The organism is Nocardia acididurans (assembly GCF_016741815.1).
Taxonomy (GTDB): domain Bacteria; phylum Actinomycetota; class Actinomycetes; order Mycobacteriales; family Mycobacteriaceae; genus Nocardia; species Nocardia acididurans.
Genome location: NZ_JAERRJ010000004.1, coordinates 402,268 through 458,126, shown reverse-complemented (window position 1 = coordinate 458,126; position 55,859 = coordinate 402,268). Strand labels below are relative to the sequence as shown.

The following is a 55,859-nucleotide window of genomic DNA, read 5'->3' as shown; positions in this document are numbered from 1 at the left end:
GGCGATCGTCCCGCATTCCATTGCGCGCCTGCATCATCGGAAGGATCTGGTGTACCGCACGGTCACCGACGCCCCCGAGACCGAGGTGGTGCTGGCCTGGCCGGTCGCCCGGACCACCGAGCTGGTGGAGGAGTTCGTCGGTGTCGTGCGCGGGCGGTCGGAGCGCAGTACCCGCACCCCGACCCGTTCCGCGGACACGAAGCCGAAGAAGCAGCCTGCCAAGAAGCCGCAGCCCGCGAAGAAGCAGCCGCCCGCCGCGCGCGGCAGGTCGGGTGGCGCGAAGCATGCCGGGAAGCGACGGGGTCGCTGATCCGGTCGTAACCCCAGGTGGAAGCCCCTTCTCCAGTGTGGAGGCGGGCCTTCCGTCGTCTCAGGGGCAAGTTCGGTGATTTTTCAGGGTGCCGTCAGGGTTGCGCTATACGTATACGTCTACATATAGTGTTCGCAGACGGTTGATCACCCGTCATCTAGATCAGAACCGAAGCGGCGCAAGGGATTTCAGCCCACAGCGCCATGTTGTAGACGCATGCTCATATGCGCATTCAGAGATGAATTGGAGCTCGCCATGCCCGCAGATCTGCAGAAACCCACCCCCGACGCCGACGGCATGCAGGAGTTCGAACTGCGCGTCGGCCCCGGCGGCGGCCGCACCCAGCGCTTCACCGGCCGCCTGATCGCCGAATCCCAGCAGGTCACCAAGTCCGGCGCCGAGGTGGTCCAGGTCTACCTGAGCCGCAAGGGCAAGTTCGTGGTGCACCGTCACTACATCGACTGGAACGACTTCCTGCAGTCCGGCAAGAAGTCCTACCGCGAACAGAAGGAGGCCCTCGCGGGCGCCCGCGCGCACTCCGGCCAGTCCGATTTCGCCGTGTTCGGCGAGTGGGCCAAGGGCCTGAAGAACTGGCGCGACCTGGTCGGCTTCGGTGACGGCGGCGCCGGCGACTACACCCTCGACATTGTCGAAACCCTGGAGGAGCTGCGGGATCGCGTGCCCGCCAAGGCTTTCCGCATCGTCTCGGACGTGGTGCACAACCCGGCCGAAGAAGTACTCGACATCTGACGTTCGCGGCCGATTCCTGAAAGGAACCCTCCCGCATGTTCTCCGGACTGGGACGCTTCGTCGTCCGCTTCCCGTGGCTGGTCATCGGCGTCTGGCTGATAGCCATCGTCGCCATCGCGGCGACCGCGCCGAAACTCACCGCCACCACCGAGCAATCCGACTTCCTGCCTTCGCATTACGAGTCCATCCAGGCGATGGAGCTACAGGAGAAAGCGTTTCCCAACAGTGCGCCACCCGCCGCGCTCATCGTCTTCGCCCGCGAGGACGAACAGCCGCTGACCGAACAGGATTCGGCCACGGTGGCGAGCGTGGCGGCCAACCTGAGCGGCCGGAACATCCCGGATGTCACCGGGATTCAGGTGACGCCGCCCTCGGAGAACCGGCTCGTCCAGATCATCGCGGTGGGCATGACCAAGGTGACCGCACCCGATGACACCCGGCAGAGCGACGCGGTCAAGGACCTGCGCGAGGGCTTGAAAGAACAGGTCGAGGGCACCGATCTGAAGGCCGGTGTCACGGGTCAAGCCGCACAGACCATGGACCAGGTGGAATCCAGTGAGAAGGCGCTCGCCATCGTCGGCATCGCCACCATCCTGCTGATTCTGATCCTGCTGCTGGTGATCTTCCGCAGTCCGGTGATCGCGATCCTGCCGATCTTCGTCATCTTCGCGATCTCGATGCCCACCAACGGCCTGATCGGTTGGACGGCAGAGGCTTTCGACCTGAAGATCGACAGTTCGATTCAGGCGCTGCTGCTGGTCGTCATGTTCGGCGTCGGCACCGATTACATCCTGTTCCTGATGTTCCGCTACCGGGAGCGCCTGCGGCAGGGCGACGATCCGAAGACCGCCATGGCCAATGCCGTCACCCGCGTCGGCGAGGCCATCACGTCCGCGGCGGCCGCGGTGATCATCGCCTTCGGCGCGCTGCTGCTGTCCACGCTGGGGATGTTCCGGGCGATGGGCCCGGCGCTGGCCATCGCGGTGGGCGTCTGCCTGCTGGCCGGTCTGACCCTGGTCCCGGCGATCGTCTCGCTGCTGGGTACCAAGGTGTTCTGGCCGTCGAAGTCCTGGCAGCACGAGCCGACGGGTGCGCGTTTCGCGGCCATCGGCCGGGGGTTGGGCAAGCGGCCGGGCGTGTTCGCGGTCGCCTCCGGTGGCGTGCTGGTGGCGCTGGGGGTATTCGCCTTCGGTTTCCATCCGACCTTCGATATGAGCTCGGGCTCGACTTCGGACACCACCGAATCCGCGGTGTACGGCAGGGAATTGCTCAAGGGCATGCCCGCCGGGACGACGCAGCCGTCGCAGGTCTACCTGCATTCGGAAACCGGTCAGCCGCTGCAGGATTCCCAGCTGACGGCCTATGGCACGGGATTGGCGCAGGTGCAGGGCGTGGGCCAGGTGTCGCCGCCGCTGGTGTCCGAGGACAGGATGACCGCCGAATTCCAGGTGACGCTGAACTCCGCGCCGGAATCGGATGCCGCGCTCGACACCGTCCGGGGTCCGCTGCGCGATGCCGCGCACGACACCGCCCCGGCCGGCACCACCGCCGAGGTGGGCGGCATGACGTCGATCTTCGTCGACTTCCAGCACGCCATGAACCGGGACTACAAGGTGGTCTTCCCGGTGGCCGCGATCCTGATCATGGCCGTGCTGGCGCTGCTGCTGCGCAGTCTGGTGGCCCCCTGGTACCTGATGGCCTCGGTGTTCCTCGGCTTCGCCGCGACCCTCGGCGCCGCTGTGCTGGTCTTCCAGAACATGCAGGGTGATTCGGGCCTGATCTTCACGCTGCCGATCATCATGTACCTGTTCGTGGTCGCGCTCGGCACCGACTACAACATCCTGATGGTGGCCCGGCTGCGCGAGGAGGCGCGGGAGGGCAACGATCCGAAGGAGTCGGCGGCGCTGGCCGTGCGGCATACGGGTCCGACCATCGCGGCGGCGGGTCTCATTCTGGCGGGCACCTTCGCCTCGATGATGTTGTCCGGCAATACCGTGATGTCGCAAATGGGCTTCGCCATCTCGGTCGGTATCGCCATCGCGGCGTTCGTCATGGCCATGTTCTTCACCCCGGCGGTGACGGCCCTGATCGGCAAGCGGGCCTGGTGGCCCGGCCACGGCGGGGATTCCACTGCGCCGCAACCGGATTCGGACTACGTGCACTGGAACGACAAGGACTGGTCGCAGCCCTACCAGGATGTGGAGCGGTGACACCACTCGCTGGTGAGTAATGCCCGGGTCGGCAGCGTGATACACGCTGCCGACCTACCGGCAGGCAGATTAAGGGCTGGCGCGGACAGGTCGGTATGGGAAGGATGGGCTGCAAAGCCCGCGGTCGTACCTTCGAAAGGACTTGTCCCGCATGTTCTCCCGATTAGGGCGTTTCGTTGTCAAGCAGCCGTGGTTGGTGATCGGTGCGTGGTTGGTCGCCATCGTCGCCGTGGCTCTCCTGGCCCCCAAGCTGACCTCCTCCACCGACCAGGCAGACTTCCTGCCCTCCAGCTACGAGTCGATCGAAGCGATCGAACTGCAGCAGCAGGCTTTTCCCGATAGCGCCACCCCGGCCGCGCTGATCGTCTTCGCGCGCGAGGACGGCGGCCCGCTCACCGACGCCGACGTGGCCGCCGTGACCGGCGTCGCCGCGAAGCTGACCGAGCGCAAGCTCGAGGACGTCACCGCGGTCGCCCCCATGCCGCCCTCGGAGAACCGGCTGGTGGAGATCGTCGCCGTGGGCATGACCAAGGTCGACGACCCCGCCGACACCACCCAGACCGATGCGGTGAAGACGCTGCGCGAAGCGTTGGAAGAAGACGTGAAGGACACCGGCCTGAAGGCCGGCGTCACCGGATCCGCCGCGCAGCAACTGGATCAGCAGGAATCCAGTGAGAAGGGCTTGGCGATCATCGGCATCGCCACCATCGTGCTGATCCTGGTGCTGCTGCTCGCCATCTTCCGCAGCCCGGTGATCGCACTGCTGCCGATCATCGTCATCGGCGGTGTCTCCGTCGTGGCCACCGGCCTGATCGCACTGGTGGGCAAGGCTTTCGACATGAACTTCGACAGCTCGGTGCAGCCCATGCTGACCGTGGTGCTGTTCGGCGTCGGCACCGACTACATCCTGTTCCTCATGTTCCGCTTCCGCGAACAGCTGCGGGCGGGCGCGGATGCCAAGACGGCCGTGGTGAATTCGGTGGAGCGCGTGGGCGAGGCCATCACCTCGGCGGCGGCCGCGGTGATCATCGCCTTCGGCGCGCTGCTGCTGTCCACGCTGGGCATGTTCCGGTCGCTGGGCCTGGCGCTGGCCATCGCGGTGGCGGTGGCGCTGGTGGCGGGTCTGACCCTGATCCCGGCGATCGTTTCGCTGTTGGGCACCAAGGTGTTCTGGCCGTCCAAGGCTTTCCAGGTGGAGCCGAAGGCGGCCCGGTTCACGGCCCTGGGTGCGGCGCTGGGGCGCAAGCCCGGCCTGTTCGCCATCGCGTCCGGCGGCCTGCTGGTGGTGCTGACCCTGTTCGCGGTGAGCTTCAACCCGACCTTCGACCTGAGTTCGGGGTCGACCTCGGACAGCTCGGAATCGACTGTCTACCAGAAGGAATTGCTCAAGGGCATGCCCGCGGGCACCACGCAGCCCTCGCAGGTGTACCTGCGCGGTGACGGCGGTGCGCTGAACCAGGATCAGCTCGCCACCTACCGGACGGCGCTGGCCGGCGCGGACGGCGTGGATCAGGTATCGGAACCCACTCTGTCGCAGGACCGTTCGGTCGCCGAGTTCCAGGTGACCCTGAACTCCGCGCCGGAATCCGATGCCGCGCTGGAGACGGTGAAGGGCCCGCTGCGCACGACCGCGCACGATTCGGCTCCGGCCGGCACCACCGCGTTGGTCGGCGGCATGACCTCGATCTTCGTGGACTTCCAGGCGGCCATGAACCGGGACTACGCGGTGGTGTTCCCGGTGGCGGCGCTGCTCATCATGCTGGTGCTGGGCGCGCTGCTGCGCAGTGTGGTGGCGCCCTGGTATCTGATGGCCTCGGTGTTCCTGGGCTTCGGTGCGACGCTGGGTGCGGCCGTGCTGGTTTTCCAGCACCTGCAGGGCAATTCGGGTCTGATCTTCACGCTGCCGCTGATCATGTACCTGTTCGTGGTGGCGTTGGGCACCGACTACAACATCCTGATGGTGGCGCGCCTGCGGGAGGAGGCGCAGGAGGGTCATGATCCGCATCAGGCGGCGGCGCTGGCGCTGCGGCATACGGGTCCGACCATCGCGGCGGCCGGTGTGATCCTGGCGGGCACGTTCGCGTCGATGATGCTGGCGGGCAACAACGTGCTGTCGCAGATGGGTTTCGCGATCTCGGTCGGCATCGTGATCGCGGCGTTCGTCATGGCCATGTTCTTCACCCCGGCGGTCACGGCGCTGATCGGTAAGCGCGCGTGGTGGCCGGGTCACGGTGGGGATGTGCGTCCGCATCAGGTGGATCTGCAGAAGTCGGAGTGGGCGCGGACCCCGTACGACTCAGCCGGTCGCTAGCCGAAACAGTCTGACTGGAGTCTGTTTCAGTTTTTTCCCGAAAGTGCCCACCGGCGAACTGGACAACCGATACAGTTCGCCGGACCGCACACCAAGCGGTAAGGCACCGAGGGAGTTTCGACATGACCACGTCCGAGAACAAGCGCATCGCACGACGAGCGGGCACCGGCCTGACCGCGCTCGCCGCGATGGCCTGTTCGGCGGCACTGGCCGCGCCACACGCGGCCGCCGTTCCCACCGGTCTCTCCGTCAACGCCCGCACCATCTACGCGGCGTGCACCTACGAGATCACCGCCACCTTCGACCACTGGTTCGAGGCCTGGTTCTACGACAACGGCCTCGTCATCGCCGGTAGCCCGATCAAGCCGACCAACGGCAAGGCCACCATCCAGTGGACGCCCAAGAAGGCCGGCACCCACACCCTCGGCGTCCTGTCGGGTTCGCTCTGGGAACTCAAGGTCGACGTGCTGCAGCCCACCCTCACCGGCAGCGCCACCTGCGGCGCCTCCCCGCTGGGATTCCTGGGCTCCTGAGGCCCGGTCCGGCGCGTGTCCCGACCCGCCGGACCGAGAGGCCGGCTGACACCATTCCTCTGTTCCCTGGTCAGCCGGTCTCACCCCCTCGAGGGGAGAACAGCTCAGCGCATGGTGTGCCAGACCAGCGCCGCCGCGAGCGCGCCCGCGCCGTTCACGGACCAGTGCAGCGCTATGGGGGCGAGGAGGCTGCCGCTTCGGCGGCGCAGCCACGTGAACACGGCCCCGGCCGCGGCCGTGGCGATCACCGCGAGGGCGATGCCGAGAATCTGACCGGCGACCCCGCCGCCCAGAATCGCGGAAAGTCCTTTGTTGCCACTGGTCAGCCCCAGTGACGAGGCGATGTGCCAGAGGCCGAAAAGCATTGACCCGGCCATGAATACGCCACGCGCGCCGACCACTCGATCGAGGGTGCCGTGCAGGACGCCGCGGAACGCGAGCTCCTCGGGGATGGCGGTCTGCAGCGGGATGACGATCATCGACGCGATGAGCGCACCGGAGATGGTGGCGTAGCGATCGGCCAGGAAGAACGGGCGGGTGATCGGGAGCAGGGCGCCGATCAACACCGCGGCGAGCACCACACCGACCGCGGCGAGGGCCCAGATCGACCCGCGTCGCCACTGGCTCGGGCACAGGCCGAGTTCGGCCCAGCCCAGTCCGCGTCGGCGGACCATGGCCAACAGCACCACGGCAGCGATCGGAACCGTGACGATGTTCGCCCACGGGGTCGTGAAGTGGGCGATTAGATTCGTGCAGGTCAGAACCACAATAACGACGGCTACGTCAATGTAGGCGTGCATGCGGTGGCGCAGCTTGGCGGGTGCTTCCGGCAGCACGGCGACCGCACCGTTATCGTTTCGAGACATCGCGGCCAGTGTACGGACGATTCCTTAAGAGGGACTACAAATGTGGCCAATACCCACTCTCGGGGGAAACTCCCAGGGGTTTCGCCACCGACCCTCTCAGGGCTGACGCCCGGTCCACCCCTCGTAGTCGTCCCACGCCTGCAGGGTGCGCTCGGTCTCGAACCGTCGCATCTCCCGCGTGATCGGATCGGGAAACTCCAGCGCAGAGGCCAGCAGCTGCAGCGGACGGGTGTAGTCGTCGACCGGTTTATCCGTCAGCTCGGGATAGAAGTCGTCGCCCAGAATCGGGATGCCGAGCCCGTTCATATGCAGCCGCAGCTGATGCGTCCGCCCTGTCCTGGGGCGTAGACGGTAGCGCCCGAGCCCGTCGCGGTGCTCGAGCAGTTCGAGGCGGGTTTCGGCATTGGGTTCGCCCGGCACCTCGAAGGCCTGAAGTACCTGCTTCTCCTTGATGATTCGGCTGCGGATCACGCGCGGCAGCTCGAGTTCCGGATCGAAGCGGGCGATGGCCTCGTACTCCTTGTGGACGAGGCGCTTGTGGAACATGGTCTGGTAGGCCCCGCGCCGCGCCGGGTTGACGACGAACAGCACGAGCCCGGCGGTCACCCGGTCGAGCCGGTGCGCGGGAATCAGATCGGGCAGGTCGAGGTCGTTGCGCAGCCGCACGAGCGCGGTCTGCAGAATGTGCTGCCCGCGCGGAATGGTCGACAGGAAGTGTGGTTTGTCGGCGATGAGGATGTCGTCGTCGCGGTGCACGATGCCGATCTCGAACGGCACCTCGGTCTCCTCCGGCAGATCGCGGTGGAACCAGACGGCCCCGCCCGGCACATACGCGGTGTCGAGGCCGATCGGCCCGTCCAGATCCACGATGCCGCCCTCGCGCAGCAGCTCGTCGATGCGGGCGGCGGGTACGCGGGGCAGCCGCTCCACCAGATGGTCGCGGATGGTCGCCCAGTCGCCCTCGTCGGGCAGTCGCAACCGGGCGGGGTCGAGCCCGTGCCGTTTCGGTAGCGGCGGTTGCTGCCTGCGTCTCACCGGTCGACCTTATCCATCGCGCGGGCGTCGCCCGAGGTCGCGGCATGTCGAGTGTGGGTGCGGTCACCGGCACCGGGTACGTTTGCCGGACCAGCAGCCGGGGAGGTCCACCGTGTATCCGAACAACGAACCGCCGCAGGGTGTACCGGGTCAGCAGCCGCCGTACGGTGCGCCCGGTTACCCGATGCCGCCCGCCTATCCGATGGGTGCGCCGCAGTCGCAGAAGACGAACGGTTTCGCCATCGCGTCGTTCGTGCTGAGTTTCCTCACCCTGTGTGGCGCGGTGCTGGCGATCCCGTTCGGTGTCATCGCCCTGAGCCAGATCAAGCAGCGCGGGGAGCGCGGCAAGGGTCTGGCCATCGCGGGCCTGGTGATCGCCGGCCTGTGGATTCTGCTGGTCGCGGCGGCCGTACTCATCAATCTGGTGGTGCCGGACCAGCCGGGTACGAAGTCGGTGGGTTCGGTGAAGGTCGGTGACTGCATCGCCGATATCAGCGAGTCGCAGTTGGTGTACTCCACCAAGACGGTGCCGTGCGATCAGCCGCACGACGCCGAGGTGTTCTATCAGTTCGATCTGTCGGGCGGCTGGCCCGGCGCGGACGAGGTCATGGCGAAGGCGGACAGCACCTGCACCAGCAAGCTGGAGGCGCTCTACGGCAACAGTCCCAAGCTGGGCCAGCTGAGCCCGTTCATGCTGTATCCGCCGGACGAGCGGAACTTCAAGAAGAGCCGTGAGGTCACCTGCATGCTGGTCATGACCGATGACAGCAAGCTGACCGGCAAGGTGCCGCGCTAGAACCCGCGCAGCCGGTCCGGCGTGATCCGGACCGGTACCGAGTAGGCCGCGTAGAACTGCTCGTCGGTCATTTTGATCTCGGCCAGACCCTCGGTGTATTTCTTTGTATACGAGGCGATTTCGTCCTGGCCGGGGGTCTCCTCGTCGATGCGCGCGGTGCCGGTGAGCACCACCACGTCACCGCCGCTCCGGGTCGAGTTGAGGTGCAGCGAAACCCGCGGATTGCGTTCGAGATTACGGAGTTTCGCCTTTCCGGGTTCGCTGAAGAGCAGGAATTCCGTTCCGTCCCAGAGGAACCAGACCGGATTGGGCTGCGGCGTCCCGTTGGACGCCAGGGTGGTCAGCCAGATGACGTTGTCCTTGTGGAGTCGTTCGGTGACGTGCTTGCCGAAGTCGGTGGCGGTGTCGACGACAGGGGTGTCAGCGGTACTGGTCATTTCGGGTTGAACAGCCGGGAGGGGAGTGGGATTCCCCGCATCCATCCGTCGCTTGCATAAGTTAGCCTTACCTATCTTTGTCCTGATCTTCTGTGGATCAGGGCATCTCGGATGAGGCTGAGAGGCAGGACTATGACGGTGGACGTGGCGCCGCCACCGGCGGCGGGGGAATCCGTGCCGGACGGGAAAACGGCGAAAGCCGAGGCCAAACAGCGCAGGCAGCGGGAATCGCTGGCCCGCAAGGAGATTCTCGCCCCGGTGAGCGGAACGCTCACCCTGGCGAGCCTGATCGTGGCCGTCGCCTCGATCTGCGCGGTGGTGCCGTTCCTGCTGATCGTGGAGGCGTGCCGGGAACTGCTGGCCACCACCGTGGACACCGATCGCGTCTGGCGGCTGCTGCTCATCGCCGTCGTGCTGCTGGTGGTCCGCGCGGTGCTGCAGGCCGTCGCGCTCACCTGGTCGCACCTGGTGGACGCCGGTTTCCAGCTGACCCTGCGCCGCCTGCTGGCCGACAAGCTCACCCGGGTTCCGCTGGGCTGGTTCGGTGAACGCACCTCCTCCGAGGTCAAGAAGTATCTGCACGACGATGTGGAGGCGCTGCACTACCTGGTGGCGCACGCCCGCCTCGACTTCGTCGGTTCGGTGACCATCCCGCTGGTGACGCTCGTCTACCTGTTCACCGTGGACTGGCGGCTCACCCTGGTGCTGCTGCTGCCGCTGGTGATCTACGTGCTGTGCATGAAGAAGATGCTCGACGAGCCCGGCCGCGAGCGCATCGCGACCTACAACGCCGCCGAGCAGCGCACCCGCGAGGCCACGGTGGAATTCGTGGACGGCATCCAGGTGGTGCGCGCCTTCGGCCGGGCGGGCAAGGCGCACAGCGTCTTCCAGGACGCCGTCGACCATCAGACCGACAGCCTGCGCCGCATGAAACTGCCCACCATGTCGGTGCAGTCGCTCTCGGACGCCGTGGTGTCGCCGGTGTTCGTCATGCTGCTGGTGGTGCTGGCGGGTCTCGCGGGCGTCGGTGCGAACTGGATCGACCCCCTCGACGTCCTGCCGTTCCTGCTGGTGGGTCTGGGTCTGGGCAGTTCGCTGCTGGGCCTCGGCTACGGCGCGCAGGCGCTGCGCACCGCGGGTGATGCCGCCCTGCGCCTGCACGGCCTGCAGGCCACTGCCGAACTGGCCTCCGGCGCACCGGATTCGGAGGTGGCCGTGCCCGCGGCGGACGCGGTTCCGGCGGGTCTGGTCCGGTTCGAGGGGGTGGACTTCGGCTATCGCGCGGACCATCTGGTACTGCGCGGCGTGGATCTGGAACTCGCGCCCGGCACGCTCACCGCGCTGGTCGGCCCGAGCGGTTCGGGCAAGTCCACGCTGGCCAAGCTGCTGCCGCGCTTCTACGACGTGGCGTCCGGCCGCATCTCCATCGGTGGCCGCGATATTCGCGACTTCAGCAGCGAAGAGCTGTACCGCACCGTGGGTTTCGTCTTCCAGGACGTGCGCCTGATCCGCGGCAGCATTCGCGACAACCTGCTGCTGGCCAGGGCCGACGCCGACGACGCGGCCCTGGAGCGGGCGGCGCGCGCCGCCCAGATCCACGATCGCATCCTGGCCCTGCCGCGCGGCTACGATTCCGAGATCGGCGTCGACGCCACCCTCTCCGGTGGTGAGGCGCAACGGCTTTCGATCGCCCGCACACTGCTGGCCGACACCCCCGTGCTGGTGCTCGACGAGGCCACCGCCTTCGCGGATCCGGAATCCGAAGCGGCCGTGCAGGATGCCCTGGCGGCGCTGGTCGCCGGGCGCACCGTGCTGGTCATCGCGCACCGCCTGCACACCATCACCGGTGTGGACCGAATCCTGGTGCTGGAGAACGGTGTCCTGGTCGAACAGGGTGATCACGAAACCCTGCGCGCGGCGGGCGGCCTGTACCGGCGGCTGTGGGACATCAACGAGGCGGCGCTGGACGTGGTCATGGAGGGAACCCGATGATTCGCAAGGTCTTCGCGCTGGTGCCGCGCGAATATGCCGCGCTGACACCGCGATTGCTGTTCGTCATCGTGCTGCAGGCGCTGTGCCAGGCGGCCGCCTACGTGCTGCTGGTGCCGGTGCTCGAGGCGCTGTTCGACGGCGACACCGGCGCCGCCTGGCGTTGGGCGGCGGCGCTGGCGGTGGCCGTACCGGCCTCGCTCGCACTGGGTTTCGTGCAGGCCGTACTGGGTCTGCGGATCGGCGTCGGCATGCAGCAGGGCCTGCAGACCCGGCTGGGCGATCATCTGAACGCGCTGCCGCTGGGCTGGTTCGAGACGCAGAACGCGGGCGCGCTGTCCCGGCTGGTGGTCGAGAACGTGCGGGAATGCCAGGGTCTGGTCGCCTATCTGGTGGCCAAGATGCTGACCGGTGTCATCGTGCCGCTCGGGGTGGCGGTGGGCATGCTGTTCGTGGACTGGCGCATCTCGCTGGCCATGCTGCTGGCCGCGCCTGCCCTGTATCTGGTGAACCTGTGGGCGAATCGCTCCTATGCCGGCTCCGACGCGAAGCTGCACGAGGCGTCCGCCGAGGCGAACGCGCGCGTGCTGGAATTCGCGCAGGCGCAGCCGGTGCTGCGGTCCTTCGGCGCGGTGGGTGCGGGGAACAAGGCGTTGGATTCGGCGCTGGCGCAACAGCGTAAGGCGGCCTCCGCCCTGCTGCTGGCGAGCGTGCCCGGCCTGATCGTCTTCTCGCTGTGCGTGCAGGCGGTGTTCCTGGTGCTGGTGTATCTGGTGGTCGGGCAGGTGACCGGCGGCTCCATCACGGCGGCGGCGGCCATCGCGCTGATCGCGGTGAGCTCCCGCTTCATCGAACCGCTGAATCAGGCCGCGCAGCTGGGCACCGCGCTGCGGACCGCCGCGGCGGCCGCCGACCGGGTGACCGCGCTGCTCGCCGAACCCACACTGCCGCAGGCGGATTCCGAGGTCACCCCGGGTGCGCCGAGCGTGGTCTTCGACAATGTGAGCTTCGGCTACCGCACGGGCGCGCAGGTGTTGTCGGAGGTGTCGTTCACCGTCGAGGCGGGCACCACCACCGCGATCGTCGGTCCCAGCGGTGCGGGCAAGTCGACGGTGCTGCGGCTGGCGGCGCGTTTCCACGACGCCGATTCCGGCCGAGTCCTGGTGAGCGGCCACGATGTTCGTGAGCAGCCGTCGCACACGCTGCTGGGTCAGCTGTCGCTGGTGTTCCAGAACGTCTACCTGTTCAACCGTTCGGTGCTGGAGAACATTCGCGCCGGTCGTCCCGACGCCACCGACGAGCAGGTGCGCGAGGCCGCCGCCGCGGCGCGCGTGGACGAGATCGCGCAGCGCCTCCCGGACGGCTGGGACACCGCCGTCGGCGAGGGCGGCGCGTCCCTGTCCGGCGGTGAGCGCCAACGGGTCTCGATCGCGCGCGCCCTGCTCAAGGATGCCCCGGTGGTGCTGTTGGACGAGGCCACCAGTGCGCTGGATCCGCAGAGCGAGGCGGTCGTCGTGCGCGGTGTGCACGAGCTCACCCGCGATCGCACGGTGATCGTGGTGGCGCATCGTCTGGCCACCATCGCGCACGCGGATCAGATCCTGTTCATGGCGGCGGGCCGCATTGTCGAGCGCGGCACCCACGAGGAACTGCTGGCCCTCGACGGTCGCTACGCCGCCTTCTGGAACGAGCGCACCCGTGCTTCGGGCTGGCGTCTGGAATCGGTGCACGCGTAGGGATATTCGCAGCGGTGTGGTGAAAGCGGCGAAAACCCTGGGCATTCCGAGGAATGCCCAGGGTTTTTGTTGTCCGCGTGAATATTTCACTGTCCGCGATGGTGTGCCGTGCGCCGGTCGGACACCGGTGGGATCAGAGGTTGCAGGACAGCCCGGCGTAGTAGGCGACGGTGCACTCGGCTTCGCGGGTGAGTTTCCAGGTGCCGTCGATCTCGCGCCAGGACAGTTCGATGTTCGGGAAGGTCCCGTATCCGTCGACGGTGACCTGGAGGTTGGCGGTCACGGTGTCGCCGTTGACGTTCACCGGTCCGGCCAGTACCCAGCGCAGGCTGGGGACGGTGTTCATGACGCCGCCGACCTGATCGAGCAGTGGCAGCCCGGCTTCCCCGGCCTCCAGCTCGTTCGCGCGGGCCGGCCGCGAGGCGCCGGTGTTCAACGCGAGCCGCAGTTTGGCGTCGAGGTCGCCGAGTCCCGGTTGCGCGGTCCGCAGGATCGGCGCGGCCTGCGCGGGCGCGACCACGGCGGCCTGGATGCCGCCGAGCACCGCGGTCGCCGCGAAAATCGCTGCTCCCAGCTTCTTTCGGGTGGTGGTGAGCATGTGTTCTTCCCCTCCTTCTGATCCGGTGGGCCGTGCGCGAGGCGCTGACACCCACAGGCAATATAAGGTAAGCCTATGCAAACATGGGAGGGGGCCCAGTTTGGCTGTGACGCGAACGCACCTGTTCGCGTGGAGAGAGAGTGTGAACCGGTGAAGACTCTGCTGGTCGTCGGCGCGGGCCCGAAAGCCCTTGCGGTAGCCACGAAGGCCCATGTCCTGCGGAAACTGGGCCTGCCCGCACCGCGCGTGGTGGTGGTCGAAGCGCATGCGGTGGGCGGCAACTGGCTGCCCAGCGGCGGCTGGACCGACGGTCAGCACCGGCTGGGCACCAGCCCGGAGAAGGATGTGGGCTTCCCGTACCACACCACCTGGGCACGCGGCCGCAACCGCGAGATCAACGAGGCCATGCAGGCCTTCAGCTGGACGTCGTTCCTGGTCGATCAGGGCGGTTACGCCGAGTGGATCGATCGCGGCCGCCCGAGCCCGCAGCATCATGTCTGGGCCAAGTACCTGCAGTGGGTGGGGCATCGGATCGACCTGGAACTGGTTGCGGGACGGGTGACCTCCATCGCCCCGGCCGCCGACGGCTGGCTGGTGTCGGTCGCCGACGCGGACGGCGTCCCCACCCAGCTGGACGCGGACGAGCTCATGATCACCGGTCCCGGCCGCAGCACCCGCGCGCTCGCCGATCATCCGAAGGTGCTGAGCATCTCCGAGTTCTGGGAGCTGGCCGGCCGGCGCGCGCTGCCGGTGTCCTCGCGGGTCGCCGTGATCGGCGGCGGCGAAACCGCGGGTTCCGCGCTGGACGAACTGGTCCGGCACGAGATGCTGACCGTGTCGGTCATCTCGCCCATGGCGACCCTCTACACGCGTGGCGAGAGCTACTTCGAGAACTCGCTCTACAGCGACCCCGGCAAGTGGAACGGCCTGACGATCGAGCAGCGCCGCGATGTCATCCGCCGCACCGATCGCGGAGTGTTCTCGGTGCGCGTGCAGGAGAGCCTGCTCGGCGACAATCGCGTTCACCACCTGCAGGGCAGGGTGATCCGCGTGGCCGATCAGGGCGAGGGGGTGGCCCTCACCCTCAGCAACGCGTTGCGCCCGGACCAGGTGCACACCTTCGATCTGGTGGTGGACGCGACCGGCGGCCAGCCGCTCTGGTTCCTCGACCTGTTCGACGCCGATGCCGCGGATCTGCTGGAGCTGGCGGTGGGCGGCCCTCTGAATCAGGCCCGCCTCGAGGCGACCATCGGCTACGACCTGGCCGTGTCGGGCCTGGAGGCCAAGCTCTATCTGCCGAATATGGCTGCCCTGAAGCAGGGTCCGGGCTTCCCGAATCTGTCCTGCCTGGGCGAACTCTCGGACCGCGTGCTGCGCCCGGCCCCCGGTAGCGGGGAGGCCGAGCGCTCCGAGGTGAACGGTGCGGCCACCCCGACCGTTCCGGCCCACGACGCGGCGCGCGTGGCCGCCGGCCCGACGCGATGAGGTTTCCCGCCATGTCCGCCTCGCTCGACGACACCGCGGCGCACGGCCGCCCCCTGGCTCCGGGCCAGCGCCGCGCCTGGTTCCTGCAGACCCGCGAACCCGAGGACATCAGCCTCAACGCCGGCATCACCTACCGCCTCACCGGCGCGCTCGACACCGCCCTGTTGCGCGCCGCGGTGGGCGAGGTGATGGCCCGCCACGAAATCCTGCGCACCGTGTACGGCGTCGACGCCGCGGGTGAGCCGTTCCAAACGGTCCTGCCCGCCGTCGAACCGTCCTGGCAGGAACAGGATCTGATCGACCTGCCACCGCCCAGCCGCACCCGCCGTGCCGAGGTTCTGATCCGCCGCGTTCTGGCCGAACCCTTCGACCCGGCGACCGCCCCGCCCCTGCGCTTCGCCCTGATCCGCACCGGCCCCGACGAATTCGTCTTCACCCTGGTCGCGCACGCCCTCTGCTGGGACGACGACTCCTGGGAGATTTTCGCCCGCGACCTCACCGCCGCCTACAACGGGCAGCTCCCCGCCGCGCCCGCGATCGGCTATATCTCCCTCGCCGCGGAGACCGACGCCGACACCTCCGCCGACGCCGACGGGGCGGCTGCCGAGTTCTGGCGGGCCGAGCTGTCCGCGCTGCCGGAGCCGCTGGAGCTGCCGGCGCGGAATTCGTTCGAATCCGCTCCCGCACAGGCGAATCGGGCGGTCCGGGAGGTTCCCGCGGACCTGCTGGCGCGGATGGAGCAGTTCGCCCGGGAACAGTCCACGACGGTGCTTCCGGTCCTGCTCGCGGTCTTCGATGTTCTGGTGCACCGCTATACGGGCGCCGCGGATTTCCTGGTGTCGGTGCCGGTCAGCACGCGCGACGAGCGGTGCTATCCGGATCGGCCGGATGCGCCGATCGGCTACTTCGGGAACACCGTGCTGGTGCGCGCCCGCGTGGACGCCGCCGCCACCGTCGCGGATTTCGTGGCGGATGTGCGGGAATCGTGGGAGCGCGCCTACGGGTATCGGTCCATCGGGATCGACCGGGTGGTGCGCGAGATCAATCCGGATCGCACCGGCGAGCGTGACGGGTTCGCACAGTTGGCGCAGCTCGGCTTCGGCGTGCGCACCGCCGCGGTCGGGCCGGATCTGGAGGGCGTGGTCGCGGCGCGGCTCGACCTGAGCGGTTCCGAGCCACGAGTTACTCTGCGGCTGAACGTGATTCGTGACCACGTCGGGGTCTATCTGGAGGCCGAGTATCCGGCCGGGCGATTCGCGCCCGATCTCATCGACCAGGTGCTCACCCATTACCTGCGCCTGCTCGACGCGGCGGTGCGGGAGCCGGAACGTCGGATCAGCGAGCTGGACATGCTCGGCCCGACGGAACACGCTCGGCTGCTGGAACTTTCGCACGGTGCGCAGGCGGAGGTCGCGCAGACCACCGTGGTGGCCCTCTTCGAAGAGCGGGTGCGTGCGGCCGCCGCGGCCGTCGCGCTGGTAGCGCCCGGCGAGGTCACCGACGTGGAGCTGAGCTACGACCAGTTGAACCGGCGCGCGAATCGCCTGGCGCACTGGCTGATCGGGCAGGGCGTCGGCAGCGAGGACATCGTCGCGCTGCGCCTGTCGAATTCGGTGGAGTTCGTGGTCGCGGTGCTGGCCGTGCTGAAATCCGGCGCCGCGTATCTGCCGATCGATCCCGCCTATCCGGACGAGCGGATCGACTATCTGATCGAGGACGCCCGCCCGCGGCTGGTGCTGGGGCGGGTCGAGGTGGACGCCGCCGAGGAGGCCGCCGCCGCGCATCCGGAGCACGATCCCGCCGACGCCGATCGGGTGCGCCCGCTGCGGCCCGGCAATCTGGCCTATGTCATCTACACCTCCGGTTCCACGGGTCGCCCGAAGGGTGTTCCGGTGCCGCACAACGCGATTGCCGATCACCTGCTCGGCTTCACCGCGCAGTGGGGGATGACCGCCGAGGACCGCCTGCTGCAGTCGTCGTCGGTGAGCTTCGACGCCTCGCTGCTGGATGTGTTCGTGACGCTGACGCTCGGTGCGCGCCTGATCATTCCGCGTCCGGGCGGGTTCTCCGACATCGCCTACATCGCGGGTCTGGTCACCCGCTACCGGGTGACCGTGCTGCACATGGTGCCCTCGCTGCTGCGCACCTTCCTGTCGCTGCCGCAGATCACCGATTGGCGCTCGCTGCGTTTCGTGCCCGTGGGCGGTGAGGCGCTGCTCGGCGAGGTGGCCGACCGGTTCGCCGGTGCGCTGGACGCGGACCTGCGCAATCACTACGGCCCCACCGAGGCGGTCGTCAGCTCGACGCATATGCCGGTGGATGTCCCGCAGGGCAATCGGATCGTGCCGATCGGCCGCCCGAATCGCAATGTGGACCTGTACCTGCTCGACGATCGCCTGCGCCTGGTGCCGCCGGCTGTGATCGGCGAAATCTACCTGGGCGGACCGCAATTGGCGCGCGGCTACCTCACCCGCGGTGCGCTCACCGCGGAACGTTTCATCGCCGACCCGTTCACCCCGGGCGCGCGCCTGTACCGCACCGGCGACCTGGCCCGCCGCACCGCCGACGGCGAGCTCGAATTCGTCGGCCGCGCCGACGAGCAGGTGAAGGTGCGCGGCTACCGCATCGAACCGGGTGAGGTGCAGGCCGCGCTGATGACCCACCCGGCCATCCGTGACTGTGTGGTCGCCGTGGTCGGCGATGCCGTGGCGGGCCCGGTGCTGGCCGCCTTCCTGGTCCCGGAATCCGAAGCGCCGGAGGTGGATTCGGTGCGCGCCCAGGTCGCGGCCGTGCTGCCGGACTATATGGTGCCCACCGCCTACGCCATCATCGAGTCCATCCCGCTGACCCAGCACGGCAAGCTGGACCGCCGCGCCCTGCCCGACCCGGTGTGCGTCACCACCCGCCCGTATCGGGAACCGGTGACCCAGGCCGAGATTCGGCTGGCGGCGCTCTACGGCGAGCTGTTCGAGCGTGACCGTATCGGCGCGGATGATTCCTTCTTCGAACTGGGCGGACATTCCCTGCTGGCCAATCAGCTGGTGGCGCGCATCCGCGCCGAGTTCGGTCTGGAGATCGATGTGCGCGCGGTGTTCGACACCCCCGCGCTGAGTGGTCTGGCCGCCGTCCTGGAGGCGACCGCCCGCGCGGTCACCTTCACGAACTGAGGAGTTTCACCGGTGAACAAGGGCAGTTTCCTGCGTCGCCTCCGCCGTCGAGCGGGGGCGGGCCTGCTGGCGCTCGGTCTGACGGCCGGCCTGGTCGCCTGCGGATCCGAGGACGCGAGCAGCGGTTCCGGCACGGTGACCATCCAGCACGTGATGGGCGAGACCACCATCGCGGGCACCCCGGCCCGGGTGGTGACGCTCGGCCCGCAGTGGCTGGACGCGGCGCTCGCGCTGGGCGTGACCCCGGTCGGGTATCTGGTGCCGGGGCTGGCCGCCGGGACCACCGTGCCGTGGCAGCCCGCGATTCCGGAGTCCGCCAAGCGGATCGAGGCCACCGGCGACACCGTGGAGGCGATCGCGGCCCTGGAGCCGGATCTCATTCTGGCGCCGTCCTATATGGCCGACCGCACCATGTACGAGAAGCTGTCCGAACTCGCCCCCACCATCGATTCGCTGTCGACGGCGCAGGTCGATTCCTGGCGGGATCAGGTGACCGCGCTGGGCCGGGTGCTGCGCAAGGAATCCGAAGCGGCCCAGGTCATCTCGAATGTGCAGGCCAAGTCGGACGCCGTGCTGGCCGCGCATCCTGGGCTGCGGGGCAAGACCTTCCTCACCTGCATGCTGACCGGCCCCGCGCAGCTGATGGTGCTGGCCGATCCGAAGGACGGTTCCGCCGAACTGTTCACGGGTCTCGGAATGACCATCCCGGACAACATCGTTCGCGAAGCGCCCACCGGCGGCCGGCTCGCGCTGTCTCCGGAACGCTTGGGCGACTTGACCTCCGACCTGCTGGTGTGCGGCGCGATGCCGAGCCTGGAGTCGAAGTTCAAGGAGCTGCCCGGCTACAGCGCCCTGCCCGCCGTGCGCACCGGCGGAATCGCTTTCGTGAATGTGGTCGATATCAACGCGATCAATACGCCGACGGCACTGTCGGTCCCGTATGTGCTGGAGAAACTGGAGCCGAATTTCGCGAAGATCTCCGGTAGCTAGACCACCGAGCTACCGCGAAAAGAAATGCCCTGCACGGAATTCCGTGCAGGGCATACTTCGTGTCGCGCTACTTGGCCGCGTTCACCAGGGCGGGTTCCAGTTTGCCGAGAATGTAGGGCAGCGACAGCGGCGTCGGCTGATTGACCGCGCTGATCTCCTGGGTGGTGAGGAACACGACCGCGTTCTTCCGCACCGACGGCAGCTCGTTGTAGCCGGGCAGCTGCTTGTACTTGTCCTCCATGCCGGGGGAGTAGCCGGCCAGCAGCAGGTCGGCGGTCAGCTCGTCCAGTCGCTCGGGCGACAGCGACAGGCGGCCGCCGGTTCCGCCCTGCGCGGTGAGGTTGGCCGGAATGCCCATTCCCAGCTGGGTGAACAGCCGCGCCGAGCCGTCGTTGGGGTCGGTGAGCACCATGAGCTGCGAGGGTCCGGCCAGCCAGCTGCTGGCGAAGGTCTTGCCCTTCAGCCCGGGGTTGGCCTGTGCGATGCCGTCGATGCGGGCGTTCAGGTCGCCGATGACCTTGTCGGCGTCGTCGGTCTGGTGCAGCACCTTGCCGAGCGCGCGCACCTGATCGGCCCACGGCGTGACGGCGTCGGCGGTCAGCCCGGGGATCGTCGGCGCGAGCTTGGACAGGTCCTCGTAGGTCTTGGCGGTGGCGATGAAGGCGTCGACCAGGATCAGGTCCGGATCGAGGGCGGCCACCTGCTCGGTGATGTCCCCGGCGCTGTCGAGCGCTTTGGCGGATTTCAGGGATTCGGGTTCCCACGGCGGCAGCGTCTTGCTGACGACGGAGATGTTGTCGATGTAGCCGACCGGGGTGACGCCCAGGGCCTGCGCCGTGTCGAGCCACTGATTGCCCAGTGTCACAACGCGTTTCGGTACGCCGGTGACGACGGTCTCGCCGCGTGCGTGGGTGATGGTGACGGGTTCGCCGCTGCCTGCCGGTTCGTCGGAACCGGAGCCGCAGGCCGCGAGCCCGAGGGTGAGTGCGCCCGCGAGGGCGGCTATGGCTGTCCGCGTCCAGGCGCGTCTGGTGTGGGCCGACTTCATCGTGGACCTCTCCGTTCGGTCGAAATGCCCGATCCCACCCGGGAGGCGAGCGCAGGTGAGCCTAGCCTAACAAGCGTGGGAGCTGCGGTTTCCGTTGCCGGTTCGAATCCGGATGGGGCTGCCTATTGCGATCTTCTGCGGTTAGGTTAGGGTTGCATAAGTAGAAACCCGGGGGTGAGAGCAATGGAGCGTAGGTTGCCGGAACCTTTGTCCACCGTCGAGCGTCACCGGCTCGCGGACGAATGGGCCAATGGCGTCGAACTGTACGACGTCCCGGCGATCAGCTGCCTCATCCAGGGCGCGCGTCGCGTCCCCGCCCTGCGCACGGCCCTGAACTGCGGTTCCCGCACCCTCACCTACGGCGAACTCTTCGACCGCGTCGATGCCCTGCACGCCGAGAGCGCCGGATTCGCCTTCGGCTCGCGTACCTCCGCCGCGGGATCGGCGTGGGCCGGTGCGACCGTCTCCGGCGACGGCCGGGAGCCCGGCGACGCGGCCCTGGACGGACTCGTCCGGCTGCTGAGCGAGATCGTGTCCGCGGCCACCGCCGATGCGCTCCCCGTCCCGCCGAGCGATTGCACGGGCGGCCATCCGGGCGAATGCGGCCTCGCGCAGGCCGGCGACTGCGCCTTCACCCGCGCGCGCGGCCTCGCCGAGCCGGTCGTCTCCGGTCTCGCTCTGACCCTGTCCGCGCTGGCCGCGGCCGCCGACGACCGGCGCGGCGTCGTCGCCGACCATCGGATCTGTCGTGTCGATCGGGCCTACGGTTCTGCCGACGTGCGGCTGCTGGCCGTGGCCTGGGACGGTGCGGACGCGGCGGTGGAACTGCTCGCGGCCCTCGCCGACGGCGCGACCCTGGTCCTGGCCACCGCGGCGCAGCGGGCCGACGCCGCGGCGCTGGCCGGGCTGATCGCGGAGACCTCCGCCACCCACGTGCTGGCCGAGGCCGACGCCCTCGCCGGTTTCGCCGATCTGGCCGCTCCGTTCCTGCCGAGCGTGCGTCGCTGGGATGTCACCGGAACCTCCTGCCCGGCAATACTTTCCGGTCTGCTGCGGATGATCGCCCCTGATTCGGTGGCGGGATTCGCCTACACCGCACCCGAATACGCCGGGGTGGTCGCGCGCGGCCCGCTGGACGGTTCGGGCCGGGTCCGCCCCATTCCGGGTGCGCGACTGCTGGTGCTGGACGCGGAACTCTGCCTGCTCGCCCCGGGGGAGAGTGGTGACGTGCACATCGGCGGCGCGGCGCTGGCGATCGAACCCGCCGATGCCGCAGCGACTTTCATCGCGGATCCGTATGCGCCGGGCCGCGTGGCGCGGACCGGTGAGCGCGGCCGGTGGACGGCCGACGGGTGGCTGGTCTTCGATGCGGCGGCGACGGGTTCGAGTGAATCGGCCGGTGCCGCAGGCGCTTCCGGTATCGACTTCGCCGCCGCCTGAACCGACTGGTTTGTTAATAGCTGGCAATCTGCCAGAACAATGCAATTACATCTGTTCTGAACATTCGGGGCGTGCCGGAAGAATTCCCCGCGATGACCGGGCAACAATTTATCGATATTCCGGATCGCGTGTGATCTCCGGCGATATCGTGGAAATCACCCACATGGCCGCCGAGCGCGACGACGCGCCCGGGGTGCTGTCGAACCCGGTCCACACCGTTCCCGACGCACCAGCCGGCGCGACGATCATCAGGCGTTCATACCGAGAGCGCGCTGTCGTACCTCCCTGCTCGGCTCATTTCCTTCCGTCATCTCCGGAGTGATTCGAGCCGCGCCTGGATACGGTGCGGGACAGCCACTTTCGATCTTCACGCCGACCACGGCCACCCACCGACGCCCGCTGCTGGGTGTCGAAGTGTGTCCCGGAAGGAGGGGCTATGAGCGCATCCACGGCGCCCGGCCCGGAATCGGTCGCGTTCGAATTTCTACCCGTTGATCGCGGCGGCAAACTACGGATCGCGATGGTGGTTCCCCCGTATTTCGATACGCCACCCAAGGCGTACGGCGGCGTCGAGGCCGTGGTCGCCGATCTGGTCGACGCCCTGGTCGAGCGCGGCCACGAGGTGACCCTGCTCGGAGCAGGTGCGAACGGCACCCGGGCCCAGCGATTCGTCCCGCTCTGGGACACCATCCAGGCCGACCGGCTCGGCGACCCGTTCCCCGAGGTGGTGCACGCGCTCAAGGTCCGGCGCGCCCTCGAACGACTCGCGGTCGGCGGCAGCTTCGATCTGGTGCACGATCACACCTTCGCCGGGGTCCTGAACATGCCCGCCTACCGCGACCTCGGCCTGCCGCTGGTGGTCACCGTGCACGGGCCGGTGGACGGCGACCCGTACGTCTACTACAGCGAGCTCGGCGACGACGCCCACCTGGTCGCCATCAGCGACCGGCAGCGCGCCAACGCGCCCGACCTGAACTGGGTGGGCCGCGTGCACAATGCGCTCCGTGTGCAGGATTGGCCCTTCCAGCCGGAGAAGCGGGACTACGCTCTGTTCCTGGGCCGCTTCACCGAGACCAAGGCCCCGCATCTGGCACTGGAGGCCGCGCACGCCGCGGATCTGCCGCTGATCCTCGCCGGAAAATGCGCCGAACCACCCGAAGTGAAGTATTTCGACTCCGCGGTCAGGCCGCTGCTCACCGAGCGCGACACCATGTTCGGCATGGCCGACGCCGCGGCCAAACGAGAACTGCTGTCCCGGGCACGCTGCCTGCTGTTCCCGGTCCGCTGGGAGGAACCCTTCGGCATGGTCATGATCGAAGCCATGGTGTGCGGCACCCCCGTGGTGGCGCTGCGCGGCGGCGCGGTCGCCGAGGTCATCGTCGACGGCGTCACCGGTCGCATCTGCGACGACCCCGCCGAACTCCCCGCCGCGATCAAGGAGGTCCAGACCTACGACCCCGAGGCCATGCGCGCCCACGTCGTCGCCCATTTCGGCGCCGACACCCTGGGCCGCGGCTACGAGGACATCTACCGCCAGGTGGTCCGCACCCGTCAACCCCGGCGCGGCCGCGTCACCACCATCCGCACCTACGGCTCCGCCGCCCACCAGACCACGACCCAGCCCGCGCGGGCGACGGGCACGGGTCCGGGCCGGGCGCCTACGCGTGGGACCGGTTCCGGTCGCATCCCGAAGAATCGGGCGTCCGGACCGAATTCGAACCGGGGGCCGAGCCCGGCCGTACCGCCGGTGGATCCCGTCGCCGACCTGGCGACCGATCCAGTCCTGTTGACGGGGGAGGGGCTGGCGGCGGGGAGCATGCTGTCCGGAAGCGCGCTGGAGGCGCTGCTGCCCGGATGCGCTGGAACAGGAAGTCACGCAACAGGTTCAGCGCCTGTCCTCGAGCCCGGCGTCGTGCCGGAGGCAGGTCCATCGGAGGAAGGGTTTGAATGAACGCAGAGGCTCCGGCCGCACTCAACACCGGTGAGCCGTCGACCCTGGGTGGGGGCGGTGGCGCGATCACTCTGGTGGAGGGCAGCACGTTCTGCTTGTCGGACCGGCTCGGTGATATCGAGCTGGGCACCCCGTACGGGCTGTTCTACCGGGACGCGCGCGTGCTGTCCCGGTGGGAGCTGCGCCTGGACGGGCAGCGGCCGGAGCCGCTGTCGGTATTGAGTCCGGAGGCGTTCACCGCCCGGTTCATATTGCGCCGGCCTCCCCGGGCCGGCGCCGCCGACAGCACTGTTCTGATCGTCCGGGAGCGACTCGTCGCGGACGGTTTGCGGGAAACCATCACGGTCGAGAATCTGGGCCGGGAGACCACCGCCGTCGATCTGCAACTGCATGTGGACGCGGATTTCGTGGACCTGTTCGCGGTGAAGGAGGGTCGCAGCGGCAATACGCGCGCCGAAATCCTCACGGGTGACGTGGAATTGCTTCTCACCGACCGGTCGGATCGCTCCCGGGGTCTGGCGGTGTCCTCCTCCGAGACTCCCTCGGTACTGCCGGGCTCGCTGGCCTGGCGCGTCGTGGTCCCGGCGGGTGGCAGCTGGTCCACCGAGATCCTGGCGCAACCGACCCTCGGCAACCAGTCCATCCATTCGCAGCTGCGCCCCGGTGAGCACTACGAATTCAGCGAACCCAGCCGCAAGATCGCGGCCTGGCGCGACACCGCCACCACCATCACCGCGGGCGATCCGGCCCTGGCCTGGGTGCTGCAGCGCACCGAAAGCGACCTTGGCGCTCTGCAGATCCACGACGACCTGCGCGGCGGCCGCCCCTTCGTCGCCGCGGGGGCACCGTGGTTCATGACCCTGTTCGGCCGCGACAGCCTGCTCACCGCCTGGATGGCCCTGCCCCTCGATGTCGGTCTGGCACTGGGCACCCTGCAGCAGCTCGCCGAGATGCAGGGCCAGCGCGTCGATCCGCTCACCGAGGAGGAGCCCGGCCGCATCATGCACGAGATGCGCCGCGGCCCCGCCAGCGGCGCGGTCCTGGGCGGCGAAACCTATTACGGAACCATCGACGCCACACCGCTTTTCGTCATGCTGCTGGCCCAGGCCCGCCGCTGGGGCGCCGATACCGACACCGTCCACGCCCTGCTCCCCGCCGCCGATGCCGCGCTGGCCTGGATCGCCGACTACGGCGACCGCGACGGCGACGGCTTCGTCGAATACCGCCGCGCCACCGACCGCGGCCTGATCAACCAGGGCTGGAAGGACAGCTTCGACGGCATCAACGACGCGGCGGGCCACCTCCCCGAGGCCCCCATCGCCCTCTGCGAGGTCCAGGGCTACGTCTACGCGGCCCTGTGCGCCCGCGCCGACCTGGCCGAGGAATTCGGCGACGCCACCACCGCAGGCCACCTCCGCGACCGCGCCGCCGAACTCCGCACCAAATTCGCCGAAGCCTTCTGGCTCCCCGAAAAGGGCTGGTTCGCAGTGGCTCTCGACGCGAACAAACGCCGCCTCGATTCCCTCACCAGCAATATCGGCCACTGCCTCTGGTCCGGCATCGTCACCGACGACCATGCGGCGGAAGTGATCTCGAAACTCTCCGCCGCCGATATGGACACCGGATTCGGCCTGCGCACCCTCTCCTCCCGCATGGGCGCCTACAACCCCATGAGCTACCACAACGGCTCGGTCTGGCCGCACGACACCGCCATCGCGGTGGCGGGTCTCCTGCGCTACCGCCACATTCCCGGAGCGATCGACCTGGCCACCCGTCTCGCCGAAGGTCTCCTCGATGCGGCGGGCGCGTTCGGCGGCCGCCTCCCCGAACTCTTCTGCGGCTTCCCCCGGACCAAATTCTCCGCCCCCGTTCCCTACCCGACCTCCTGTTCCCCCCAGGCTTGGGCGAGTGCGGCGCCCCTGCTGCTGGTCCGCTCCTTCCTCGGCCTGGATCCCGACGTCCCACACCGCACGCTGACTGTCCTCCCGCACCTCCCCGCCCGCTGGGGCCGCATCGAACTCACCGACCTCCGCCTCGGCGGCACGGTCATCGACCTCGCGGTCGAAGGCGACCGGGTGACCGCCACCAACCTCCCCGACACCTGGACCCTCGTCACCCACTGACGCGGGTGTCGTACCCGCCTGCGAACATCGTTCCCATGAAGGCGAGTGGGGATGATGTTCGCGCGGCGGCACTTTCGCTACCCCAGGTGAAGGAGGGCTTCGAGTGGAACATGCCCACCTTCCGGGTCAGCGGAAAGCTGTTCCTGACCCTGCCGGAGAGCGAGACCTCCATGGCGGTGCGCTGCCCGATCGCCGATCGCGACGAACTGGTGCAGGCCGAGCCCGACAAGTTCTGGATCGCCGCGCACGAGGCCTACAACGCGTGGGTGCGCGTGCGGCTCGCGGCCCTCGACGACCTCGAGGAGCTGCGGGCCATCGTCGAGGACTCGTGGCGGCAGGCCGCGCCCGGCAAGGTGCTGGAGCAGTATTCGGGCGGGGTCACAGACTGACGCGCTGATCCGGTGCGAGGTAGAGCTTGTCGCCGTCCTTCACCTCGAAGGTGGAGTGGAATTCGGGGATGTTGCGCACGATCTGATTGCAGCGGAACTCGTCGGGGGCGTGGCTGTCGGTGAGGGAGTTGATCAGCAGTTCCTTGGTCATGGTGCTGCGCCAGCTCACGGCATGCGAGAGGAACAGCGCGCGATAGTCGGGATTGTCGTTGCCGGAACGTTTTTCGGAATCCCGGTAGGCGGCCAGGGCGATCTGCAGGCCGCGCAGGTCGGCGAGGTTCTCCCCGAGGGTGAGGGAGCCGTCCACGTGCTGGCTCGGGTCCAGGCCCTCCGGGACCAGAGCGTCGAACTGTTCCACCAGCCGTGCGGATTTGGCTTCGAACGCGGCGCGGTCCTCGGCGGTCCACCATTCCTTCAGATTGCCGTCGGCATCGTATTTGGAGCCCTGATCGTCGAAGCCGTGCCCGATTTCGTGCCCGATGGTCGCGCCGACCGCGCCGTAGTTGACGGCGGCGGAGGCGTCGGGGCCGAAGTACGGCGGCTGGAGATAGCCTGCGGGGAAAGTGATTTCGTTATTGGTGGGGGAGTAGAAGGCGTTCACCGTCTGCGGCGTGGAGTTCCACTCGGACTTGTCGACGGGGGTGCCCAGCCGCGCGAACATCTTCCGGACGCCGAAAACATTGGCGGCGAGCAGGGATTCGACGAGTCTGCCGCGGGTGATCTTCAGCCCGGAGTAGTCCTCCCACTTGTCCGGGTAGCCGATCTTCACCGACATCTTGTCGAGTTTCTGCAGGGCCGCGTCCACGGTGGCGGGCGACATCCAGCTCGAAGCCCGGAAATCCGCGCGGTAGGCCGCCATCAGGTCGTCTACCATGGCCTGGACCTGCTGCTTGGAGGATTCCGGGAAGTGCTGCGCCACATACAGTTTGCCGAGCGGTTCACCCAGCAGCCCGTTCACCTGGCTGATCCCGGACTTCCAGCGTTCGGCCCGCTCCTGCTGCCCGTTGAGCACCGTCGCGAAGAACCGGAAGTGCGGATCCGACAGTGTGCGTGGCAGATACGTGGCGTACTCGCGGATGACGGCGATCTTCAGATACTCCCGCCACACCGCGATATCCACCTCGGCCCACAGTTTCGCGGCGGCGGTGACATACGACGGCTGGCCCACGATCAATTCCGCGAACAGGTCCTTGGGTCGATCGGTGCCCCCGGCCAGCCACGGATCCCAATCGAATTCCGGTCCGAGCGCGGTCATTTCGGCCCAGCGCAGCTTGTTGTATCCGGCTTCGGCGTCACGCAGCCGCACATTGTCCCAGTGGTTCGCCGCGATCCTGGTCTCCAGATCGAAGACCCGCTGCGCCACGCCCGCCGGATCCGCGAGCCCCGCACCGGTGGCGATCTGCTCCAGATAGGTCCGGTACTCGGTGCGGATCTCCGCGTATTCGGGCTTGCGGTAGTAGTCCTCCGACAGCCCGATCCCGGACTGGCCGACATATCCGATATGGCTGTCCGACTTCTTGGAATCCACCGTGACGCCCAGCCCGATCAGCCCGCCGATCGGCAATTCGCCCATCACGCGCGCCAATTCGGCCTTGGTCGCCGCCTTATCCGGTTTGGCGAGCAGATCCGCCAGCGGCGTCATCCCCAGCCGCTCGATGCCGTCCATATCCAGCCACGCATCGTAGAAGTCGCGAATCTGCTGTGCCTCGGTGCCCGGCTCGGGATCGTGAATGCCTTCGATGATGGCCTTCAACTGATCCCGGATCCGATCGGCCACCTCCGCGCCGACGCCGTAGGCGACCCGATCCGGCGGCAACTTGTAGTCCCGCAGCCACGCCCCGTTGACGTGCCGGTACAGGTCGTCCTGCGGCCGGACCGCCAGATCCGCCCCGGACATGTCCGGCCCCTTCAACACCTTCGGGGCCGGATCGTCCGAACAGGCCCCGAGTGCCAGGGCGGCGGGCACCAGGCCCAGTGCGATCAGAAAGCCGCGCCGGTCCAGCCGCGATGGGCCCGATGCCGTCATCAGAGATCCTCTCGAGGTTTGCGCTGTACGCGAAAACGATGACCCATCCTGGCATGCCGGTACCTCAGAACGTGACCCGTTGATCCTCCGCGAGGAACAGCTTGTCGCCGTCCTTCACCCCGTAGGCGGCATAGAACTCCGGCAGATTGCGCACGACCTGGTTGGCCCGGAATTCGGCGGGCGCATGGGTGTCGCTGGACAGCAGGCGTTCGGTGTAGGCCTTGGTCGACTTGTCCCGCCAGTTGCGCGCCCACGATTCGAACAGCGCCCGGTGATCGGGATCGCCGACGCCGCGCCGCTTCTCGGCGATGGCGAAGGCCGCCAGCGACATCTGCAGGCCGCGCAGGTCGGCGACGTTCTCGCCGACGGTGAGTTCCCCGTCCACATGCTGATCGGGTGCCAGCCCGTCGGGGACGAGCGCGTCGTACTGCGCGATGATCTTCGCGGTGCGGGCCTCGAAGGCGGCCCTGTCCTCCGGCGTCCACCAGTTCGCGAGGTTGCCGTCGCCGTCGTACTTGGAACCCTGATCGTCGAAGCCGTGCCCGATCTCGTGCCCGATGACGGCCGCGCCCGCCCCGAAGTTCACCGCCGGCAGCGCGTCCTTGTCGAAGAACGGCGGCTGCAGGAAGGCGGCCGGGAAGGTGATGCGGTTGAACACCGGCGCGTAGAAGGCGTTGACCGTCTGCGGATTCGACACCCACTCGTTGCGGTCGACCACGGTGCCCAGCCGGTCCATGTTCCGTTTGGATTCGAAAGCGTTGACCGCGCGCAGGGATTCGATGAGCCGGCCGCGCGTGATCTTCAGCCCCGTGTAGTCCTGCCACTTGTCCGGGTATCCGATGTGCGCCTGCATCTTGTCCAGCTTGGCGAGCGCGGCGTCGCGGGTGGCCGGCGACATCCAGGTGGAGTTGCGGAAGTTCTCCCGGTAGGCGGCCTTGAGATCGTCCACCATGGCCAGCACCTGGTCCTTGGCGTCCTTGGGAAAGTGCTTGTCCACGTACAGTTTTCCGAGCTGCTCGCCCAGGTTCTCGTCCACCGTGGCGACCGCGGACTTCCAGGTGTCCGGGCGCTTCTCCAGCCCGTTCATCACCTTGACGTACTCGAAGTTGACGTCGGAGACGGCCTTCGGCAGATAGCGCGCGTAGGTGCGCACCAGGTAGAGCTTCAGGTATTCCTTCCACAGCCCGAGATCCACGTCGTGCCACAGGTTTCCGGCATGGGTGACATAGGAGGGCTGGCGCACGATGACGGTGTCGAACAGATTCCTGGGCCGGTCGGTCATGCCCGCCAGCCACGTGTCCCAATCGAATTGCGGTGCCAGCGCGACCATTTCGGTCCAGGACAGGCGGTTGTAGGTGAGGTCGGTGTTGCGGGCCTTCACATTGTCCCAGTGCCCGGCCGCGATCCGGGTCTCCAGATCCAGCACCCGCGCGGCCATGCCCGTCGGGTCGGTGAAGCCCGCGCCCTTGCCGATGCCCTCCAGCAGGGTCTGATACGCCGCGCGCTTGGACGCCAATTCCGGCTTGCGGTAGTACTGTTCGCCCATGCCGAGCCCGGACTGCGACACCTCGGCGATGTAGGCGTTGGAGTTCTTGCGGTCGATGGAGACGCCCATGCCGATGAGCCCGCCCACCGGCAGCAGCGCCATCACCTTGGCCAGATCCGCCTTGGTGGCCGAGGAGTCGACGAGCCGGAACAGATCCTCCAGCGGGGTGGTGCCGAGGCGCTCGATCTCGTCCAGGTTCATCCGCGCGTCGTAGAGATCGCGGATGTGCTGGGCCTCGCTGCCGTCCGCCGGGTCCTCGATCTCCTCGATGATGACCCGCAACTGCTCCTGCACCCGATCCCCGACCTCGTCGAAGGCGCTGAACGACACCTTGTCGGCGGGCAGCTGGTAGTCGCGCAGCCAGGTGCCGTTGACGCTGCGGTACAGGTCGTCCTGCGGCCGCACGGCGGGATCCGCGCCGGACAGGTCCGGTCCCTTCGAGGGCGTGACGGTGGTCCCCGGCGAATCGTCGGCACTGCAGGAGGCCAGCCAGGCGGCGGTCGGTGCGAGACCGAGCGCGATGAGGAAGGCACGGCGATCCATGCGGACCGGACCGGACGATGTCACGGGGGACCCCTCTCTGCGGGCGGCGGCGCCCCACCGGCCGCCGACTGTCGGCACGAGGCTACCGGCGTCGCCGCGAGTCGGCCGGGTCGAGCGGCGTCCCGGCCGACTCGGCGCGATCAGAGGGTGACGCGCTGGTCCGGCGCGAGGAACAGCTTGTCGCCTTCCTTCACGTCATAGGTGGCGTAGAAGTCGGCCAGGTTCCGCACCACCTGGTTGCAGCGGAATTCGGCGGGGGAGTGCGGGTCGTTGGCGATCTGGTTCTCCAGCGCCGCGGTGGTCTGCTTGGTGCGCCAGGTGCGGCCCCAGGATTCGAACACCGGCCGGAAATCGGTCTGCTGGACGCCGTTTCGCTGCTGCAGGGCGCGGTAGGCCGCCAGCGAGATCTCCAGCCCGCGCAGGTCGGCCAGGTTCTCGCCGACGGTGAGCTCGCCGTTGACGTGCTGATCGGCCGGCAGACCCGCGGGCACCAGCCGGTTGTACTGGTCGATCAGCTGCTTGGTCTTGGCTTCGAAGGCCGCGCGGTCCTCGGGGGTCCACCAGTCCTTCAGATTGCCGTCGCCGTCGTATTTGGAGCCCTGATCGTCGAAGCCGTGGCCGATCTCGTGGCCGATGACCGCGCCGCCCGCGCCGAAGTTCACCGCGGGCTGGGCGTCCGGGTCGAAGAACGGCGGTTGCAGGAAGGCGGCCGGGAAGACGATCTCGTTGGCGCTCGCGTTGTAGTAGGCGTTCACCGTCTGCGGCGGCATGCCCCACTCGGATTTGTCGACCTTGGTGCCGAGGCGGTCGAACATCCGCGTCACCTCGAATTTCTCGGCATTGCGCAGGGATTCGACCAGCTTGCCGCGCACGATCGTGAGTGTGGCGTAGTCCTCCCACTTGTCGGGGTAGCCGATCTTCGCGTTGATCTTGTCCAGCTTCACGATGGCGGCGTCCCGGGTCGGCGGTGACATCCAGGTCGAATTCTGGAAGTTCACCTTGTAGGCGGCCCGCAGCTCGTCCACCATGGCCAGCGCCTGCTTCTTGGCCTCGGGCGGAAAATGCTTGTCCACGTACAGTTTTCCGAGCGCGTCGCCCACATTCGAGTTGACGGCGGCCAGTGCCGCCTTCCACGGTTCGGGCTGCTGCTCGAGGCCGGACATGGTCTTGCCGAAGAAGTCGAAGTTCGCGTCGCGGATCTCCTTCTGCAGGTACGGCGCGAACTCGCGCACCAGGGTCAGCTTCAGGTAGTCGCGCCAGGTGCCGAGGTCCACCAGCCCCCACAGCTGCGCCGCGCCGGTCATGAACGACGGCTCGGCCACATTGAGCGTGCGGAACAGATCCTTCGGGCGGTCGGTGACGCCGGCCAGCCACGGATCCCAATCGAATTGCGGGGCAGCGGCTTTGAGCTCGTCCCAGGACATCAGGTTGTAGGTCGCCTCGGTGTCGCGGGTCCTGACGTTGTCCCACTGATCGCGGGCGATCCGGGATTCCAGATCCACCACCCGCTGGGCCAGGGCATCCGATTCGGCGAAGCCCGCCGCCTCGGCGATCTTCGCCATGAACGCGCGGTAGGCGGTGAGCTTGTCGGCGTTCTCGGGGTCGTTGTAGTACTGCTCGTCCAGGCCGGTGCCGGCCTGAACGACCCACGGCAGATAGGTGTTGGAGTCCTTCGGATTGGGCACCACGCCCAGCCCGATCAGCCCGGCCCGGGGCATACCGCCCATCACCTGAGCCAGTTCCGGTTTGGTCTGCGCCTTGTCGATGCTGTCGAAGACGTCCCGCAGTGGCGTCACGCCGAGTGTGTCGAGTTCGGTCTCGTCCATCCGGGCGTCGTACAGATCGCGGATGCGCTGGTCATCGGTGCCGGATTCCGGGTTGTGGATGCCCTGGACGATGTCCTTCAGCTGTCCCTCGACCCGATCGTTCACCTCGTCGAAGGTGCCGAAGGACACCTTGTCCGCGGGCAGCTGGTACTTGTCGAGCCAGCGGCCGTTGACGAATCGGTAGAGATCGTCCTGCGGCCGGACGGCCGGATCCGAACCCGACATGTCCGGCCCGATCAGCTGATGCGAGGACGGCGTCGTGTCGTCCGATCGGGAGCAGGCGGGCAGCAGCAGTGCGGTCGCGGGCACCAGGCCCAGGGCGACCAGGAACTTGCGGCGATCGAGGGCTAGGGGGCGCTCGGACGACAACGCGAATCTCCTCCGGGGGACAATCGGATTTGCTCGGACCTTGCTGTTCGCGAACGCTAATGGACCGAACTGAGGATGACCTGAAGGCGGCGACCGTCGGCGCGTGTCCCGCCGCAGCCGTCGGCGTGCGGTCGCCGGGGTGACCCCGATGTGGGTCCGGCCACCCTGATTTGGGCGTGACCTGGGGCTTGGCTACACTAGACCGGTTGCCTGCGGGAGCTATGCCCGCACTTCGGCCGCGAACCCACAGCGGTTCGGTCTATCCAGATCGGTGAAAACCGCTGGCAGGCGCGCGTGCGAAGGGCAACTGACCATGCCCGTCGGGTCGGCAATCCGGCGTGCATTACGTCCAGGTCTAGGAGGAGCTGAAGTGATTCAGCAAGAGTCGCGACTGCGCGTCGCCGACAACACGGGTGCGAAGGAAATCCTCTGCATCCGCGTGCTCGGTGGTTCGTCGCGTCGCTATGCCGGTATCGGTGACGTCATCGTCGCCACCGTCAAGGACGCCATCCCCGGCGGCAACGTCAAGAAGGGCGATGTCGTCAAGGCGGTCGTCGTGCGCACCGTCAAGGAGCGTCGTCGTCCGGATGGTTCGTACATCAAGTTCGATGAGAACGCCGCGGTGCTCATCAAGGCGGACAACGATCCGCGTGGCACCCGCATCTTCGGCCCCGTCGGCCGTGAGCTGCGCGACAAGCGCTTCATGAAGATCGTTTCGCTGGCCCCGGAGGTGCTCTGACCATGAAGGTGCACAAGGGCGACACGGTCATCGTCGTCTCGGGTAAGGACAAGGGCGCCAAGGGCAAGGTCATCCAGGCCTACCCGGCGACCGGCAAGGTCCTGGTCGAGGGCGTCAACCGCATCAAGAAGCACGTCGCGAACTCCGCGAACCAGCGTGGCGCCAGCTCGGGCGGCATCGTCACCCAGGAAGCGCCGATCCAGGCCTCCAACGTGATGGTCGTCGACTCCGACGGCAAGCCGACCCGCGTGGGCTACCGCACCGACGAGAACGGCAAGCGGGTCCGCATCTCCCGTCGCAACGGGAAGGACATCTGAGATGACTTCTACTGAGAACAAGGTGCAGCCGCGCCTGAAGGCGCGCTACCGCGCCGAGATCAAGGACGCGCTGCAGAGCGAGTTCAACTACGCCAACGTGATGCAGATCCCCGGCGTGGTCAAGGTTGTCGTCAACATGGGTGTCGGCGACGCCGCCCGTGACGCCAAGCTGATCAACGGTGCGGTCGCCGACCTCACCCTGATCACCGGCCAGAAGCCCGAGATCCGCAAGGCCACCAAGTCCATCGCGCAGTTCAAGCTGCGTGAGGGCATGCCGATCGGCGCGAAGGTCACCCTGCGCGGCGACCGCATGTGGGAGTTCCTGGATCGCCTGATCTCCATCGCGCTGCCGCGTATCCGCGACTTCCGCGGTCTGTCGCCGAAGCAGTTCGACGGCAACGGCAACTACACCTTCGGCCTCTCGGAGCAGTCCATGTTCCACGAGATCGACGTCGACAAGATCGACCGCCCCCGCGGTATGGACATCACCGTGGTCACCACCGCGACCAACAACGAGGAAGGCCGCGCCCTCCTGAAGCACCTCGGCTTCCCGTTCAAGGAGAACTGATCCATGGCTAAGAAGGCTCTGATCAACAAGGCCAACGCCAAGCCGAAGTTCGCTGTGCGCGCCTACACCCGCTGCCAGCGCTGCGGCCGCCCGCACGCCGTCTACCGCAAGTTCGGCCTCTGCCGCGTCTGCCTCCGTGAGATGGCCCACCGCGGCGAGCTCCCGGGCGTGCACAAGTCGTCCTGGTAATCACCCCCTGGTGACCCCGGACCACTGAATCCCCAAGGGCCCTCCCGAGTTCCGACTCGGGAGGGCCCTTGGCTGTTTCCACGGTCCTGCCGATGCCGGCTAACAGCCAGCACGTTAGAGTCAGCGATAGTTGGTCGGGAGGGTGAAAGTGGCGATAACTGGCGGGACCGCGGGACAGTTCGAGGTGATCCCGGATGATGTGCAGGGTTTCGGCCGGGCGGCGTATCGGATCGCCGATGAATTGCGTTCGGCGTCGGCCGGTCTCGATGGCGAGGTGCAGGGGTTGATGACCACCTGGAAGGGCGCGGCCGCCGATTCCTATCTCGCCGGGTGGGACGAGATGCACCGAGGCGCACTGGATGTGTGGGACACCCTGTTCGAGCTTGCCGCGAAGCTGGGGATCACCGCGGAGAACTTTCAGCAGGCCGACACCGATTTCGGTGCTGCCGTCTCGTCCCTGAATCTGCCATGAGCGTCGCGGGCGAGGGGTACTCGGTCGACCTGGCCCATCTGGACGATGTCACCGCCCGGATGCGTGCCCTGAAGGCGTTTGTCATCGATCAGCTCACCGCGCTGGACACCAAGGCCCAGGCGGCGATGACCTCGTGGAACGGCGAGGCGGCCACCGCGTACCAGGTCGCGCACCAGGAGTGGGCGGACGGTGCGACGGATGTGCAGGAGGGTTTGCAGGTCCTTGAGAAGGCGGCCCAGACCGCGCACGGCAACTACACGAGCGCGGTGGCGGCGAACCTGAAGAGGCTCGGTCAATAGCTCTATGAATCTCGAATTCGGCGCGTACTACAGCGTCGGCCGGGCCTGCTTCGGGTTCACCGACGCGCTGCAGACGGCGTTCCTCACCGAAATGAAGGCCATGAGCTCGTGTGACGCCATGGCCGGCGCGGACGAGGAGGGCGTGGCGTGGGCCAAGGACTACGACGAGCGAGCGGCCGAGGTTCTGACTCTGGTCTCCGATCTCGGGGAGGGCGTGACGCGCCTGGGCCGGGTGATCATCCAGAACGGCTACACCCACTACCTGGCCGACTACAACAGCACCCTCACCAAGTCCGGCGCGCCGGCCGCCATGCCGGAAATGCCGATGCCGGTCTGCAATTACTACGGCAGCCCGACCTCCGCCGGTGGTTCGCGCGGCGGCTACCACGATGCCGTCGATTCGCTCGTGGAGTTGGCGGGCTCGATCGGCATCGCCGTTCCAGACGGTGACACCGACGATCTCCAGACCGCCGCCGACGCGTGGAATCGCCTGCAGAACAACTACACCGCGAATCTGGCCTCCGTGCTGAGCAATGCGGCCACTGTCATGGACGGCTGCGATGCCGAGGACGCGGCCGTCATCGCACAACAGCTGCGCGGTTTGCAGACGGCTCTCGACGACATTCTCGCCGCCTGTGGCGAGCTGTCGAAGCTGTGCACCGATTACAAAGACGATCTGTGGAATCTGCGCGAGAAGATGCTCAAGCAGATCCTCGAAGAGCTCGCGATAACCATCGCGACGGAGTGGGCCATCAGTGTGGCCACGTCCTGGATCACCTTCGGCGCGAGCCTGCTGGTCGCCGGCGCGGCGACCGCCGCCACCGCGACCGTCTACGGCGCCCGCATCGCCGCCAAGATCGGGGAGTGGCGTGCAGCCCTGCAGGCAGCGAAGGCAGCGCGCGCGGCGCGCCGGGACCTGCAGAAGTCCAAAGACGCGGCCGCCAAGGCGAAGCAGCTGGACGGCGACAGCAATCCGGCCGCGCTCTGGAACCGCCTCACCGACGACGAACGGGCGGCACTGCTGCAGGGCCCGAACACCAAGAATGGCGAAAGCCTCACCGCCGCTTTGCGAAACGGCACGGTCACCCCTGAGCAGCAAGCCCAGATCGATGCTTTCAACAGGGCTTTGAACAAGCTGCCTACCCACGAAGGCGCGGTGACTCGGTTCACCAACCTGACCCCGGAGCAGTTGGCCCGCTACGAGCCGGGCAAACCACACACCGAAGTCGGGTTCACCTCGTCAAGCGTGAACCCCAGGGGAGTGAACGAGTTCACGGTGCAGAACTCGAAGGTTGAATTTCAGATTGTCAGTAAGACCGGGCGGGACTACTCGCAGTACGGAACTCCGGACGAGGTGCTGTTCCCCTCGGGAACGAACTTCTTCGTGAAGTCCAAGGTATTCGACCCCGCGACGGGCAGAACTGTCATCCAGATGGTGGAGATGTAGGAGGAAGCGATGCCGGAAAAGTTTGGTGGGAAGATCTTCTACACCCGAGAGGAAGGCGACGCGCTGGGGCTCATCCCATCCGACGAGGAGCTTGCTCGCGCGCAAAAGGTACTCGACGAATTCAACGAGCGTCGCCGGAACCTGCCGCCGGCACCGGTCGGTGAGACCCCGGGGTACGGCGGCCGATTCAGCAATGATCTGGAGGGCACGGAGTTCGAGGGCTGGACCCAGGATGCGTCAGGCCGATGGTTCGACAAAGAAGGCCGGCCGGTACCCGATCACACCGATGGCCGACCTGAGTAGCTCCCAGCTCTACATCAACTTCACCAGCTACGCCCACCGCGACCCTGCCGTTCTCGACGGCTCCCGGAGCGCGTTATCCCTCTGAGTCGACCCGTCGCCAGCCGGTACCATCTGGCGCGATGCACATCGACCTGATGCTCGACTCCCTCGATGGCCTATCCGTGGGCGACGCCCTCGGTGCGGAATTCCCTGTGATGCGCCGTTCGATTCCTGACATCCGTGCGGGCGACCGCCCGCCCGGACCGTGGGCCTGGACCGACGACACCGAAATGGCCTGCACCCTGGTCGCCGAACTCCTGCGCCATGGGACGATCGATCAGGACCGGATCGCCAAGGCTTTCGCCGAACGGTTCTCACCGCACCGCGACTACGGGTTCATGGCAGCCGACACGCTGCGCCGGATCGGCAACGGTGTGCACTGGCGGCAGGCCGCAGGGACCGCCTTCGATAACCGAGGCTCCTACGGAAACGGCGCCGCCATGCGAGTCGCCCCACTGGGCGCCTTCCACGCCGGTGAACCCGAAAGGGCTGTCGCGGAAGCGATCAGGTCGGCACAGGTAACACACATGCATCCCGAAGGAACCGCCGGCGCAGCAGCAGTAGCACTGGCGGCCTGCGTCGCCGCGCACGCACGCCTGCGCGGATTCCGCCCCAGCCCACAGGAATTCATCGCCACAGTCCTGGATGGGCTGGAACCCGGCGAGACGACTCACGGTATTCACCGCGCCCGTGACCTGCTCGGCGCCTCCGCCGAGCAGGCCGCGAACGAACTGGGCAATGGATCTCTGGTGACCGCTCAGAACACAGTTCCCTTCACGATCTGGGTAGCGGCAACCCACCTGACCGACTACTCTGCCGCGATCGTCACCTGCATTGCCGTGGGCGGCGACATCGACACCACAAGCGCCATTGCCGGAGGCATCGTCGCCGCCTACACGGGCACCGTCCGATCCACCGGAGTCCCGCAAACCTGGCTCACTGCGCGAGAACCATTACCCGACTGGTTTCACCAGATTCGCCTCCGCAAGCCCGCCGGTCTCGGGCGCGTTCGAAGATGGTTCCCCAGCACGAAGTGACCGAACGGCATCTGCCCTGGAATACGTACTCAGACCGCGATCATGGTCAGCAGGGGTTCCAAGTCTTTGAAGTCGTCCGCGTTGCGAGTGAACAGGGGCAGGTTGTTCGCTGATGCGATCGCGGCGATCATCAAATCCATCCGGCGCGGTTTGGGATTGCGGCCGGCTGCGACAACGAGCTTCGTCATCGATGTGAAGCGGCGTGCGGCCGCTGTGCAGAACGGCAGCGCGTCGAAGCTGTGCTCGATGGCCAGCAGGCGTTCGGTGCGCAGCGCCAGCGCCGCGGGCGTCGCCGCGACGGCGATGCCCAAGCCGAGCTCCGCGAGGGTGACTGTGCTGATCCTCGCCCGAATCGGCAGTAGTGCATCGTCGATGGTGCCGATGTCGATGAGCACATACGTGTCGAGAAGCCCCTCCGGCAAGCGATCGTTCGATACGACCTCAGTCATCGATCCGATCCTCCCCGAATACGGCGTCGATTTCGGCTCGCTCCTCGGCGCTGTCCGCGCTGCGACTGATACCTGCCAAACGCGCTTTGAGTTCCGCGACAGTCGGATTCCGCTGCGGTGCAATCGGCCTCAGCTCCCCGACCGGCTTTCCGTTGCGGGTGATGACGAAGTCCTCACCGGCTTCCAGCGCATCCATTACGCCCGCGCTGCCATTGCGTAGCTCGGCCTGCGTAATCGTCTTCGTCATACGCTTCAATATAGCAATCGATGCTATCCGATGCTATGTTGTGCGCGCAGATCGCATGCGTCGTGCGGTGGAGAACGCCGCAGCGATCGAGCAGGCCGACGGAACAACCACCGCACGACAGCACGAGCAGCTAGCCGCGGAGTACGCCGACACCGACGGGCCGGACACCGACCGGTGACCAGCCCCCGCCGCGGCGAGGTGTGGGCCTACCTCCCGGCTGTCCGAAAGGCGACCTGATCGCAGCGAGTCAGCCGCAGGTGCCGGTCGCCGCATCGCGGACGCCGTCGATGGCGGCCTGCCGGTCTTCTTCGCTCAGGGAGGTCCACTCCGGGGTGGTCGGCATCCAGGCGATGGCGTCTTCGACGGCTTTGGTCACCGCGCCGTCGCCACCGCCGTTGCGGGTTTGCGCGACCATCGGGAGCAGGTCGCGGCAGGTCGAGGCGCGCAGGTCCATGGGGGCGGCGGGGGGTGTGGCGGCCGGCTGGGTGGTCGTCGGCGCGGGGGCCGTTGTGGCCGTTGTCGTTTCGCTCGCGCCGCATCCGGCCAGCGCGATGGCCGCAGCGGAAACCGTGATCGCCACGGCTGTTCTCGTCATCCGTACTCCTTGTTCAGCGGAGCAGGACGCTACCTGGCTCGATGCGGGCGCGTGGCCGATTTCCGATGATCGTGGTTCATGAAAGCCAAAAACCTGGTCTCATGTCCAGATGATTGTGACCCGCCGAGGCTTGTTCCGGACCACCCTGGCCGCCGCAGCTCTCGTGGCCACCGCGGCCCCTGCACGCGCGGTGGTCGCCCCGCACGCCTGGATGTCCGCCGTCCCCGACGACGTCTCCCTGCTCCGGCTGACGATCCCGGGCACCCACGACTCCTGCTCGATGAGTCCCCTGAACGGAACCCCCTGGGCCCAAACCCAGAACTGGTCTCTCGCAGACCAATTCGCACACGGTATCCGCTTCCTCGACATCCGCTGCAACGGCCTCCAAGACCACATGGCCGACTCCTTCGGCATCTACCACGGCCCCGCCTACCAGGGCATCACCTTCGACGCCGTCCTCAACGCCTGCCGCACCTTCCTCGCCCGCAACCCGGGCGAAACCCTGATCATGCGAGTCAAGAAGGAGAACGGCACCGCCAACGACGTAGGCGCCGACTTCGACCGAATCTTCAAGGGCTACTTGGACGCCAAGGGCTACCGCCCCATGTTCTGGATAGGCGACCGCATCCCCACCCTGGGCGAGTCGCGCGGCCGAATCATCCTGATAACCCAGTTCGACACCACCCTGCCCGCCCTGCACTGGCCCAGCGGCGACAACGGCACTATCTCGAACTCCACGTTCTACATCCAGGACCGTTACCAGAACCGCGGCCTGGCCGGCCTGGAATCAGGCTCCGCCGGCACCGGTTCCACCCGCACCGGCTCCTCCGGCGGCGACAAATTCGACCACATAGCCGCCTGCTTCGACAAAGCCGCCGCCGACCCGAACAACACCCAGCTCTACATCAACTTCACCAGCTACGCCGACCGCGCCTGGCCCATCGACAACGCCGCCGCCATCATGCCCCGAGTGCAGCGCTACCTAACCGAAAACCAACACACCCCAGCCCATTTCGGCATCGTCGCGATGGATTTCCCGGACCGCCACCCCACCGTCCTCGACCTCCTGCTGGCTCGCAATCACTTCTGAGCAGGGACTCACCTGCCATCAGCACCCGCGGGTCGTCCGGTTCGGACTCGTTCGACGATGGTTCAGTGGCTCGAAATAGCATCGGGCGCAAGCGAATCAGCTGCCACCGCTGCCGCCGCCATTGTCGGTGCCGCCATTGGATCCGCCGAGTCCACCCCGCTCGGTGGTGGTCACCGGGCTCCTGGTGGTGGTCCGCTTGTCGATATCGACTCCGGTTGTCGGCGGTACCCCGGCATTCGGCGCGGTGGTCTGCGGTTTGACTACCGTGGTCGGCGCGGGCGCGGTGGTTCGCGGTGCGCCCGGCGCGCCGGTGCGTGAGACGACGGCGCTCACCGAGGTCGTGGCTTTCGGCGTCTTCTTGGGTGTGGAGCCGCCGCATCCGGTGGCGAGCAGGGAGGCGGCTACTGCGGCGGGCAGGGCATACGCCACCCGCCGCGACATCCGTCGCGTTCCACCATCGAATTCCCCGGATGATCTGCCACGCATAAGCTTCCCCCGTATTACCGACCGAGCGGACCGATACTAACAACACTCGAACAGGTGGGGAGGCCATGGATCTGCCACGCGCCCTTGCCGATTCGCGCTCGGCGGACTGGGCGGCCCGGAAGGCTGCGGCGGTGGCGCTCGGTCGATGGCTGCCGTCGCCCGATGCCCTCGGCCGCCTGGCCGAACTTCTCGCCGACGACGACAAGGCGGTTCAGGTCGAAGCGGCCGACACTCTCGCCCGCTTCGGCGGACGGGATGGTTTGGAAGTTGTGCTGGGCGAGCTCGGTGACCGTGTCGATGATCCGGATTCCGATTACATCGCCTACCGGCTCCAAGAGTTGGAAGTCGACAGTCATGTCGCGGTTCTACGGCTCGCGCGTGCCATTCTGACCCTGTCCCCGCCGGAAAACGTTCGAGAGGGCATCAACCAGATCGAGCTCCTCTTCGGCGCCGAGCTCCCCATCGTCAGATCGAATCTTGCTGACGCACTGCGAGATTCGTGGAGCGAGAAGGGATCCGTCCGCCTAGGCGCCATTCCGGTGCTCGGCTGCTATCTGCCGGATCCGCAAGCCCGCCGGCGCCTGGAACAGATCACGGCCGGCGACCCCATCGTCACGATGCAGGTCGACGCCGCCGAACAGCTGGTTCGCTATGGCGGACCCCAAGGCATGTCGGCGGTGCTCGAAGTGCTCGGCCGCGAGCCTTACGACGCCGATCTCGATTACATCGCCTACATGCTGAGCGACCTCGACAATCTAGGCGTGTTCCCGCTAAGCCGTGGTCGGGGCGGATTCGGTTCCGGAGGATTCCCGGGTGTGGCGGCGGGTGATGAGCCAGCCGAAGGTGGCGGCGAGCGGGAACATGAGGACGCCGTAGACGGCTGGGGGGACGGCCATTTCGGTGCTGTCCAGGACGCTGAGCGCGATGGTGATGGCGATGGTGCTGTTGTGGATGCCGATTTCCATGGAGCAGGCGATCGATTGGCGGGTGTCGACGCCGAGGAGGCGGGGGACGAAATAGCCTGCAGTGAGGCTGATCAGGCAGAAGAGGGTGGTCACAGCGCCCACGTCGGCCAGGTAGGAGACGAGATTATCGCGTTCGGCGACCATGGTTCCGATGACGACGAGGGCGAGGACCACCGCTGAGCCGATGCGGACGGAACGGTCCATGCGGTCGGCGAAGGCGGGGGAGGTGCGGCGCACGATCATGCCGATGATCACCGGGATGAGCACGATGGCGAAGACCTGCACGGCCTTACCGAATTGCAGCCCCACCGCACCGGATTCGTCGGGGTCGAAATAGCGGATCGCGAAATTGGTGATCAGGGGCAGGGTGAATACGGCAATCACCGAATTCACCGCTGTGAGAGTCACATTCAATGCCACGTCACCCCGGAAGAGGTGGCTGAAGAGGTTGGCGGTGGTGCCCCCGGGTGAGGCGGCGAGCAGCATCATGCCCACGGCCAGCAGCGGCGGCAGATCGAACAGCAGCACCAAACCGAATGCGGCAGCGGGCAATACGATCAGCTGGCAGGCCAGCGCGACGCCGACGGTCCGGGGATGGCGTACCACCCGGGTGAAGTCGTCGACGGTGAGGGACAACCCCAGCCCGAACATGATCACGGCCAGGGCCAGCGGCAGCCCCACGGAGACCAGTGGCGAATCCATGGCGTTCCTCACTCCATCGACCGGATCCGACGACCCGGACTCTGAGACCCAAACGTTTCAGAGTGTTCGAAGAGTAGACGATTGTGACCCACGTCGCACCCGAACCGCGCAGTTCACCGGCCCGACGCCGGTAACACGTGATCGAATGGCCGCGAATATCAAGCAAACTCGCTGGAACGAAGGAGATCCTTGTGGTTGGCGGCGTTCGCAAGCTTTTCGCAGGTGGGATTGTTTTCGGAGTAATGGCGGCCGGTGTGGTCGCCGCGGCGGGAACCTCATCCGCCGCACCCCAGGATTGCCGCATCGATCGGACCTGGGACAGCGCGACCTTCACCTGCCCCGACGACGGCACCTGGTACAGCGGAAATGTCCGCTGCCTGGGCTGGTATCTGCCCGACGGCCCTTGGCAGGCCCCGATTTTCACGACCGGCTACTACCTGACCCCGTGGGGCAACACGGTCAGCTGCAACGGTCCGGGCCTGGCGCAGAAGGGAATTCTGCTCGACGCCTGGGCCGGAGTGGTCGGCCGATAGCTCGAAGCCCTTCCGAACCGGGATTCGGAAGGGCTTCAATCGCGCGAATCAGCCTGTGTCACAACGAGGCTGCCACTTCCTGCAGCTGTGCCATTCCGATCGGCGCGAACTCTTCCATACCGGACTGCGCCATCCCGTCGCGATCCTCGACGGACTGGAACACCGACAGCGTGGTGACCTTGGTCTTCCCGTCCACCTCTTCGAAGGTGATGGTCTCCAGGGAAACGTGCCCGGGGGTGCCGTCGAATTCGAAGGTGTGGACGATGCGATCGGCGCTGACCTCGTGGTACACGCCGCGGAAGCCGTACTCGTTGCCCTCCGGGTCGACGTGCGAGATCCGCCACGAGCCGCCGGTGACGGGTTCGAACTTCTCGACCTTGCTGGTGAGTTCGCGGGGTCCCCACCAGCGCAGGTACAGGTCGATCTCGGTGTGGGCGCGGTAGACGGCGGCCTTCGGCGCGTCGATGACGGCGCTGACGGTGGCGACGTGGCTGTTGGGCTCGGCGGTGTAGGTGGTTTCGGGGTTGCTCATCGTTCTGTCCTCGTCCTGTATGGGTTTGTCGCCGCATGTGTGCGGCCTCGAAACATTGGACGAGACGAGCCTGCCGGATTAATCGGTTCGCCGCGGGAAATTTCGGCGGCCGTGTCTCCCTGTCGGTTTCGGCCCGCTGGAGATCACCAGGCCAGGCCGAAGAGCTGCGTCCAGTGATCGCCCACGCGGCCGACGCCGATATTGGTGAACTCCGGGGTGAGGATATTGGCGCGATGCCCGGGACTGTTCATCCAGCCGTCCACGACCTCGGCGGCGCTGCGCTGCCCCCACGCGATGTTCTCCGCGATACCGCGATAGTCGATGCCCTCGTCTTTCGCGCGATCCCACGGCTGCCGCCCGTCCAGGCCGGTGTGCGAGAAGTACCCGCGTTCGAGCATGTCCGCACTGTGCTTCCGGGCGACCGCGCTCAACCGCACGTCGTGGGCGAGGGGCCGCATTCCGTGCCGGGCCCGCTCGGCGTTGGTCAGCGCGATGACCTCGGAGACATCGGCGCTGATCCACGCACCGCCCGCGGCCGAGGCGCGAGATGTCGCCGGCCGAGCGGCAGTGGACGGATCGGCTGCGCGCGGGAACGCGGTGCCCGCGCGTGGAAACGCGGCCTTCGAGTCCGCGTCACCGGAGCGTGGGACCGCATTGTTCGGGTCCGGGGCGCCGGAGCGCGGGGCCGCGGTATTCGGGTCCGAAGTGCCCGAGCGTGGCGCTGCGGAGTACGGGTCCGAGGTGCCCGAGCGCGCGGCCGCGGCGCCCGGAGTCGCCCGATGGGGGTCCGCGCCGTACGGGGCCGCCGCGTGCGGTCCGGCGGTATGGGGTGTCGCGCCGGAAGGCCCGGCGTTCGGCTGTGCGCCCGTCGGCAGCCCGGCACGCGAAGTGGGCGCGGCTGCTGGGCCGTTGTCCTCGGTCACATCGACACCGTAATCCCTTGCGATGCCCGCCAATCCGTCGGCGTAGCCCTGCCCCATTGCCCGCAGCCGCCACTCCCCGCCCCGGCGATACACCTCCGCGAGCAGCAGTGCCCGTATCCCGGGCGTGGCCGGCGCGGTGAACCGCAGTTCGAGACCGCGCCCGCTGACACGCAATTCGGGCCGTCCGATCGGTGCGTTGTGCTGTGCCGGGCTGGCCGCGAGTGTGAGCCGAGTCGCCCCGGCGCGCAGCAGATTTCGTTCCACCGTCACGGTGCTGCCGTGCAGCCGGACCCCCGGCGTGGTCGGCTGGTTGTAGAACACGAAGTCGGCGTCCGCGTCGACCCTGCCGCTGTCGCCGGTAATGATCACCGACAGGTCGAGCGTCGCCGGCGCCCGCATCGTCAGTGTTCCGTCGGGCAGGGGGATTACGCCTCCGGGCGTCAGTTCGCGCACGTCAACTCTCCACGGGAAGCTCGGAGGAAGCGCGGCGCATCCCCCTGCACCGATCATTCCAGGACGGCGCGGCCGCGGCCACGTTCGCAGCTGGGACCGCCCGGTTATTCGCTCAGCGCGGCATTCAACTCGGCGAGCAGCCGGACCTTGGGACGAGCACCCACGATCGTGCGCACCGGCACGCCGTTGCGGAACAGAATCAGCGTGGGCATCGACAGCACCTTGTATTCCCTTGCCGTGAGCGGGTTCTCATCAGCGTCCAATTTCCGGATGAGAAATTCCCCGGTCTTCTCCCGCGCGATCTCACCCAGCACCGGCGCGATCATCCGGCACGGCGGGCACCATTCCGCCCAGAAGTCCACCAGCACAGGCAGCTCCTGCTCCAGCACCTCCCGTGCGAAGTTCTCGTCGGTGACGACAGCGACCTCGGCCGTGATCTGTTCGGTGGACATCAGCACTCCTCTGTAGCAATGGAATCGACGGCCATCCATCGGCCGTCACACGGATTCGCTTGCCGGGCAACGGCATCGGACAGTTTCCCGGCCAGATTCGCCCGCACCGCCCCCAACTGCTCGAGCAGCGCGTCCACCTCCGCGATCTTCCGCCGATAAACCTCGATGGAATCCGCGCACGAATCCCCGGCCGCATGCCCCGCCCGCAGACATTCGACGAACGGCCGCGTGTCATCGAGGCTCAACCCCACCGCCTGCAACGTCCGGATCTCATCGACCACCCGCGCATCGGCCTCGCTGTACTCGCGATACCCATTGGCTTCCCGCCGCGCACTGAGCAACCCCTGCGCCTCATAAAACCGCAGCGCCCGCGTGGTGATCCCGGCCCGAGCGGCCAGCTCGCCGATTTTCATACCCCGACGGTAAACATTGCCCTGGGCGTCAAGGCAAGGCCCGAATCCGGCAGACTCTGCCGCGTGAGTTCTCCAGGGGGAAAAGTCGTGCGGATGCCGGCCGTGATCGCGATCTTGCTGCTGGCGATCGCGGGCTGCGCGAAGGATGCCGAGCCCGCGCGGCCGGCCGGGTATTGGTTCACCGAACCGCAGGACGATGATCAGCGCCTGGAGGTGCTGCGCCGGGCGCGGGGCATCGATCCCTGCGCGTTGGTGCCCAGGGCCGAACTGGAGAAGCTCGGCGCGGTCCGGTCGGTGGTGAACGACCAGCCGGATTCCTGTGAGGCCGGGATCGGCTCGGCGGAGTATTACAAAGGCATCGAACTGGATTGGGCGGTCGTCGTGGCGACCGTGCAGAAGGGGCAGAAGGTCACCGAGAAGACTGTAGACGGGCTGAGTGTCATGGTCGCCGATGAGCGCGACGCACTGCCGAAGGAGCAGTTCGAGAAGCTGGTCGAGCGGAATTGCACTGTCACAGGGCAGTTTCCGGCGGGCGCCGCGCTCATGCTGTTCGTGTCCACACCGCTCGGCACCGAACCGTGCCCGGTCGGCGAATCGATCCTGCGGACCGCTGCGGCCGAGTGGGTGCGGGAACCGCAGCGCGGCACCGCGCCCGAGACCGCCCGGACCGTGCTCACCTCCGCCGATCCATGCGATGTGCTGCCCGCGCTGGGCATCACCGTGAATCCCGCCGATCGACGGATGCGAACCTGCGACTTCACCTACCGCGGCGGCGAGGTGTCGGTGCGGTACGAGTACGAGGAGCAGGACATGATCCTGGGCGACGAGCCCACGACGCTTCCCGGTAGCCGGCACCCGGTCTACAAGGATGTTTCGTCGAAGGGTGACTTCCACTTCCGCACCGCGACGGTCGGCCCCGCCATCAATCCCGATGAGCCGGGCCTGAAGTACGGCCCGAGGTACCCCACGGTCTCGGTGACCGCCCGGAATCCGGAGGACGCCGAGACCATCCTGACCCAGGTCCTCACGCTCTTCCCCTGAGGTGTGGGCCTCGCCACCTCGGGCAACCCCGATTTGGCCCTGGTTGGGGGCTTGTTTACACTGGACCGGTTGCTTGGGCACAGCTATGTCCGTACGCGTCTGCGTCGGTCATACGCCCGAGAGGCGCACTATCCGGTCGGGCAATCCCGGCTGGACCGAATCCCGAATTGTCGTAGGCCCACGACCGCCGATCTCTGACGGTGCTGGATGGGAACCGCGGCGAGAAAGGTAGCGGTCAACTCATGACCATGACTGATCCGATCGCAGACTTCTTGACCCGTCTGCGCAACGCCAACTCGGCGTACCACGATCAGGTGAAGGCTCCGCACTCCAAGCTCAAGGCGAACATCGCCGAGATCCTGAAGCGTGAGGGCTACATCGCCGATTACCGCACCGAAGATGCGACCGTCGGCAAGACCCTGATCGTCGACCTGAAGTACGGCCCCAGCCGCGAGCGCTCCCTGCAGGGTGTGCGTCGCGTGTCGAAGCCGGGTCTCCGGGTTTACGCGAAGTCCACCAACCTGCCCAAGGTGCTGGGTGGCCTGGGCGTGGCGATCATCTCCACGTCGCAGGGCCTTCTCACGGACCGCCAGGCCAAGCAGCAGAGTGTAGGCGGGGAAGTCCTCGCCTACGTCTGGTAAGGGAGGTAGGAACAATGTCGCGTATCGGTAAGAAGCCGATCCCGGTTCCCGCCGGTGTCGAGGTTTCCATCGACGGCCAGAACATCACGGTGAAGGGTTCCAAGGGCACCCTGTCGCACGTGGTCGCCGAGCCGATCACGGTTTCCAAGGCCGAGTCCGGTGAGCTGGAGGTGATTCGTCCGAACGACGAGCGCCTGAACCGTTCGCTGCACGGCCTGACCCGCACCCTGATCAACAACATGATCATCGGTGTGACCCAGGGCTACGAGAAGAAGATGGAAATCTTCGGCGTCGGTTACCGCGTTGCCGCCAAGGGCTCGAACCTCGAGTTCGCCCTGGGCTACAGCCACCCGGTTCCGGTCGACGCCCCCGAGGGCATCACCTTCGCGGTGGAGTCCCCGACCAAGTTCTCGGTGTCCGGCATCGACAAGCAGAAGGTCGGCCAGATCGCCGCGGTGATCCACGGCCTGCGTAAGCCCGACCCGTACAAGGGCAAGGGCATCCGCTACGCCGGCGAGGTCGTTCGCCGCAAGGTCGGAAAGACGGGTAAGTAAGCCATGGCACAGACTGAGAACCAGAAGGCAAAGCGCCTGCCTGTGGGCAAGGATGCTTCGACCAAGCGTCGTCTGTCCAAGACGCGTCGGCACTTCCGTCTGCGGAAGAAGGTCGTCGGAACCGCGGAGCGGCCGCGTCTCGTGGTCAACCGCTCCTCGCGTCACCTGCACGCTCAGCTCATCGACGACTCGATCGGCAAGACCATTGCCGCCGCGTCCTCGATCGAGGCCGACGTGCGTGCCGCCGAGGGTGACAAGTCCGCCAAGGGCGCCAAGGTCGGCGAGCTCATCGCCGCCCGCGCCAAGGCTGCCGGCGTCGAGGCGGTCGTGTTCGACCGTGGTGGTCACGACTACCACGGCCGTATCGCGGCGCTCGCCGATGCCGCCCGTGAAGGTGGGCTGAAGTTCTGATGATCAACACTGCGAACGAAGGGAACGTCTGATGCCGGGACGTCAGCGGCGTGACGGCGGAAACAACGGTCCCGCCGGCCAGAATGGCAGCAATGACCGTGATGGTGGCCGGGGCCGTCGTAACGACCGCCGCGACCAGCAGCAGCAGGAGAAGAGCAACCAGCTCGAGCGCGTAGTCGCGATCAACCGCGTCTCCAAGGTTGTGAAGGGTGGTCGTCGCTTCAGCTTCACCGCCCTCGTGATCGTCGGCGACGGCAACGGTCTGGTCGGCGTCGGCTACGGCAAGGCCAAGGAAGTTCCCGCGGCCATCCAGAAGGGTGTCGAGGAGGCTCGCAAGGGCTTCTTCCGCGTCCCGATGATCGGCTCCACCATCGTCCACCCGGTTCAGGGTGAGGCGGCGGCCGGTGTCGTCATGCTGCGTCCGGCTTCGCCGGGTACCGGTGTGATCGCCGGTGGCGCGGCTCGTGCCGTGCTCGAGTGCGCCGGTATCCACGACATCCTGGCCAAGTCGCTCGGTAGCGACAACGCCATCAACGTCGTGCACGCCACCGTTGCTGCCCTCAAGCAGCTGCAGCGTCCCGAAGAGGTTGCCGCTCGCCGCGGTCTGCCGCTCGAGGATGTTGCTCCTGCGGGCATGCTGCGGGCGCGCGCGGGACAGGGGGCCTGATATGGCACAGCTCAAGGTGACCCAGACCAAGTCGTCCATCGGCGCCAAGTCGAACCAGCGCGATTCGCTGCGCACCCTCGGGCTGCGTGGCATCCGCCAGACCGTGGTCCGTGAGGACAATGCGCAGAACCGCGGCCTGATCAACGTCGTGCGCCACCTCGTTGTCGTAGAGGAGGTCTAACGCATGACCATCAAGTTGCACCACCTGCGTCCGGCCCCGGGCTCCAAGACCGAGAAGACCCGTGTGGGTCGCGGTGAGGGCTCGAAGGGCAAGACCGCGGGCCGCGGTACCAAGGGTACGAAGGCTCGCAAGAACGTCCCGGTCCGCTTCGAGGGCGGTCAGATGCCGATTCACATGCGTCTGCCCAAGCTCAAGGGCTTCACCAACCCGTTCCGCACCGAATACCAGGTCGTGAACGTCGGTGACATCGCCCGCCTGTTCCCGCAGGGCGGCGCCGTGGGCAAGGCCGAATTGGTCGCCGCGGGCCTCGTTCGCAAGAACGAGCTCGTGAAGGTGCTCGGCGAGGGCGAAATCGGTGTGGCCGTTCAGGTTTCCGCCGACAAGTTCTCGGGCTCCGCTTCGGAGAAGATCACCGCGGCCGGTGGCACTGCCACCGTTGTGGCCTGACGGTAGGCTGAAACACAGGGACGCCGGGCGAGCCGAGAGCTCGCCCGGTGTCACTGTTAAAGTTCAAGTGTTGTCTGCCAACACCGTCATGTCTATCGGCGTTGTCCATTCGCTGAAGTCATGGCCTGACCCATGTCGTTAGCCAGGAGGATCTGTGCTTTCCGCCTTCGTGTCGGCTTTCCGGACCCCGGACTTACGGCGGAAGATTCTCTTCACGCTGGGCCTGATCGCGTTGTACCGGCTCGGTGCCTCGCTGCCCTCCCCGGGCGTCAGTTACAAGAACGTTCAAGAGTGTGTGGACCTGGTCAACGGCGGTGATTCCGCCGGTATCTACCAGTTGATCAACCTCTTCTCCGGCGGCGCGCTGCTGCAGCTCTCGGTGTTCGCGATCGGCATCATGCCGTACATCACGGCGAGCATCATCATCCAGCTGCTGACCGTCGTCATTCCGCGGTTCGAGGAACTTCGCAAGGAAGGCCAAGCGGGCCAATCGAAGATGACGCAGTACACGCGTTATCTGTCGATCGCCCTGGCTGTTCTCCAGTCGACGGGTCTGGTGGCGCTCGCTGCGCGCGGTCAGCTGCTGCAGGGCTGCCCCAAGGACATCCTCGACGACACGAGCATTTTCGGCATGGTCATCATCGTGCTGGTCATGACGGCCGGTGCGGCACTGGTGATGTGGTTCGGCGAGCAGATCACCGAGCGCGGTATCGGCAACGGTATGTCGCTGCTCATCTTCGCCGGTATCGCCGCGCGAATCCCCGCTGAGGGCAAGACCATCTGGGATTCCGGCTCCAAGATCAAGTTCGCGCTGGTCATCCTGGCCGCGCTCGTCGTCATCGTCGGCGTCATCTTCGTCGAGCAGGGCCAGCGCCGGATCCCGGTGCAGTACGCCAAGCGCGTGGTCGGCCGCAAGATGTACGGCGGCTCCTCGACCTACCTGCCGCTGAAGGTGAACCAGGCCGGCGTCATCCCGGTGATCTTCGCGTCCTCGCTGCTGTATCTGCCGAACCTGTTGGCGCAGTTGACCAAGGACACCTCCGGCGATCCGGCCAAGTGGCAGGAGCTGATCCAGAAGTATCTGGTCAACCCCAGCAACCCGGTGTACGTCACGATCTACTTCGCGATGATCGTGTTCTTCACCTACTTCTACGTCGCGATCACCTTCAACCCGGAGGAACGCGCGGACGAGATGAAGAAGTTCGGCGGCTTCATCCCCGGTTATCGGCCGGGCAAGCCCACTGCCGATTACCTGAACTACGTACTCAGCCGCATCACGCTGCCCGGTTCGCTCTATCTGGGCGCGGTGGCGGTGCTCCCGAATGTGTTCCTGAATATCGGTAACAACACCGGTGTACAGAACTTGCCGTTCGGCGGTACCGCGGTGCTGATCATCGTGAGTGTCGGCCTCGATACGGTCAAGCAGATCGAGAGCCAATTGATGAACCGTAACTACGAAGGGTTCCTGAAGTGAGACTTGTTTTTCTCGGACCGCCCGGCGCCGGTAAAGGCACGCAGGCCGAACAGGTTGCGGAGAAACTCGGTGTCCCGCACATCTCCACCGGGAACCTCTTCCGCACCAACATCTCCGAGCAGACCCCGCTGGGTCGCGAGGCGCAGCAGTACCTGGACGCGGGCAACCTCGTCCCCTCCGATGTCACCAACCGCATGGTCGAGGCCCGCATCGCCGAGCCGGACGCGGTGAACGGTTTCGTGCTGGACGGTTACCCGCGCACCATCGACCAGGCCGAGGCCCTGGAGAAGATGCTCAAGGAGTCCGGTCACGAGCTCCAGACGGTCATCTCGCTCGAGGTCGCCGAGGAGATCCTCGTCGAGCGCATGCTGGCTCGTAAGCGCGCCGACGACACCGAAGAGGTCATCCGCAACCGCATGCGCGTCTACCGCGAGGAGACCGAGCCTTTGCTGTCCTACTACGACGGCCACATCACCGCCATCGACGGCGTCGGCGAAATCGACGAGGTCAATGAGCGGATCATGAAGGCCCTGGGTCGTTAATGGTCTTCGGCCGTAAGACCAAGAAGGTGGTGCCCTTCCGCACCGCCGGTGAACTGGACGCCATGGCGGCGGCCGGCGAGATCGTCGGTCGCGCGCTGGTGGCGGTGCGCACCGCCGCCAAGCCCGGGGTTTCCACCCTGGAGTTGGACGAGGTCGCCGAGCAGGTCATCCGTGATGCGGGAGCGGTGCCGTCGTTCAAGGGCTACCACGGTTTCCCGGGGTCCATCTGCTCCTCGGTCAACGACCGTGTGGTGCACGGGATCCCGAACTCCGAGGACATCCTCGCCGAGGGCGATCTGGTGTCGATCGACTGCGGCGCGATCCTGGACGGCTGGCACGGTGATTCGGCGTGGACGTTCGGCGTCGGCCAGATCATCGAGGCCGATCGCCTGCTGAGCGAGGCCACCAAGCTGTCCATGGAGGCCGGTATCGCCGCCATGCTCCCGGGCAACCGGCTCACCGACGTCTCGCACGCCATCGAATTGGGCACGCGGGCAGCCGAAGCCGAGCACGGCCGCGCCTACGGCATCGTCGACGGCTACGGCGGCCACGCCATCGGCCGCGAGATGCACATGGACCCCTTCCTGCCGAACGAGGGCAAGCCGGGCAAGGGCCCGCTGCTGCGCGTCGGCTCGGTCCTGGCCATCGAGCCCATGCTCACCCTCGGCACCACGGAAACCAAGACGCTGGAAGACGATTGGACTGTCGTCACCACCGATGGTTCCCGCGCCGCGCACTGGGAGCACACGGTCGCCGTCACCGAGGACGGCCCGCGCATCCTGACCCTGCGTCCGGAATAGCCACCCGCGTACGAAACGCCGTATCTCTCCTTCGGGAGGGGTGCGGCGTTCGTCGTGTTGGATGAGCACATGAGCGACAGGGTGGTACTCATCACCGGAACGTCGACCGGCATCGGTCTGGCCGTGGCCGCCGCGGCCGTGGCGGCCGGATACCGGACAGTGGCGACGCTGCGGAACCCGGCGCGCGGGGAGGCCGTGCGGGCGACCGGCGCGGATGTCCGGCAGTTGGATGTGACGGATCCGAAGTCGGTGGCGGACTGCGTGTCCGGTGTCGTCGCCGACTACGGGCGTCTGGACGCCGTGATCAACAACGCGGGCGCCTCCGTACTCGGCACCGTCGAGAATCTGGACATGTCCGACATCCGCCGGGCGCTGGAGGTCAACTTCTTCGGTGTCGTCGAGGTGACCCGCACCGCGATGCCGCATCTGCGCGCGAGCGGCGGCCGCGTGGTGACGGTGACGAGTGTGGGTGGCGTGGTCGGCCAGCCCTTCAACGAGGCCTACTGCGCGGCCAAGTTCGCCGTGGAGGGTTTCATGGAGAGTCTGGCCCCGGTGGCCGCCACCGTCGGCGTCGGCGTCGCCGTGGTCGAACCGGGCGCTGTGACAACGGAATTCGTGGCGAACGCGGGGATCGATCCGGCGCGGGCCATTGCCGAGGCCGGTCCGTACGCGCCCGCTCTGCGGGCATACATCGACCGCACCCTGGGGGCGTACACGGCCGGCCAGACGGCGGAAGACGTTGCGGCAGTGATCATGCGGGCGCTGACAGCCGAGCCGATCGTGTTCCGGTGGCAAACCTCGGACTGGGCAAGGGATTTCGTCGGAGCCAAACTCGGCGACCTGGATGGCTCGGCCGTGCAGGGCACGATGGCCGGCTGGGTGTCCTAGGCGGTTCAGAAGAAGCGCATGTGCTTGACGCCCACCAGGGCTCGGCGCAGTCGGGTGCGGATCGGCCCGTCGGTATCGGGTTCGAGGGTGAGCCCCGCCGATGCGGCGATGCGGTCGGCCACGTCGGTGATGTCGATGTGGTCGGTGTGGATGTGCTCGGCGAAGCGTGGGTCCGCGAGCGCGTCGAGGCAGCGGTCGACCTGCGCGAGGGCCCAGCTGTCGTGGCGCAGGCCGTAGAGGCCGCGTTCCCGGAGCCTGCCGACGACGGTGCCGGGTTCGGCGAGGAGCGCGAAATGTTTGACGTCGTGGCCGCTTTCGCGCAGCCGCCCGACTGTTTCCTCGAAATACTGCGGCACCACGACGGTCATCGGCGCGATCACCACGCCGTCGTGCTTTTTCAGCACGAGATCCAATACTTCGAAGACACCTTGTCGCCAGGCGGGGAAATCCTGGAAGTCCGTGCGCAATTCGGCCGGGATGGTGCGATGTAATCCGAATCCGACCATCTCCGGATCGCACACCACGCTGCCGGGCAGCCGCCGCTCCAATTCGAATGCGGTCTGGGTCTTTCCACCGCCGAACGGTCCGTTGATCCACAGAAGCATGCAAGCCACCCTAGCCAGATCGGGCGGGTACGGCACCAGGCCCGCTCCCGGGCTGCTTCCGGGGCGGGCCTACGAAGATGGTTGTCGCCGTGTGCTTTCAGGGCACCACGTTCGGGACGACGCTCGGATTGGTGGCCCCGACCGCAGCGCCGATACCCGCGCCCACACCGGTGCCGATGGCCGCGCCGACGCCCGCGCCGACGGCCACGGGGACGGCTTCACCAGCGGCGAAGCCGAGCGCGCCGCCGACGAGACCGCCGGTGATCGCGCCGCCCGGAATGGTCGCGCCTTCGAGCGGGACGGCGGGCAGGCCGATCGCGCCGCCGATGGCGGCGCCGGTGACAGCGCCCACCGGAATGCCGACGAGAGCTCCGGCCGCGCCCGCGGGCAGCCCGGCCACGCCGCCGACGATGCCGCCGCCGACAGCGCCCACACCAGCGCCGATGCCCGCTCCCACGGCCGCGCCGCTGGCGATCGGGTTGGAGGCGGCGATCGGGGCCGCCACAGGCTGTGTTGCGGCGGGCTGGGCCGCAGTATCGGGGGTGACGGTGGCGGCCGAGGCGGTGCCCGCGCCGAGGAGCAGGAATGCCGGAACAGCCAGCGCGACGGTGCCGATTCCGGCCTTCACAACAAAGTTCTTCTTCATGGAAAGGGTCCTTCGAGAAGTGCGAGACTGTTTGCCTCTTCCTCGAATTTATCCCCGTCCTCTTATGAAAAGCTCATGTTTATCTGCGTTCTCACAGGTCTGAAAATACGTGGCCCAGGTCTCGCTGGAATTCAGGATTCCAGCATGAGGGTGACCGGCCCGTCATTGATCAGTTCCACCTTCATGTGCGCCCCGAAGCGCCCGGTCGCCACCGTCGCGCCCAATTCCCGCAGCGTCGCCGCGAACTTCTCCACCAGCGGCTCGGCGACGCCCCCGGGCGCGGCATTGTTCCAGGACGGCCGCCGCCCCTTGGCGGTGTCGGCGTACAGCGTGAACTGGCTGATCACCAGGATCGGCGCGCCCAGATCAGCGGCCGAGCGCTCCCCGTCCAGAATCCGCAGCCGGAACACTTTGTCGGCCAATGCTTTCGCGGTGGCCTCGGTATCGCTGTGGGTGACCCCGACCAGCGCGACCAGCCCCTGGGGCGCACCGTGTGCCGCCGGATCGATCTGCCCGACCACCTCGTCGTCCACGCTCACCCGCGCGGAACTCACCCGCTGTACCAGTACTCGCACGACCTGCATCATCGCAGATCAAGGCGGTGGGACCGCAGGGCCCCGGTCGCACCGTGAATTCCTTTGCGCGCCATCGGTAGTTAAGAAAAGTAGGCTGTGCTCGCAGCGACAGCCGTTTGGGGAGCGATAGAAGAGTAGCGATGGCACCTGACAACAGAGACAACACCGCGTGGCCGGGCCTGCTTGCCGCCGCGGAGGCAAGGACACTGCAGTTCGAGCCGGAACTGGCGAAGAAGGGCATGAACGCCTGCGCCGACATGATCGAGGCACTGCGGAGTTTTCAGAAGTACGTGGAGACCGAGAAACTCAACGGCCTCCCGCAGATCGGCGATCTGTCATCCGGTTTCACGCTGGCTTCGGCGCTGAGCAGGCGGGGGATCGAGGCGCACGACGTGTTCGCCACGCACATAGACATCGTCACCCACATGATGGACACCTACCATGCCGCGGCCAAGGCGTATCCGGATGCGGACAACGTATCCAAGGCCGAGCTCGACAAGGTCAAGGGCACGATCGAAAGCCTGAAGGACATCAAGGTCGGCCCGACGACCCCCGGCGGTCAGCTGGGCCTGACGGAACCGAAGGGAGAAAGCCCGGGCACGAACAAGGAGGACTACTACGACACGCGGCTGGAGGACTGGGCCAAGGACAAGGGGAAGACCA

Annotated in this window: 58 protein-coding genes and 2 pseudogenes (2 of these 60 only partly in view); 40 read left to right on the top strand and 20 right to left on the bottom strand. The window is 67.1% G+C overall.

Annotation, left to right across the window (positions count from 1 at the left end):
• The 5 genes from JK358_RS12785 to JK358_RS12765 all read left to right on the top strand — a co-directional run.
• Positions 1-310 carry the final stretch of a LysR family transcriptional regulator gene (locus tag JK358_RS12785; RefSeq protein ID WP_201947091.1) on the top strand. Its footprint begins 638 nt before the window's first position, so 310 of the gene's 948 nt are visible here — the last part of the coding sequence; its start codon lies beyond the left edge, outside the window; it ends in the stop codon at positions 308-310.
• Positions 311-565: 255 nt separating this feature from the next.
• Positions 566-1,060 carry an EXLDI protein gene (locus JK358_RS12780; RefSeq protein WP_201947089.1) on the top strand — a complete coding sequence of 165 codons (495 nt, stop codon included), beginning with the start codon at positions 566-568 and terminating at the stop codon, positions 1,058-1,060.
• A 35-nt stretch (positions 1,061-1,095) separates the two neighbouring features.
• Positions 1,096-3,270: an MMPL family transporter gene (locus JK358_RS12775; protein WP_201947087.1), complete on the top strand. Its 2,175-nt coding sequence runs from the start codon at positions 1,096-1,098 to the stop codon at positions 3,268-3,270.
• A 196-nt stretch (positions 3,271-3,466) separates the two neighbouring features.
• On the top strand, positions 3,467-5,581 hold the full coding sequence (locus JK358_RS12770; RefSeq protein WP_307817498.1) for an MMPL family transporter: 2,115 nt from the start codon (positions 3,467-3,469) through the stop codon (positions 5,579-5,581).
• 122 nt (positions 5,582-5,703) lie between these two features.
• On the top strand, positions 5,704-6,114 hold the full coding sequence (locus tag JK358_RS12765; RefSeq protein ID WP_201947083.1) for a hypothetical protein: 411 nt from the start codon (positions 5,704-5,706) through the stop codon (positions 6,112-6,114).
• A gap of 104 nt (positions 6,115-6,218) precedes the next feature.
• On the opposite strand, the gene JK358_RS12760 is transcribed toward JK358_RS12765, so the two are convergent.
• The gene (locus tag JK358_RS12760) at positions 6,219-6,914 is read right to left on the bottom strand and encodes a CPBP family intramembrane glutamic endopeptidase (RefSeq protein WP_232851250.1); all 696 of its coding nucleotides are present in this window, start codon (positions 6,912-6,914) and stop codon (positions 6,219-6,221) included.
• Between the two features lie 162 nt (positions 6,915-7,076).
• Entirely contained in the window at positions 7,077-8,015 is a 939-nt protein-coding gene (locus JK358_RS12755; RefSeq protein ID WP_201947079.1) for an RluA family pseudouridine synthase, read from the bottom strand.
• A gap of 112 nt (positions 8,016-8,127) precedes the next feature.
• On the opposite strand from JK358_RS12755, the gene JK358_RS12750 reads away from it, so the two are divergent.
• Entirely contained in the window at positions 8,128-8,811 is a 684-nt protein-coding gene (locus JK358_RS12750; protein WP_201947077.1) for a DUF4190 domain-containing protein, read from the top strand.
• Here JK358_RS12750 and JK358_RS12745 read toward each other — a convergent pair.
• The gene (locus JK358_RS12745) at positions 8,808-9,248 is read right to left on the bottom strand and encodes a TIGR03667 family PPOX class F420-dependent oxidoreductase (protein ID WP_201947075.1); all 441 of its coding nucleotides are present in this window, start codon (positions 9,246-9,248) and stop codon (positions 8,808-8,810) included. The two genes, JK358_RS12750 and JK358_RS12745, sit on opposite strands and share 4 nt — an antisense overlap.
• 132 nt (positions 9,249-9,380) lie before the next feature.
• On the opposite strand from JK358_RS12745, the gene JK358_RS12740 reads away from it, so the two are divergent.
• Positions 9,381-11,240 (top strand): ABC transporter ATP-binding protein, encoded by a 1,860-nt coding sequence (locus tag JK358_RS12740; RefSeq protein WP_201947073.1) that lies wholly within the window; start codon positions 9,381-9,383, stop codon positions 11,238-11,240.
• Positions 11,237-12,973: an ABC transporter ATP-binding protein gene (locus JK358_RS12735; protein WP_201947071.1), complete on the top strand. Its 1,737-nt coding sequence runs from the start codon at positions 11,237-11,239 to the stop codon at positions 12,971-12,973. Before JK358_RS12740 ends, JK358_RS12735 begins: the two co-directional genes overlap by 4 nt.
• A gap of 133 nt (positions 12,974-13,106) precedes the next feature.
• Here JK358_RS12735 and JK358_RS12730 read toward each other — a convergent pair whose 3' ends face one another.
• Positions 13,107-13,571: an MTB12 C-terminal domain-containing protein gene (locus tag JK358_RS12730; RefSeq protein ID WP_201947068.1), complete on the bottom strand. Its 465-nt coding sequence runs from the start codon at positions 13,569-13,571 to the stop codon at positions 13,107-13,109.
• Between the two features lie 150 nt (positions 13,572-13,721).
• On the opposite strand from JK358_RS12730, the gene JK358_RS12725 reads away from it, so the two are divergent.
• Genes JK358_RS12725 through JK358_RS12715 form a run of 3 tightly spaced genes read left to right on the top strand, consistent with a single transcriptional unit; the run spans position 13,722 to position 19,213 of the window.
• Positions 13,722-15,056, top strand: coding sequence for a SidA/IucD/PvdA family monooxygenase (locus tag JK358_RS12725; RefSeq protein ID WP_307817487.1), 1,335 nt, complete (start codon positions 13,722-13,724; stop codon positions 15,054-15,056).
• A gap of 11 nt (positions 15,057-15,067) precedes the next feature.
• Complete coding sequence (locus tag JK358_RS12720) at positions 15,068-18,223, top strand: non-ribosomal peptide synthetase (RefSeq protein WP_232851169.1); 3,156 nt, start codon at positions 15,068-15,070, stop codon at positions 18,221-18,223.
• A 12-nt stretch (positions 18,224-18,235) separates the two neighbouring features.
• Positions 18,236-19,213: an ABC transporter substrate-binding protein gene (locus tag JK358_RS12715; protein WP_307817486.1), complete on the top strand. Its 978-nt coding sequence runs from the start codon at positions 18,236-18,238 to the stop codon at positions 19,211-19,213.
• A gap of 67 nt (positions 19,214-19,280) precedes the next feature.
• Here JK358_RS12715 and JK358_RS12710 read toward each other — a convergent pair whose 3' ends face one another.
• Complete coding sequence (locus JK358_RS12710) at positions 19,281-20,261, bottom strand: ABC transporter substrate-binding protein (RefSeq protein ID WP_201947060.1); 981 nt, start codon at positions 20,259-20,261, stop codon at positions 19,281-19,283.
• A 195-nt stretch (positions 20,262-20,456) separates the two neighbouring features.
• Between JK358_RS12710 and JK358_RS12705 the strand changes: the two genes are divergently transcribed.
• From JK358_RS12705 to JK358_RS12690, 4 genes and pseudogenes are all read left to right on the top strand, one after another.
• Complete coding sequence (locus JK358_RS12705; RefSeq protein WP_201947058.1) at positions 20,457-21,701, top strand: AMP-binding protein; 1,245 nt, start codon at positions 20,457-20,459, stop codon at positions 21,699-21,701.
• Between the two features lie 520 nt (positions 21,702-22,221).
• A pseudogene (locus tag JK358_RS12700) lies at positions 22,222-23,277 on the top strand (glycosyltransferase family 4 protein); the annotation flags it as partial.
• Positions 23,278-23,648: 371 nt separating this feature from the next.
• Positions 23,649-25,775, top strand: coding sequence for an amylo-alpha-1,6-glucosidase (locus JK358_RS12695; protein WP_201947055.1), 2,127 nt, complete (start codon positions 23,649-23,651; stop codon positions 25,773-25,775).
• Between the two features lie 35 nt (positions 25,776-25,810).
• Positions 25,811-26,164, top strand: a complete 354-nt coding sequence (locus tag JK358_RS12690; protein WP_201947053.1) for an MmcQ/YjbR family DNA-binding protein — start codon at positions 25,811-25,813, stop codon at positions 26,162-26,164.
• On the opposite strand, the gene JK358_RS12685 is transcribed toward JK358_RS12690, so the two are convergent.
• The 3 genes from JK358_RS12685 to JK358_RS12675 form a co-directional block, all read right to left on the bottom strand.
• Positions 26,154-28,190, bottom strand: coding sequence for a M13 family metallopeptidase (locus JK358_RS12685; protein WP_201947051.1), 2,037 nt, complete (start codon positions 28,188-28,190; stop codon positions 26,154-26,156). The genes JK358_RS12690 and JK358_RS12685 overlap by 11 nt on opposite strands.
• Before the next feature lie 64 nt (positions 28,191-28,254).
• Entirely contained in the window at positions 28,255-30,303 is a 2,049-nt protein-coding gene (locus tag JK358_RS12680; RefSeq protein WP_307817485.1) for a M13 family metallopeptidase, read from the bottom strand.
• 116 nt (positions 30,304-30,419) lie between these two features.
• Positions 30,420-32,474, bottom strand: a complete 2,055-nt coding sequence (locus JK358_RS12675) for a M13 family metallopeptidase (RefSeq protein ID WP_201947049.1) — start codon at positions 32,472-32,474, stop codon at positions 30,420-30,422.
• 370 nt (positions 32,475-32,844) lie between these two features.
• Here JK358_RS12675 and rplN point away from each other — a divergent pair, with 370 nt between their 5' ends.
• The 9 genes from rplN (at position 32,845) to JK358_RS12630 (ending at position 37,884) form a co-directional block, all read left to right on the top strand.
• Positions 32,845-33,213: a 50S ribosomal protein L14 gene (gene rplN, locus JK358_RS12670; protein WP_030513395.1), complete on the top strand. Its 369-nt coding sequence runs from the start codon at positions 32,845-32,847 to the stop codon at positions 33,211-33,213.
• Between the two features lie 2 nt (positions 33,214-33,215).
• On the top strand, positions 33,216-33,530 hold the full coding sequence (gene rplX / locus JK358_RS12665; RefSeq protein WP_067574588.1) for a 50S ribosomal protein L24: 315 nt from the start codon (positions 33,216-33,218) through the stop codon (positions 33,528-33,530).
• A gap of 1 nt (position 33,531) precedes the next feature.
• On the top strand, positions 33,532-34,098 hold the full coding sequence (rplE, locus tag JK358_RS12660) for a 50S ribosomal protein L5 (protein ID WP_157388598.1): 567 nt from the start codon (positions 33,532-33,534) through the stop codon (positions 34,096-34,098).
• Between the two features lie 3 nt (positions 34,099-34,101).
• Entirely contained in the window at positions 34,102-34,287 is a 186-nt protein-coding gene (locus JK358_RS12655) for a type Z 30S ribosomal protein S14 (RefSeq protein WP_029923637.1), read from the top strand.
• Positions 34,288-34,435: 148 nt separating this feature from the next.
• Complete coding sequence (locus JK358_RS12650; RefSeq protein ID WP_201947047.1) at positions 34,436-34,759, top strand: WXG100 family type VII secretion target; 324 nt, start codon at positions 34,436-34,438, stop codon at positions 34,757-34,759.
• On the top strand, positions 34,756-35,058 hold the full coding sequence (locus JK358_RS12645) for a WXG100 family type VII secretion target (protein WP_201947045.1): 303 nt from the start codon (positions 34,756-34,758) through the stop codon (positions 35,056-35,058). The genes JK358_RS12650 and JK358_RS12645 overlap by 4 nt, the downstream gene beginning before the upstream one ends.
• Before the next feature lie 4 nt (positions 35,059-35,062).
• Positions 35,063-36,505, top strand: a complete 1,443-nt coding sequence (locus JK358_RS12640; protein WP_201947042.1) for a WXG100-like domain-containing protein — start codon at positions 35,063-35,065, stop codon at positions 36,503-36,505.
• A gap of 9 nt (positions 36,506-36,514) precedes the next feature.
• The gene (locus JK358_RS12635) at positions 36,515-36,808 is read left to right on the top strand and encodes a hypothetical protein (protein ID WP_201947040.1); all 294 of its coding nucleotides are present in this window, start codon (positions 36,515-36,517) and stop codon (positions 36,806-36,808) included.
• Between the two features lie 119 nt (positions 36,809-36,927).
• A complete protein-coding gene (locus JK358_RS12630; protein ID WP_232851167.1) occupies positions 36,928-37,884 on the top strand; it encodes an ADP-ribosylglycohydrolase family protein in 957 nt (318 codons plus the stop codon).
• 29 nt (positions 37,885-37,913) lie between these two features.
• On the opposite strand, the gene JK358_RS12625 is transcribed toward JK358_RS12630, so the two are convergent.
• Both JK358_RS12625 and JK358_RS12620 read right to left on the bottom strand, forming a co-directional pair.
• Positions 37,914-38,333, bottom strand: a complete 420-nt coding sequence (locus tag JK358_RS12625) for a PIN domain-containing protein (protein WP_201947038.1) — start codon at positions 38,331-38,333, stop codon at positions 37,914-37,916.
• A complete protein-coding gene (locus tag JK358_RS12620) occupies positions 38,326-38,580 on the bottom strand; it encodes a type II toxin-antitoxin system Phd/YefM family antitoxin (RefSeq protein ID WP_201947037.1) in 255 nt (84 codons plus the stop codon). Before JK358_RS12620 ends, JK358_RS12625 begins: the two co-directional genes overlap by 8 nt.
• Before the next feature lie 40 nt (positions 38,581-38,620).
• On the opposite strand from JK358_RS12620, the gene JK358_RS12615 reads away from it, so the two are divergent.
• A complete protein-coding gene (locus JK358_RS12615; RefSeq protein ID WP_201947035.1) occupies positions 38,621-38,758 on the top strand; it encodes a hypothetical protein in 138 nt (45 codons plus the stop codon).
• A 69-nt stretch (positions 38,759-38,827) separates the two neighbouring features.
• Here JK358_RS12615 and JK358_RS12610 read toward each other — a convergent pair whose 3' ends face one another.
• Complete coding sequence (locus tag JK358_RS12610; protein ID WP_201947033.1) at positions 38,828-39,175, bottom strand: hypothetical protein; 348 nt, start codon at positions 39,173-39,175, stop codon at positions 38,828-38,830.
• Positions 39,176-39,284: 109 nt separating this feature from the next.
• On the opposite strand from JK358_RS12610, the gene JK358_RS12605 reads away from it, so the two are divergent.
• Positions 39,285-40,265: a phosphatidylinositol-specific phospholipase C gene (locus JK358_RS12605; protein ID WP_201947030.1), complete on the top strand. Its 981-nt coding sequence runs from the start codon at positions 39,285-39,287 to the stop codon at positions 40,263-40,265.
• 96 nt (positions 40,266-40,361) lie between these two features.
• Here the strand turns inward: JK358_RS12605 and JK358_RS12600 are convergent, their stop codons facing one another.
• On the bottom strand, positions 40,362-40,706 hold the full coding sequence (locus JK358_RS12600) for a hypothetical protein (RefSeq protein ID WP_201947028.1): 345 nt from the start codon (positions 40,704-40,706) through the stop codon (positions 40,362-40,364).
• Between the two features lie 110 nt (positions 40,707-40,816).
• Between JK358_RS12600 and JK358_RS40630 the strand changes: the two are divergent.
• Positions 40,817-41,014, top strand: a pseudogene (locus JK358_RS40630) (HEAT repeat domain-containing protein); the annotation flags it as partial.
• Between the two features lie 507 nt (positions 41,015-41,521).
• Here JK358_RS40630 and JK358_RS12590 read toward each other — a convergent pair.
• Positions 41,522-42,418 (bottom strand): bile acid:sodium symporter family protein, encoded by an 897-nt coding sequence (locus JK358_RS12590; protein ID WP_201947026.1) that lies wholly within the window; start codon positions 42,416-42,418, stop codon positions 41,522-41,524.
• A gap of 242 nt (positions 42,419-42,660) precedes the next feature.
• On the opposite strand from JK358_RS12590, the gene JK358_RS12585 reads away from it, so the two are divergent.
• On the top strand, positions 42,661-42,951 hold the full coding sequence (locus JK358_RS12585) for a hypothetical protein (protein ID WP_201947024.1): 291 nt from the start codon (positions 42,661-42,663) through the stop codon (positions 42,949-42,951).
• A gap of 58 nt (positions 42,952-43,009) precedes the next feature.
• Here JK358_RS12585 and JK358_RS12580 read toward each other — a convergent pair whose 3' ends face one another.
• The 4 genes from JK358_RS12580 to JK358_RS12565 form a co-directional block, all read right to left on the bottom strand.
• Positions 43,010-43,483, bottom strand: coding sequence for an SRPBCC family protein (locus tag JK358_RS12580; RefSeq protein ID WP_201947022.1), 474 nt, complete (start codon positions 43,481-43,483; stop codon positions 43,010-43,012).
• Between the two features lie 143 nt (positions 43,484-43,626).
• Positions 43,627-44,859 (bottom strand): CAP domain-containing protein, encoded by a 1,233-nt coding sequence (locus JK358_RS39980; RefSeq protein ID WP_307817484.1) that lies wholly within the window; start codon positions 44,857-44,859, stop codon positions 43,627-43,629.
• 104 nt (positions 44,860-44,963) lie between these two features.
• Positions 44,964-45,311 (bottom strand): thioredoxin, encoded by a 348-nt coding sequence (gene trxA / locus JK358_RS12570; protein ID WP_201947020.1) that lies wholly within the window; start codon positions 45,309-45,311, stop codon positions 44,964-44,966.
• Complete coding sequence (locus tag JK358_RS12565; RefSeq protein WP_201947019.1) at positions 45,311-45,724, bottom strand: MerR family transcriptional regulator; 414 nt, start codon at positions 45,722-45,724, stop codon at positions 45,311-45,313. Before JK358_RS12565 ends, trxA begins: the two co-directional genes overlap by 1 nt.
• Before the next feature lie 102 nt (positions 45,725-45,826).
• Between JK358_RS12565 and JK358_RS12560 the strand changes: the two genes are divergently transcribed.
• The 11 genes from JK358_RS12560 (at position 45,827) to JK358_RS12510 (ending at position 53,370) form a co-directional block, all read left to right on the top strand.
• Positions 45,827-46,765 carry a hypothetical protein gene (locus JK358_RS12560; RefSeq protein ID WP_201947017.1) on the top strand — a complete coding sequence of 313 codons (939 nt, stop codon included), beginning with the start codon at positions 45,827-45,829 and terminating at the stop codon, positions 46,763-46,765.
• Positions 46,766-47,007: 242 nt separating this feature from the next.
• Positions 47,008-47,406 carry a 30S ribosomal protein S8 gene (gene rpsH / locus JK358_RS12555; protein ID WP_181583013.1) on the top strand — a complete coding sequence of 133 codons (399 nt, stop codon included), beginning with the start codon at positions 47,008-47,010 and terminating at the stop codon, positions 47,404-47,406.
• 14 nt (positions 47,407-47,420) lie between these two features.
• Positions 47,421-47,960: a 50S ribosomal protein L6 gene (gene rplF, locus JK358_RS12550; RefSeq protein ID WP_201947015.1), complete on the top strand. Its 540-nt coding sequence runs from the start codon at positions 47,421-47,423 to the stop codon at positions 47,958-47,960.
• A 3-nt stretch (positions 47,961-47,963) separates the two neighbouring features.
• Entirely contained in the window at positions 47,964-48,371 is a 408-nt protein-coding gene (gene rplR / locus JK358_RS12545) for a 50S ribosomal protein L18 (protein WP_232851166.1), read from the top strand.
• Between the two features lie 31 nt (positions 48,372-48,402).
• Complete coding sequence (gene rpsE / locus JK358_RS12540; protein ID WP_201947013.1) at positions 48,403-49,038, top strand: 30S ribosomal protein S5; 636 nt, start codon at positions 48,403-48,405, stop codon at positions 49,036-49,038.
• A 1-nt stretch (position 49,039) separates the two neighbouring features.
• A complete protein-coding gene (gene rpmD / locus JK358_RS12535) occupies positions 49,040-49,219 on the top strand; it encodes a 50S ribosomal protein L30 (protein WP_201947011.1) in 180 nt (59 codons plus the stop codon).
• Positions 49,220-49,222: 3 nt separating this feature from the next.
• Positions 49,223-49,666, top strand: a complete 444-nt coding sequence (gene rplO / locus JK358_RS12530; RefSeq protein ID WP_201947009.1) for a 50S ribosomal protein L15 — start codon at positions 49,223-49,225, stop codon at positions 49,664-49,666.
• A 154-nt stretch (positions 49,667-49,820) separates the two neighbouring features.
• Entirely contained in the window at positions 49,821-51,140 is a 1,320-nt protein-coding gene (secY, locus tag JK358_RS12525; protein WP_201947006.1) for a preprotein translocase subunit SecY, read from the top strand.
• Positions 51,137-51,682 carry an adenylate kinase gene (locus tag JK358_RS12520; protein ID WP_201947004.1) on the top strand — a complete coding sequence of 182 codons (546 nt, stop codon included), beginning with the start codon at positions 51,137-51,139 and terminating at the stop codon, positions 51,680-51,682. Before secY ends, JK358_RS12520 begins: the two co-directional genes overlap by 4 nt.
• The gene (gene map / locus JK358_RS12515) at positions 51,682-52,482 is read left to right on the top strand and encodes a type I methionyl aminopeptidase (protein ID WP_201947002.1); all 801 of its coding nucleotides are present in this window, start codon (positions 51,682-51,684) and stop codon (positions 52,480-52,482) included. The genes JK358_RS12520 and map overlap by 1 nt, the downstream gene beginning before the upstream one ends.
• 69 nt (positions 52,483-52,551) lie before the next feature.
• Positions 52,552-53,370: an SDR family NAD(P)-dependent oxidoreductase gene (locus tag JK358_RS12510; protein WP_201947000.1), complete on the top strand. Its 819-nt coding sequence runs from the start codon at positions 52,552-52,554 to the stop codon at positions 53,368-53,370.
• Between the two features lie 5 nt (positions 53,371-53,375).
• Here JK358_RS12510 and JK358_RS12505 read toward each other — a convergent pair whose 3' ends face one another.
• The 3 genes from JK358_RS12505 to dtd all read right to left on the bottom strand — a co-directional run bounded on the left by JK358_RS12505 (position 53,376) and on the right by dtd (position 55,196).
• Entirely contained in the window at positions 53,376-53,975 is a 600-nt protein-coding gene (locus JK358_RS12505; protein ID WP_201946998.1) for an AAA family ATPase, read from the bottom strand.
• A 97-nt stretch (positions 53,976-54,072) separates the two neighbouring features.
• A complete protein-coding gene (locus JK358_RS12500; RefSeq protein ID WP_201946996.1) occupies positions 54,073-54,621 on the bottom strand; it encodes a hypothetical protein in 549 nt (182 codons plus the stop codon).
• Between the two features lie 131 nt (positions 54,622-54,752).
• Complete coding sequence (dtd, locus tag JK358_RS12495) at positions 54,753-55,196, bottom strand: D-aminoacyl-tRNA deacylase (RefSeq protein WP_201946994.1); 444 nt, start codon at positions 55,194-55,196, stop codon at positions 54,753-54,755.
• A gap of 140 nt (positions 55,197-55,336) precedes the next feature.
• On the opposite strand from dtd, the gene JK358_RS12490 reads away from it, so the two are divergent.
• On the top strand, positions 55,337-55,859 hold the 5' end (the start) of the coding sequence (locus JK358_RS12490; RefSeq protein WP_201946993.1) for a hypothetical protein. It continues 1,457 nt past the right edge of the window; the window shows 523 of its 1,980 coding nt (coding positions 1-523); it begins with the start codon at positions 55,337-55,339; the stop codon falls past the right edge of the window.

Coding starts and splice junctions, on each gene's coding strand:
- JK358_RS12635 (WP_201947040.1), top strand. CDS start 36,515: ATGCCGGAAAAGTTTGGTGGGAAGATCTTCTACACCCGAGAGGAAGGC.
- JK358_RS12645 (WP_201947045.1), top strand. CDS start 34,756: ATGAGCGTCGCGGGCGAGGGGTACTCGGTCGACCTGGCCCATCTGGAC.
- rpmD (WP_201947011.1), top strand. CDS start 49,040: ATGGCACAGCTCAAGGTGACCCAGACCAAGTCGTCCATCGGCGCCAAG.
- JK358_RS12580 (WP_201947022.1), bottom strand. CDS start 43,483: ATGAGCAACCCCGAAACCACCTACACCGCCGAGCCCAACAGCCACGTC.
- JK358_RS12505 (WP_201946998.1), bottom strand. CDS start 53,975: ATGCTTCTGTGGATCAACGGACCGTTCGGCGGTGGAAAGACCCAGACC.
- JK358_RS12620 (WP_201947037.1), bottom strand. CDS start 38,580: ATGACGAAGACGATTACGCAGGCCGAGCTACGCAATGGCAGCGCGGGC.
- JK358_RS12775 (WP_201947087.1), top strand. CDS start 1,096: ATGTTCTCCGGACTGGGACGCTTCGTCGTCCGCTTCCCGTGGCTGGTC.
- JK358_RS12605 (WP_201947030.1), top strand. CDS start 39,285: ATGATTGTGACCCGCCGAGGCTTGTTCCGGACCACCCTGGCCGCCGCA.
- rpsE (WP_201947013.1), top strand. CDS start 48,403: ATGCCGGGACGTCAGCGGCGTGACGGCGGAAACAACGGTCCCGCCGGC.
- rplE (WP_157388598.1), top strand. CDS start 33,532: ATGACTTCTACTGAGAACAAGGTGCAGCCGCGCCTGAAGGCGCGCTAC.
- JK358_RS12630 (WP_232851167.1), top strand. CDS start 36,928: ATGCACATCGACCTGATGCTCGACTCCCTCGATGGCCTATCCGTGGGC.
- JK358_RS12765 (WP_201947083.1), top strand. CDS start 5,704: ATGACCACGTCCGAGAACAAGCGCATCGCACGACGAGCGGGCACCGGC.
- JK358_RS12695 (WP_201947055.1), top strand. CDS start 23,649: ATGAACGCAGAGGCTCCGGCCGCACTCAACACCGGTGAGCCGTCGACC.
- rpsH (WP_181583013.1), top strand. CDS start 47,008: ATGACCATGACTGATCCGATCGCAGACTTCTTGACCCGTCTGCGCAAC.
- rplF (WP_201947015.1), top strand. CDS start 47,421: ATGTCGCGTATCGGTAAGAAGCCGATCCCGGTTCCCGCCGGTGTCGAG.
- JK358_RS12710 (WP_201947060.1), bottom strand. CDS start 20,261: ATGAAGTCGGCCCACACCAGACGCGCCTGGACGCGGACAGCCATAGCC.
- JK358_RS12720 (WP_232851169.1), top strand. CDS start 15,068: ATGTCCGCCTCGCTCGACGACACCGCGGCGCACGGCCGCCCCCTGGCT.
- JK358_RS12745 (WP_201947075.1), bottom strand. CDS start 9,248: ATGACCAGTACCGCTGACACCCCTGTCGTCGACACCGCCACCGACTTC.
- JK358_RS12740 (WP_201947073.1), top strand. CDS start 9,381: ATGACGGTGGACGTGGCGCCGCCACCGGCGGCGGGGGAATCCGTGCCG.
- JK358_RS12585 (WP_201947024.1), top strand. CDS start 42,661: ATGGCGGCCGGTGTGGTCGCCGCGGCGGGAACCTCATCCGCCGCACCC.
- JK358_RS12510 (WP_201947000.1), top strand. CDS start 52,552: ATGAGCGACAGGGTGGTACTCATCACCGGAACGTCGACCGGCATCGGT.
- JK358_RS12610 (WP_201947033.1), bottom strand. CDS start 39,175: ATGACGAGAACAGCCGTGGCGATCACGGTTTCCGCTGCGGCCATCGCG.
- trxA (WP_201947020.1), bottom strand. CDS start 45,311: ATGTCCACCGAACAGATCACGGCCGAGGTCGCTGTCGTCACCGACGAG.
- JK358_RS12690 (WP_201947053.1), top strand. CDS start 25,811: ATGAAGGCGAGTGGGGATGATGTTCGCGCGGCGGCACTTTCGCTACCC.
- rplO (WP_201947009.1), top strand. CDS start 49,223: ATGACCATCAAGTTGCACCACCTGCGTCCGGCCCCGGGCTCCAAGACC.
- JK358_RS12625 (WP_201947038.1), bottom strand. CDS start 38,333: ATGACTGAGGTCGTATCGAACGATCGCTTGCCGGAGGGGCTTCTCGAC.
- rplR (WP_232851166.1), top strand. CDS start 47,964: ATGGCACAGACTGAGAACCAGAAGGCAAAGCGCCTGCCTGTGGGCAAG.
- JK358_RS12500 (WP_201946996.1), bottom strand. CDS start 54,621: ATGAAGAAGAACTTTGTTGTGAAGGCCGGAATCGGCACCGTCGCGCTG.
- JK358_RS12760 (WP_232851250.1), bottom strand. CDS start 6,914: ATGCACGCCTACATTGACGTAGCCGTCGTTATTGTGGTTCTGACCTGC.
- JK358_RS12685 (WP_201947051.1), bottom strand. CDS start 28,190: ATGACGGCATCGGGCCCATCGCGGCTGGACCGGCGCGGCTTTCTGATC.
- JK358_RS12600 (WP_201947028.1), bottom strand. CDS start 40,706: ATGTCGCGGCGGGTGGCGTATGCCCTGCCCGCCGCAGTAGCCGCCTCC.
- JK358_RS12780 (WP_201947089.1), top strand. CDS start 566: ATGCCCGCAGATCTGCAGAAACCCACCCCCGACGCCGACGGCATGCAG.
- JK358_RS12590 (WP_201947026.1), bottom strand. CDS start 42,418: ATGGATTCGCCACTGGTCTCCGTGGGGCTGCCGCTGGCCCTGGCCGTG.
- JK358_RS12735 (WP_201947071.1), top strand. CDS start 11,237: ATGATTCGCAAGGTCTTCGCGCTGGTGCCGCGCGAATATGCCGCGCTG.
- map (WP_201947002.1), top strand. CDS start 51,682: ATGGTCTTCGGCCGTAAGACCAAGAAGGTGGTGCCCTTCCGCACCGCC.
- JK358_RS12640 (WP_201947042.1), top strand. CDS start 35,063: ATGAATCTCGAATTCGGCGCGTACTACAGCGTCGGCCGGGCCTGCTTC.
- JK358_RS12655 (WP_029923637.1), top strand. CDS start 34,102: ATGGCTAAGAAGGCTCTGATCAACAAGGCCAACGCCAAGCCGAAGTTC.
- JK358_RS12730 (WP_201947068.1), bottom strand. CDS start 13,571: ATGCTCACCACCACCCGAAAGAAGCTGGGAGCAGCGATTTTCGCGGCG.
- JK358_RS12565 (WP_201947019.1), bottom strand. CDS start 45,724: ATGAAAATCGGCGAGCTGGCCGCTCGGGCCGGGATCACCACGCGGGCG.
- rplX (WP_067574588.1), top strand. CDS start 33,216: ATGAAGGTGCACAAGGGCGACACGGTCATCGTCGTCTCGGGTAAGGAC.